Genomic DNA, 57671 nt, shown 5'->3' with positions numbered 1-57671 from the left:
CAAATTAATTCACAAATTTGTGGAATGAAAGAAACATTAGATTTTTTCATAGTTAAGGTTTAGGTTAAAAAAATTAAGGGGAGCTGTGAAGCTGCCCTTTTTTATTACCAATTCCTTGGCTGTAATCAGATTAAATAATTAACTTTGCCCAAAAGCAAAGATAAGAGATAATTGCACTATCTTTGGGTGGAAAATCAAAAAGAATATGGAAGATGTCTTCAAGTTTCTGTTAGTTGCGGCTGTCATAGTAATCGGACTCGTCAAGCAGTTTAAGAAAGAAGCAAATAAAAATGCTGACAAGAGTCCCGACATACCTATGCCCGACGTTGACAACCCACTGCCCGAATACTGGGGCGGAGATACTTACGGAGGCTTTATTCCCGAAGGCCCCAAGCCGGCAGAAAAGCCCAAGCCGGTATCCAAACCGTCTGCCAAATCCAAGCACACTTCCATAAAGGCTTCCCCTCCCTCCCCGGCATCCCGTCCGCAGGAATCCGATGAAGTAACGTCCGAATACGGCATCCACTCGGCAGAAGAAGCGAGGAAAGCCATCATCTGGTCAGAAATACTTCAACGGAAATATTAAAGAACGGATAGTTGACAGTCGATAATTGCAGAACCAATTACGAGCCCCTTCAGAATCTTTACACGAAAAAATAACTATTTATATTATGGCACTCAATTACATTTCGGCAGCAGAAGCTGCGAGCCTCATCAAACATGGCTACAACATCGGCTTGAGCGGATTTACCCCCGCAGGAACAGCCAAAGCCGTTACGGCTGAATTAGCAAAAATCGCGGAAGCAGAACATGCAAAAGGAAACCCGTTCCAGATAGGTATCTTCACCGGTGCTTCTACCGGAGATTCCTGCGACGGTATCCTTTCACGCGCCAAAGCTATCCGCTACCGTGCTCCTTACACCACCAACGCCGATTTCCGCAAAGCCGTGAACAACGGTGAAATAGCCTACAACGACATCCACCTTTCACAGATGGCTCAGGAAGTCCGTTACGGTTTCATGGGAAAAGTGAATGTTGCCATCATCGAGGCATGCGAGGTTACTCCCGACGGCAAAATCTACCTGACGGCAGCCGGCGGTATCGCTCCGACTGTCTGCCGCCTGGCCGACCAGATTATCGTGGAACTGAATGCCGCCCACAGCAAGAACGCCATGGGCCTGCACGACGTCTACGAACCCCTCGACCCTCCTTACCGCCGCGAAATCCCCATCTACAAACCGAGTGACCGTATCGGCCTGCCCTACATCCAGGTAGACCCGAAAAAGATTGTCGGCGTAGTGGAGACCAACTGGCCGGACGAGGCACGTTCGTTTGCCGCCGCCGACCCGCTGACCGACAAAATCGGACAGAACGTGGCCGACTTCCTTGCCGCCGACATGAAACGCGGAATCATTCCGCCTACCTTCCTGCCGCTGCAATCTGGTGTGGGCAACATTGCCAATGCCGTACTGGGTGCTTTGGGACGTGACAAGACCATCCCGCCGTTTGAAATGTACACAGAAGTTATCCAGAACTCCGTTATCGGACTTATCCGCGAAGGCCGCGTGAAATTCGGAAGCGCCTGCTCACTGACCGTAACGAACGACTGCCTGGAAGGCATCTACCAGGATATGGACTTCTTCCGCGACAAGCTGGTGCTCCGTCCGTCGGAAATCTCCAACAGCCCGGAAGTGGTGCGCCGACTCGGTGTTATCTCCATCAACACCGCCATCGAAGCCGACATCTACGGCAACGTGAACTCCACGCACATCGGCGGTACGAAGATGATGAACGGTATCGGTGGAAGCGGTGACTTCACCCGCAATGCCTATATCTCCATCTTCACCTGTCCGTCCGTTGCCAAGGAAGGTAAAATCTCGGCTATCGTGCCGATGGTTTCGCACATGGACCACACGGAGCATGACGTCAACATCATCATCACCGAACAAGGTGTGGCCGACCTCCGCGGCAAGAGTCCGAAAGAACGTGCACAAGCCATCATCGAAAACTGTGTTCATCCGGACTACAAGAACATTCTGTGGGATTACCTGAAACTGACCGACGGCAAGTCACAGACTCCCCATGCCCTGCGCGCCGCACTGGCTATGCACGCTGAGCTGGCCAAAAGTGGAGACATGAAGAATGTAGACTGGGCACAGTATAAATAAACTGCTCCCTAAAAAGGCGGAGAAAAACCGCCCGAAAGATATACCGCGTTGCATGTATATTTCCGGTTTGCTGGATCTATATATGCAACGCGTTGCATATATAGATGGAACACGCTGCATCTATAGATCCAACAACAAGCTATTTCAGTACCTACTACATCCCTGCATCAATTCCTGGCAAAACCTCCTTCTTACCGGTAAACTCACTATCTTTTGCTTCAGTTTCCTTTTCAGTTTCTTCAATCGATCTCTCACCGAGCCAACACTTATCGTTCGCATTGAGTGAAAAACTGCAATAATTTGTCTAGAGAAATACTTGCCTCCATTTAATCCCTCCTATTCATTGAAAGCGGGCTGCCCCGGAATCACTTCCCAGACAGCCCTTCCTTCACATTTAAAATGAAGATGCAGAGAGAGTAGTATGATGACACTCTATTCCTGACCTCCCCCTAACGCCTTGTAGAGGTTAATCAGGCTTTGTATTTCAGAAAATCGATTTGCCGTCTGTGCCAGTTGTGCGTTGAGCAATGTCTGCCGGGCGGTAAGCACCTCCAGATAGGTGGTGTTGCCATGCTCCATCAGCAGGGAAGTGCTGCGGGCAGCTGTCTGCAAGGAAGCTACCTGCTTGTCCAGCAGTTCGCTTTTGGATAGGCTTGTCTGCCAGGCAGTCAAGGCATCGTTCACCTCGCTGCCTGCATTCAGCAATGTCTGCTGGAAGGCAAGGGAAGCCTCCTCCTGCTGGGCACGGGCTATGCGGTACTGTGCAATGACCTGCCCGCGGGCAAAGAGCGGCTGCGTCAGCGAACCCACTGCCGAAGCCAGGAACTTGCCGGGATTCACAATCATTGAACCGGCAGAATTGGTCCAGCCCGCACTCCCGCCCAGCGTGATGGAGGGATAGAAGGCAGAGCGCGCCGCATTGGTGCCGTAGAACGCCGCTTCCAGTGTCCGCTCAGCCGAACGGACATCAGGACGGCAGGAAAGCATCTGAACAGGAATCCCTATAGAAAAGCCCACGGGGAACTGCTGCTCTGCCAGCACACCGCGCTCGTAATGACGGGGCGTCTCTGCCAGCAACAGCGCAAGGCTGTTCTCCACCTGGTTTATCTGTTCTTCCAAATCGAGCACGGAAGTCTGCACCTGATAGTACGTGGCCTCCATCTGCGACACGGCGGATTCGTTCGCCATGCCCGCATTCATCAGGGCACGGGTGGAAGCAACGGTTTCCCGCCACGTCTCTTCGGTCTGCCTGGAGATGGCAAGCTGCTGGTCCAGCATCAGCAGGGTATAGTAAGTATTGGCTATCCCGGCAATGAGCTGGGTACGCACGGCCTGGCGATAGTCCTGACTCTGCGCATAGAGCGCCTTCGACTGTTTCTTGGCATTGCGCATGCGGCCGAAAATATCCAGCTCCCAACTGGCAGTAACGGGCAGCGAATAGGTCTGTGTGGCCTTGTGGCTGTCAAAGCTGCTCACCGTGCCCTGCGGCGCAAGGGCAAAGGAGGGCAGGAAGGCAAGCTTTGCGGACAGCAGGGTGGCTTCGGCCTCTTCCACGCGAAGCTGTGCCGACTGGTAGTCGGTATTGTTCTGCAACCCTTGTTCGATGAGTGCCTGCAGATGTGGGTCGGTGAAAAGCTCGTGCCAGTCCATGCCGCCCAGGCCAAGGTCCAGGCTGTCTTCGGGAGCCACCGGAGAACCGTCGGTGCTCTCCGTAAAAGTGGCTATTTCTTCCCCGTAGAGGCCGTCGGGGACCTCGGTAGCAGGTTTGTATTTGGTGTACACGCCGCAACTGCTGAACAGCAAACCGGCGGCGGACAATAGGATGATATGTTTCTTCATTGTTCCAATCTGTTTTTATTTTATTTTCCTCAATCTTTCGCCCGTTCTGCCTCACTCTTCTGCTTTTCAAGCAATACCTGCATATCGGCTTCTTCCTCCATTGGCGGACGAACCTTCTCCTGTAAGTACTCGAAGATGATGTAGAACACCGGAACGACGAAAAGCAGCGCTAGCGTTCCGATGAGCATGCCGCCTACTACGCCCGTACCCAGCGAAGAGTTACCGTTGGCGCCCGCACCACTCGAGAACATCAGCGGAAGCATACCGAATATCATCGTCAGCACCGTCATCAGGATAGGACGCAAACGGACCTGGGCGGCCGAATAAGCTGATTCCACAATGCCCATTCCCTTGCGGCGCCGCTCGATGGCATACTCCGTAATCAGGATGGCCGTCTTGGCGAGCAAGCCAATCAGCATAATCACACCCGTCTGCAAATAGATGTTGTTCTCCAATCCCAGAACCTTGGCAAAGAGGAATGAACCCATCAGCCCGAACGGTACGGAGAAGATGACCGCAAACGGTATCAGGAAACTCTCATAAAGACATGCCAGGATGAGATAGATAAGGAAGATACAAATGGCATAAATAAAGACAGTCTGCGCACCACCAGTATTGGCTTCCTCACGTGCCATACCTCCGTACTCGTAACCGTAGCCCAGCGGCAATGTCTGTTCTGCCACTTCCGCAATCACTTTCTGCACTTCACCGGACGAATATCCTTCCGCCGGATTCACATTAGCGGCGATAGCGCTGTACAGATTGAAACGGTTTGCCGTCTCCGGACCGAGCACCTTGTTCAACGTCACGAACTGGCTGACCGGAGCCATCTCCGTACCGTTGCGCACAAACATATTACCCAGTGCCTGTTCGTCCAGACGATATTCGGGCGATGCCTGCATCATGACGCGGTACACCTTGCCAAACTGATTGTAGTTGGAAATATAGGCACCGCCGCAATAGCTGCCCAATGCGTCGAGCACCGCACCCGGCGAGATGCCCGCACGCTTACACTTGGCCGCATCTACATCTACCGATACCTGCGGGAAGTTCATAGCATAAGAGGTATACGCCATAGCCACCTCAGGACGCTGGTTCAACGCACCCAGAAACTGTATCACTGCCTCGTAGAACGTAGCCATGTCACCACCCGTTCTGTCCTGTAGGTTCAGCTCCAGGGAGTTACCCATACCATAGCCCGGAATCATACCCGGCTGGAAGCTGAATATCTGCGCCTCTTTCACGCCGTAGAACTGGGCATTGAGACGGGCCACCACAGCGTCGGACGTGTGTTCGCTCCCCTTCCGCTCGCCCCAGTCCTTCAGACGGATGATGATGGTACCGTAGGAAGTGCCCTGACCGGACATCAGTCCGTATCCTGCCACCTTGGAATAGTGTTCTATCTCGGGAGTGTTTTTCAGGATGTCCTCCAGCTTGCTCATCACCTTCGTAGTTTCTTCCAGCGTGCTTCCCGGAGACGTGCTGACGTTCACCATGATGACACCCTGGTCCTCCTGCGGCACAAGCCCCGTCTTGGTGGTACTCATCAGGTAAACCAGCAATACGACGGTAGCCGCCAATGAAGTCCACACCATCCAGCGGTGGTGGATGAAGAACATCACACCTTTCTTATATTTGCCCAGCACGGCGTTGAACGAGGCATTGTATGCCGCACGCACCCGTCCGTTGATGCTCTTCGCACTCTTCGTACCGTCCGACGGACGCATCATGATGGCACACAAGGCGGGACAAAGCGTCAATGCCGAAATCATGGAGATGCCCACCGCCGTTGCCATCGTGACACCGAACTGCGTATAGAACACGCCCGAAGTACCGCCCATAAACGTCACGGGGATAAATACCGCCATGAACACGCAGGTACAAGAGATGATGGCCATCGTCACATCGCCCATCGCATCCTTCGTGGCAAGGTAAGGGGACTTGTATCCGGCATCGAACTTGGACTGCACCGCCTCCACCACCACGATGGCATCGTCCACCACCGTACCGATGGCAAGCACCAACGCAAACAGCGTCAGGATATTGAGACTGAACCCCGCAGCCACCAGGCAGGCAAACGTGCCGACCAGCGACACGATAATGGAAATGGAGGGTATAAGCGTACTCTTGAAGTCCTGCAGGAAGAAATACACCACCAGAATTACCAGTATAATGGCAATGACCAGTGTCTCCACCACATTGTGTATGGAAGCGAAGAGGAAGTCGTTGGAACTCATCATCGTCACAAATTCCGTCCCTTCGGGCAGGCTCTTCCTCATCTCGTCTATCTGTGCGGTAATCTGCTTGTTGACGGCGGTTGCGTTGGAGCCTGCCGTCTGGAACATCATGAAAAGTACCGCCGGCTTGCTGTCCATCTCACTGCGGAAACCATAGGTCAGCGTACCCAGCTCCACATCCGCCACGTCCTTCAGACGGAGCACGGAACCGTCACTCTGCGAGCGTACCACCGTGTTCTGGAATTCCTCCACACTCTTCAGACGTCCGCGATACTTCATCGTAAACTGGAACACGTTCTTTGAATTCTCGCCCAGCGAACCGGTAGGCGCTTCGATGTTCTGCTCGCCCAATACGGCGGTCACATCCGAAGGAACCAGTCCATACTGCGCCATCCGTTCCGGTTTCAGCCAGATACGCATGCTGTATGTATCGCCCAGCTCCATTACATCACCCACACCTTCGATACGCTTAATCTGCGGAATCACGTTGATATCGAGGTAATTGGCTAGGAAAGTCTGGTCGTAGCGTCCGTCGGTGCTTACCAAAGCACCGATTTGCAGGAAGCTGGTCTGGCGCTTCTGGGTAGTCACACCGATTTTCGTCACTTCGGCAGGCAGCAGTCCCTGCGCCTTGGATACGCGGTTCTGTACGTTCACCGCAGCCATGTCGGGGTCCGTGCCCTGCTTGAAGTAGACCTGTATGGTGGCAGAACCGGCATTGGTGGCGGTAGAGCTGATGTACATCATGTTCTCCACACCGTTGATGCTCTCCTCCAACGGCATGATGACACTGTTCAATACGGCTTCGGCATCTGCACCGGTGTAGTTGGCGCTGACGTACACCGTGGGAGGTGCAATATCAGGATACTGTTCCACCGGCAGCGTAAAGAGCGAGATAAGCCCTATCACCAGAATCAGTACGGATATGGAGATAGCCATCACCGGCCGCTTTATAAATATATTTCCTTTCATCTTAATGGGTCATTGATAGTTGATAAATAGCAGTTCATTATTTCACCTGTGTCCCTTCGCGCAGCAGTCCGGCACCGGTGGAAACAATCTCGTCGCCGACTTCCAGTCCGTCCAGCACTACGTATTCGCGTCCGTCATTTATTCCGGCCACGGTAATCAAGGCAGAAACGGCCTTGCCATCCACTACCTTATATACCACTGTCTTGTCCTGCAACTGCACGGTGGCCTCTTGCGGAATCACAATACAGTTCTTATAAGTGGTAGGCACCACCACCGTGCCCGACGCCCCACTGTGGAGCAGGCGCGATTCATTGGGAAATACCACACGTGCCACTACCGTACCCGTCTGACGGTCAATGACGCCACTGATGGACTCGATGGTTCCTTTCTTGTCATAGACGGAATTGTCGTTCAGTCTCAGTTCCGCTTGAGGCATGTTCTTCAATGCCTCGTCCATGCTTCCGTATTGGCGGGTCAGGGCAAGCAACTGGTTCTCGGTCATGGAAAAGTAAACGTACATGTCGCTGTTGTCACTGACCGTTGTCAGCGGTTGCGGCAAGCTGGGGCTGACCAATGCCCCTGCACGGTAGGGCAATGCCCCCACCACCCCGTCGCTGGGACTCTTCACTTCCGTATAGGAGAGGTTGTTGCGTGCGCTTATCTCCTGGGCCTCGGCCTGCGAGAGTTGCGCCTTGGCGGTAAGGTAGCTGTTTTCGGCAGTCTTCAGGCTGAATTCCGAAACCACTTTCTGCGCATACAATTCCTTGTTGCTGTTATAAGTCAGTTCGGCAGTAGCCAGTGCGGCACGTGCCGCTTCCACATTGGCAACGGCCGTTTTGAGTGCAGCCTTGTAGGGAACCTGGTCGATGATGAAAAGCAGTTGTCCCCGGCGCACCTTCTGCCCCTCGGTCACACACAACTTCTCGATGGTACCCGACACTTGCGGATAAATATCTATGTCCTGCCGTCCGCGTATCGTTGCTGAGTACGAAGTGGAAAGCTCTTTGTCCGTCGCCTCCACTTTCATGGTAGCATAAGAAGGTTTCATTCCGGAAGCATCCGATGCCTGCTTGCAAGATGCCAAACACATTGTACAACCGACAATCCCTATCAGCCGTATCCATTTCCTGTTCAATGTAATCATACTTTTTCTCATTGTCTTTTTGTTAAAACTGGTGGCAAAAGTAGGAGAAAGGAACAACGCCATAATGACCAATTACACTCCAAAGATGTTCCTTTTTCGACATTCATCTTTTTTAAGGCTAATGAATTGTCTATAAATGACATATAGAACAAGAAAGCCGCATAATGGAACATCCCATATTTCCCATTATTCACCAACTTTGCAAAACGAAAAAGGAAGAATATGGAGAAAGGGAACATAAAAATCGTAGAAATCGCGGACTTTAAAAACAGCGAACATGTCCTTGACTATGTAGACAATGACTTTGTCATAATCAACAGTCTGGAGGGAAGCCCCTACAATGAAGATACAATAAGATTGGGATGCTTCCTTATCGCTATCTGTCTAGAAGGCTGCATCCAGTTGGACGTCAACTACAAAACCTACCAACTGGAAGCAGGCGACTTACTGCTCGGCCTTCCCAATACCATTATCAGCCACGCGATGGTAAGCCCAAAGCACAAGATAAGGCTTGCCGCATTCTCCACACAGTTCCTACAACGCGTGGTCAAGATGGAGAAGGATACATGGAATACCGTTATGCATATCCACAACAATCCCATAAAGTCTGTCGGGGAGGAAGGGGACAAGGAAATCTTCAAATTCTACCGGGAACTGCTTATGGCAAAGATAAACGACGAGCCTCATCACTATCACAGGGAAGTGATGCAATACTTGTTTTCTGCCATTTTCTGTGAGATGTTGGGACACCTCAACAAAGAAGTGAACCCTTCAGAAATGACAGTCGATACAAAAGAAAGCATCAAACAGTCCGACTATATCCTGCGTAAGTTTATAGAGATGTTGTCCAAAGACAACGGCATACACCGTTCTGTAGGATATTATGCCGATGCACTATGCTATAGTCCCAAACACTTTTCGAAGGTCATCAAGCAGGCATGCGGACGTACACCGCTGGACTTGATTAACGAAAGTGCCATCGAGCACATCAAGTACCGGCTGAAGCATTCGGACAAGTCCATCAAGGAGATTGCAGAAGAATTTAATTTCCCCAACCAGTCTTTCTTCGGGAAGTATGTGAAGTCTTATCTGGGTATGTCTCCGGCACGCTACCGCAATACGAAAGAGGAATGATTTCCCCTACTCTTGGGGCTCACTCCGTAAAGGTCTGCATTAGGAAGCTAAACCTTAACTTTACGACGCTAAAGGTCAACTTTACGATGGCTAAACCTCAACGTATCATCTCATCACACACCGCATCCTGGAAAGCGCGTGCTTCCCTGCCCGACAGTGCATTCTGGTTCATGATGGCAAAGGCTATCTCGTGTCCGTTGCGGGCTTTAAGGTAGCCGGCCAGGCAGTTGATGGCGGTAAAGGAACCCGTCTTGGCATGTACATTTCTGTGGGAAAGGGTGCCTTTCTTCATGCGGAACTCCAGTGTACCGTCCACGCCGCCAATGGGCAAAGCCTTATAAAGTTTCTGGAAAACATCCGTACGCGAGTAGGCATATCGCAGGAAAGAAACCAAGAGTTCCGGTGAAATGTAGTTGTAATTGGAAAGACCGCAACCATCTGCCAGATTATACCTATCGGGGTTATATCCCATCTCTTTTATCAGCATGCGGATGGCAGAAAGCCCGTCCTCGGCAGAGACACGCTTCTTTCCGCTGCTCTGCACACCCAACCGGCAGAGCATGGCTTCGGCATTGAGATTATCGCTCTCCTTCATTATCTGTTTCACCACATCCTGCACGGAAGTTTCATAGGAAGCCATCCGTACGGAGAGGCTGTCTTGCCGGAACTCACCGAAGAGGTAAGAGACTTCCGCATCTACCGCCGGAATGCACCGGATGCCCCGTGCCTGCAACCGTTCCATAAAGGTATGCATGAAGAAGTCCTGCGAAGAAAATATATTGACCGTACCTGCACGGCGGGCATCGACGTTGCCCGTCACGGTGATGTTGTTCCCGTTCACCAGCCAGTCGCGCGACACACGGAAACGTCCGGCAGAAGGGGTACGGCTTTGGGTCTTGTTCGTCAGTGTATAATAGGAAGAGGCGGGAGTGCATTCAAGGCGTGCGCTGTCGCCCCGTTCGCCGGGTGTGGCGGTAACCTTCACCACTCCTTTATTCAGCATCAGCGGTGAGAGGTAGGGCTGGAAGGAATAGGGAGTATCATCCCACAACCAGCCGCTGCCCCAGTACAAGGAGTCTTTCATGGAGACATCTCCATACACCTTGCCTTTGATGACAGAGAAGGGGAAACGGGCCACGGTAGCCACCAGGGAATCCAATGCCTCTTCATCAAACTCCGGGTCGTAACCGCCTATCACATACATATCCCCCTGCAAGGTATCGCGCTCAATGGTTCCCTGATACCACACTTCCGTACGGAACGGCTCGTCGGCTTCGGGACGGGAAAGGGCGGTAATGGTGGTCAGCAGCTTCATGGTGGAAGCGGGACGGGAAAGCTTGTCCGCCTGATAGCCGTACAAGGGCTTTCCGGCAGTCAGGTCATAGACCGAAATGGCCACATTAGAGCCTGCGGGAAGTTTGTGTTCTATCAACGCATCAATCCGCGCAGAGAGCGGCTTCACCGGAGTTACCGTCTCTTGGGGCCATAATGGGAGCAGGCAGACGGATAAAATTAACAGCAACAATATCCTTTTCATAAATATATTTATCTTTAAAGGCAAAAGTACGACAATCTTACAAATGAACAACAACGAGGTAGTCTTTTCATAAATTATATCCAGCCATCCATCTTAATATTCCTTTAAAAATACTACTTTTGCATAGATTGCATAGGCAAAATCTCCCAGTTACTATCACTCTAAAATTGATGTACCATGAAACTACAACTTACAATTGCCAGCTTTACAATATGCCTCCTTTTCTCCCCCATGCTTCGGGCACAAGAATCTCCGCGCATTGTCAGTTATGACTTAACCGTACAGATTGATGTACCGAACCGACAAGTCGAAGTTGGCGGTTCGTTTGAAGTCGATTTCCATGACAGTGACTCAATCTCGTTGGTACTATGGCGCCATGCCCGTATCGACACACTACGCCACAGCAGCCGGGAGATAACCTACCGTTTCGATACGCTTGCCCCAGCACCTGCCCAATTCATTCCCGACGGACGGACCTTGACCCTCTACCGGCCGGCAGGAGCCGATGACCGCTGCCGCATAAATACCCGTTACACACTCTACATGCAGGAAGTGCAGGGCCCTGCAAAATCATTCAATGACCATTGGATTGAACTTGGTTACTATACGGGATGGTATCCTGTCTGCAACGGTAACCGGGCAGATTATTCGCACTTACGAATCGGCATCACTGACGGTTATACGGTGAGCGGCTCAGGTATTATTTCCCATACAGAAGAAGGGATATGGGAAATGGAGCAACCTTGGGAGAATTTCGACAATGTTATCCTGGCTTCACCCATGCTGAAAAGCCGCCGCATCAATGATAACGGAACTACCATTGAACTTATCTATACAGACTTCCCGGATGCCGGTGCAGACTCGGCACTTCAATGTTGCCACAATGCCTTGAAATTCTTCCGACGCCTTTATAAAATTGCGGGAGATGAGGATATTTACATGAAATTCCTGCTTTCAGCTTCCGGCACCTCAGGAGGGTACAGCCGTAAAAATTTCATTATGCTCAGTTCCCGAACATTCAATGAATATGTACTCAAGAACACCGCCCACGAAATCGGCCACTTCTGGTGGAACAAGGCTCCGGTGGAATCTTGGCACGACTGGCTGAACGAATCTTTTGCCGAATTCAGTGCTTTGCAATACATACGCCACGCCCGCGGCGAAAAAGCCTATGCCGCTTACATCGACGCCTACCGTAAGGAAACACGCCATATCCGTCCTATCTGGGGTATTGACCGCAACGACCGCGAAGCGCATCTTGCCCTCTATAGGAAAGGGTCAGTACTACTCGCCGACCTGCTTGTCCGAGTGGGTGAAGAACCTTTCTTCAACTTTCTGGCAGGTGTCATCCAAGCCCATATAACAGACACATCGGCTTTCCTGGATTTTGCGGAAAGCCGATTGGGACGTAAAAACCGGGACTGGATTGAAAAGCGGTTAAAAGAATAAACACCTGATTATTCTTCAACTGTTCCTTTCGCCACCGGCTTCTCAAAATGAGTGCCGCACTTCCTGCATACATACTCCCAATGCTCAGTGCCCGGAGGTGCGGCCGACAATGCCGCAATAACAGCAGCCACCACAGCACGCACCCGATGGCTCTTCTTCAGCACAAACTTAATCTCATCCGAACCGCAATGGGGGCAGTACCTCAACTGTTCCGGAATCATCTGGTTCCGTTCAAGCAGACGGAGGGCATTGTCATATTCGTCCTCATAGACAAATATATCCACTCCCGTGACATCACGGACATATCCGCGCATCACGGAAGACATGTTTTCATTATGCAAAACAGACGCAATGCCCTCATTCTTCAAGGCACCCTGAATAACATGTGCCTGAAAGGCATCGTCGCAGGTGATTAGCTTTACGGTTTTCATCTTTTATGTTTATATGAAACAATAGTCATGGGTTCTACAATGCCTCCTTGAATATCTCTCCCACCGTGGGGTGCGGAAAGACAATCTTCTTCCATTCATCGGCAGTAAGTTTCAGTTCAATAGCCATGCCTGCCAGCGTGATGATTTCCGAAGCGGGATTACCCAAGACATGTGCCCCCAATACGGTATCGTCACTGCCCAACAGTAACTTGCAGACGCCATTCACTCCTTCATTCTCTGCTACAAAGCGACCACTGTACGCCATCGGAAACTTCACAGCACGATAGGCAACGCCTCTCTTCTGCAGGGATTCTTCTGTCTCGCCCACACCGGCTATTTCGGGATTGGTATACACTACGCCGGGGATGGCACGATAGCTCATAGTGTCCTTCTTGCCAATGATGGAATGTATGGCTACTTCCGCCTCGCGGACGGCTGTATGCGCCAGCAAGGAATATCCCGTCAAGTCGCCGCAAGCATATACTCCGGGAACTGAAGTCTGCATCTGTCCGTTGACAAAGACATTTCCGCGCTCCGTTCTTTCCAAGCCCAGATTCTCCAATCCGAAGCCTTTCATTACCGGACGGCGCCCGACACTCATCAGAAGCCGTTCGGCAACGACGGAACCGGGACCGTCGGCTGTTTCATAATTCACCTGGATAAGGGAAGAAGCTTCGGCAGTATCCGGCATGACAGACACTACTTTTGCACTCAGCATGAACTTGATTCCCCGCTTAGCGTACTCTGCACGGAGCATACCCGCCAGCTCTCGGTCCATACCGCCTCCCAGTATCTCGTCCAGCATCTCGACGACGGTTACCTGCACTCCCAGGCTGTTGAAGAAAGAAGCGAACTCCATACCGATGACACCGCCGCCGATGATGGCAAGCGAAGCGGGCAGTTCCTTGTTATCCAGTGCATCACGATGAGTCCAATAGGACACTTTGTCTATGCCGGGAATGGCAGGGACAAAGGTTTCGGAACCGGTGCAGAGCAGCAGGTTATCGCATTCGTAGGTTTCTCCGCCGCACTCCACATGATTCTTGTCCGTCACTGTGGCCCCTCCGCTGACAATCGTCACACCATGGGCAGTCAGCTTTCCTTTGACTCCCAATACCAGCTTGCGCACTACCTTCTGCTTGCGAGCAATAATCTTGGGCAAATCGAACGATACTTCGGGCACACTGACCGCATACTTTGCAGCATGGCGGGCTCCGTCATAGGTCTTGGCCGAATACAACAAGGTCTTGGTAGGGATACACCCTTCATTCAGGCACACTCCACCGAGACTCTGCTTCTCAAATAGTACGACACTCAATCCTGCTTTTCCGGCAGCTTCGGCAGCAGTATATCCCGCAGGACCTCCACCGATAATGGCAACTTGGTATTTCATGGAATTAATGGTTAGTGGTTAATGATTAGCGATAATTTGTGCGCAAGTTAATAAAACCCGTATTATCCGGCAAAAAAGAGTACTTCTTTCTTTCGGAGAATACAGCGTAAAGAGGAAATAATTATCTTTGTCGTGCAGCATTTATAAAGAATGCCACGTCCAATGGACATAAATCAAATAATAATCAACATGAAAACGACTGACTTATTCCAATCCATCCTTTTGTTCGCTCTTTTCCTTTGCGGCCTGACGGCTTGCAATGATAGCGATGAAATCCGCCTCTCGCCCTTTCAGGAAACTACCGTGAAGGGCGAAGCCTCTACCCTGCAGATAGACCTAACACGCGGCGACTGGCGCATAACCTCCATCACCACCCCATGGGGAGACCTCATGATGGATGGCAACAAGCTCCCACAACTGGAAGGTACGGGAAGCCTGCATTATAAATGGTGGGACTTGGAACGGGACACCGACAGCCATCTCATCCTGCACTTTAAAGACAACTTTGACTTAGGTGAATCCCGTAGCCTCATCATCAACCTTGAGATGAAAACGGGACTCTACAAGGAACAAATCATCATACACCAAGAACCGTGCACTAACTTCTATCAGATAGAGTCCATCGAATACAGCGTGGAAGAAGGTGACGGAGTGAAAGAAGCCGGAACAGGACCTGATAAGAGTACCTATAAAAATGAAAATCTGGGAAACACAACCGACAAGCATGACTACTATCCATTCATCAATAAATGGACAGAATACGCATTCATACCCGATGGGCACTCTGATGAAACCTTCAAAAGCATAGACCCGGAGAAACGTAGCATCTATCTGCCCAACCACATAGAAGACGGAAAAATAATCATGGGACAACAACTGTTATTCTTCATCAACCAAGGCAAGTATTACAAAGAAGACGAACTGAGATATAAACATTTTGAAGTAGACATAGTAGGTATGAGATGGAACATATACACTTCAACCATCTACTACAAACGGCTTCAAGTGACATTCACCGCCACTCTTTCACGTCCCGGTAGCGATACAAAGAAGGTACTCAGGGGTAAATTCATGCAGAGATACCCTTATGACTGCTCGGAAATACATCACGAAGTAAAGGATTCTTTAGAAGATTAGAGTCCGGTGTCTGTCAGACAAGACTCCACCTCCTCCCTGCTCAATGCCGGAGCTTGCCCATCGGCAAGCTTACGGCATACCAGCCGACCGGCCGCCAGCGCTTCCACCTTTGTTGCAAATGGCAGGCGACCGCTCAAAGCAGGTATAAAAGGTTGATATATCAGGGTATCGGCTCCATGCAGCACCACGTAGCCGTAACCGCCTTCCACCTCCATCACCCGGCATTTCAACTCATTGCCACCGCCGGCAGTATGACCCGAACAGCAAGAAAGGCATACCGCCATCACAGCCGGTACACCTATCTTTATCATAATAAACATCAGCTTCATAAGTTCCGTTCAGTTATGGGGCGAATCAGACTTCCTCTTCCTCATCGGGTAGAAGTTCGTACACATCATCAAAGTAGCTGGTACCACTTGTTCCCGTCAGCACAAAACCACGTTCGCCGGTAGAGAAACCAACGGCAGCCCTGCGCGAAGAAGCACCGGAAGGATAATTATGTACATCTGTAATGGGGGTAAAGTCGTCATCGGAATCGCCGTACCATAAGTCCTTGTCAGGGTCGTACAGCCAGTAGTCGCTGCTCAAGGAAGTGCTGTTACGTATTCCCGTAGCCACAAATCCCCTTCCACCGATGACGAAGGATACGGCTTCGGACCGTGTGATGGCGTAGTCATCGTCATAGTCATTGTCGGAGTCCGTATCGGCAATGTCACGCAACTGGGTCCAGTTGCTTCCGTCGAACTTCCAGAAATCCACCAGATCGGTACTGTTGTTTCGCCCGCAACAGATGTAGGCCACCTCGTCGATGACGAATGCCGTACCGAAGTAGCGCTTCTCGCCTCCATACCCGCTCACCGCTTCCCATTGCGAACCTTCGGCGCCATTGGGGTTGAAACGGTAGAAGTCCATCTTGTAGGCACTCTCGCTGCCGGTAGCGTCGCTGTTGCAGCCCGTACCGACATAGCCATATCCGCCTATACTGAAAGCCAGGGCACCATCGCGTACTCCACCTTTGAAGTCGTCTTTCCGTGTCCAGGTATCCGTGGCAGGGTCATACTCCCAGGTATCTGCTACACAGTAGGACGAGGAGCCGTCCTTTACGGAACCGGTCGTAATGTATCCCTTGCCATTCACGGCAAAGCCCACGGCAGCCTTGCGCCCGGCAACGGGCATGTCGGCACACTGCGTCCAGCTGTTCCGGCTCATGTCATACTCCCAAAGGTCGTTCAGGTAATCCTTGTTCGCTCCGTAGAAGCCGCCACACAAATATCCATAATTGCCGATGGTGAAGCCGGAGGCATAAGCGCGGTACACACCGTTATAGCTGGCTTTCTTCATCCACTGCCCCTGAGTGTATTCATCCTCGTCCGTACAACTGCCGGCAATGCACACGATGGCCAGCAACATTATTCCTACCAATAGTCTGTTCATTGTTTATTGTTTTTTTAATGATTAAGCTTTATACTTCCCACTTTCCAAAACAAGAAGCTGCGGGAGGTCCTTTTTGTCTGTTCGCAAAAGTAAACCACCGCAACCACACCGACAAAAATAACCGACGAACAGTCCGAAATTCCCGTTAAACGCCTTTACCGATAAAAACCGTCCGAACGCCGATTTTTGTAGGAAGATATAAAAGTTTTGCCTTTCCTTTGCCGCCAACTAAAAGAACAGAAATGAAGAAGTCATTGTACAGCTTATTCGCAGTCCTCGCTATCTTCTGCGCCTGCCAGGACGAGAACTCGCAGCTTGGAAAGAGCCTCGTGGAAAGCTCCTTCTATAATGTATACGCAGACACCTGCTCGGTAGACATCAGCACCATCCTGCTAGACTCCATAGAGACCCGGGGCGACAGCATCTGCCAGCTAGGACATTACCGGAGCAGCGCCTGGGGAGAAGTATCCGCCACCTACTATGCCGAATACTCCACGTCCGACTTCACCCCCAACACAGACTATACCTATACCCTCGACTCCCTCGTACTGCGAATGATACCTTCGGGCCATTTCTGGGGAGATACCCTGACGCAACAGCGCATCTCCATCTACCGGCTGAAAAACCCTATCGTGCTGGACAACGACGAGGACCTTTACAACAGCACCGTACTCCCGACGGAAGATGCCCCACTCTTCAGCTTTACCTTCACCCCCTGCCCGGGGCGGAAGAAGGAAGTAAGCGTCCGCCTGCCCGACTCATGGGGACAACAACTGCTGAATGACCTCGTGGCCCAAGATGACTACTTCGATACCCAAGACAAGTTCAAGAAGAAATTCCCCGGACTGGTCTTTGTTCCCGAAAACGACGGGCAGTGTATCACCGGATTCATGGTGAACGACTCTGCCATGAGCATCAACCTCCACTATCAGGAAGTCTCCAACCAACGTACCGGACAAGTGCTGACTTTCAACGTAAACACCGACTATGCCTATACCGGTATCCGGCACGACCCCACCGGCACCCACCTTGCTTCCCTGAAAAGCGGAATAGAGAACCTCGTCCACTCCAGCGACATGGGTTGCCTGGCCTATATGCAGGGATTGACGGGTTACTACAACCAACTGGAATTCCCCTACCTCAACAGCCTCGGAAGTGCCGGACAGATAGTCTCCATAGAGAGCGCCACACTCTACCTCTATCCTCTGGCCCGGAGCTACAACGAAGTGAACCAGCTTCCCAATGACATCCGCCTTTATATCACGGACGAGAACAATGTGCTGGAGGACTACGTATACGGCAGTGACGGCGTAACCGTACAGACCGGCGACCTGACCATCGACGAGATGTACGGGAAAGAGACCTACTACTCCTTCGACCTCACCGAATTCATCCGCAACAACTACGGCACTTCGGGCATCAAGCGGCAGAAACTGCTGATGAGTCTGACAGACGAAGAAAGCACCACCACCTTCAACCAGGTCATCTTCACCAACGACCCCGAACAAGAAAACCAATGCAGATTAGACGTAAGATTCAAAATATACAACGAGCAATGAAACGCCATTACCGGATTCCCCTTCTGCTGTGCAGTCTGTGTACGGCAAGCCTCACCGCCGTGGCACAAAACACCACCCACCTGCCCACCTCCATGTACGGAGTGGGCGAACTGAGTGCCGGTGACGGCGGACGTTATGCCGGCATGGGCAACACGGGCATCGCCCTGAACCGTACCGGATTTCTGAACACGCTGAACCCCGCAGCCATCACCCGCATGGACACCGCCTGCTTCACGTTCGATGTGGGTGTATCTGCCTCATATGCCCGCTACTCCTTTCTGAGCGAACACAGCTCCAACTTCACCGGCAACCCCAACCGCATCAGCATGAGCTTCCGTGTCCTGCCGCGCTGGTATGCCCTTGTAGGTGCAGCACCATACAGCAGTGTGGGCTATGTCATCCAGACCGAAGAAGAGATAGAGGGAATGCCCGGCAACTACACCTACTCGCTCTTTGAGGGTACGGGCGGACTATACCGGTGCTACGTCACCAATGCCTTTGCACTGAGCAGGCAACTGTCGGTCGGCATCAATCTGGGGATGATAGCGGGCACAGTGACGCAAAGCGAAACGCAGGAAAGCGCCGTCGTAAAGTACGAATCTTCTAAACGGGCCTTTTATGCGGACTTCGGCATACATTACGAATGGGGTGCGACCGGACAACGGAAGTGGGCGGCAGGGCTGGTATTTGCTCCCTCCCTTCCCATCAGCCACGACAATACACTGACTTACAGCAACTCATCTACCAGCGAGAACCTCGATAAAGGATACCACAGCCGTACACAATATCTGCCCATGCACCTCGGCACCGGCCTCAGCATGACCACCGAACGCTGGGTGCTGACCGCCGACTACAACTACCTGGACTGGAGCCGCAACTCCTCCTCCTACACTTCCATGAAATACGAGAACCAGCACAAAGTGAACCTGGGAGGCAGCTACATTACCAAGCCACGTCTGGCACGTTCCACCGAGCTGATGGGTGGAATAGGTTTCGGCAACTCCTATATCAACCTGAAAGGCGGGAAGATGCAGTATCTGGAAGCCAGTGTAGGGGCGAGCTTCCCCATCCGGTACTCCTATCTTTCGCTGGGCGCCACCTGGCGGAAACAACTGAACACACGCAGCAATCTGATGCAGGAAAGCCGATTCAGCCTGAATCTGAACTTGACGTTCGGGGAAAGGATTTCGAGAGCAAAACTAAAGTAATACAAGGTTCCGGTTCACCACAGATTACACGGATTTTACACCGAATGATTATCATTTGTTGGATCTATATATGCAACGCGTTGCATATATAGATGCAGCACGCTGGAACTATAGATCCAACAAACAAAGTATATAGTATCTGAAAACAGGGTATTACAACACTGCCAGCCTGGACACATACCCTTTCACCCTTTCGCGGTAAGCATCGCCAATGGGGACATCCTTCTGCTCGATGAGCAATGTGCTGCGCCCGATGGCGCTGATGCAGTCCATGCGGACAATAAAAGAACGGTGCACGCGGATAAATTCGTTCGCCGGAAGTTTTTCCTCCATGTACTTCATACTGCATAGGCTCAAGATAGGCTTAGGGGAATCTTTACAGAAAATCTTCACATAATCGCCCATACCTTCTATATAGTTTATCCGTTCCAGGTCGAGCCGCATGATGCGGTTGTCACACCGCATGTAAATCACCTTCGGAACCTCTTCCGGACCTTGCCTGTGTTTGGAGTCGGACGTACCTGCATCCTGCAAAGAGAACCAGCGTGCCGCTTTGCTGACAGACTGGAAAAACGTGGAGAAATTGAGCCCGTCCATCAGATAGTCCAACGCATCCAGACGGAAACATTCGGCAGCATAGCGGTCGGTGTCTGTAATGAAAATGACACGAGTGGACGAGGACAAGAGCCTGCAAAAATCCATTCCGTTGATTTCACCTTCTTCCACCGGATAGATGCCGATAAAATAAACTTCCACTTTTGTCTCATAATAATCCTTCAGCGCTTCAAGAGGATTGCCGTACTTTCCGTGCAAAGAGAGAAAAGGAACCTTGTCGATATACTCTTCCAACCTTCCGGCAATCTCCGGGTCTGCATGTAAAATGGCGCAATTCAAATTCATATTCGTTTCTCTTTTACATAATGGACGCTGCCATATCCGAAAAACTGCAAACAGAAGAGCTAAAATTAAGCTTTATTTATGATTCAAAGATTACCTGCATCTACGGAAAGACAGATAAAGGGAAAGTTCATACAAACAACTCCGGAAAGCTACACAGGAGACATTACCATGGAAGCGATAACGACAGATTAAAACGGAATTGCATACGTGGGCACACCATATTGCTCACCCTCTCCGTTCCTCCAGTAACCGGATAAACTCCTCCTCCTTGACGGGAAGAAGCACTGCACACTTGCCCTCGCCATATTTCACGAGCACATAGCGCATCACCGCAAACCGCCCTACCTGCATGGAAGAAGCACGCTCCACAGAAGTGATGTCTTTCATCAGAATTTCCTTACTCCGGGAGAAACGGCCGAAGGACAGCACCAACTTCCCGTCGGGCGTTACGGTATAGGTGGTATGAATCAGCTTCTCGATAATAACCACCAGCCAAAGCATGAAAATAGCAGCCAGGAACGGAGACTTGTACCAAAGCATATAGACGGCGAGAATACCTATCAGGATGAGAAACAGATACTGCCCCATAGCAATGCGCGCATGAAAGATTCGATTCATTTTATCTGATTTTTGCCGCTAAGGTACGTATTTTTATGATAACAACTTCTTCATTAGTATCTCCATTTTTCGAACTTCCGTCACATTCAGCTTGCGGCAGACCGAAGCACATAACAATTCTACCCGTTCCGGCGAAAAATAAATCAGTTCTGCAATCTCCTTTACAGACTGTCCAAGAGCTACCAGCATACATATCAGTTCTTCATCCTTATCCACCTCCGGAATAGACTGATAAAGTTTCTCTAAAAAAGAAGGATAATGAAAAATAAAGATTTCACGGAATACAGCCTCACGAGTTCCGGACAACAAAGCCTCCGAAGCATTGGGAGAATCTTCCGAAATCATTTCGCGCAAAGCTCTGGCAATCTCCTGCATATTAAAAGGTGTCACTGTTTTCTTTGTTTTCATTGTATCTTATTTCACCATTATACATATTTACAATCGTTTTATACAAATTTGCAAAATATGCACAACCTAACCATAAGAATACGATATACAATCTGATATACAATTTCATATTATATTTATTATCAAATAATTAACAAGAAACAAAAAACAAGTCTATTGTTGTAAATTTTAAATTAAGAAATTATATCTTTGCCTTACAAAACAAACAGTCCACAAAATATGAATGCCAAAAAACTTTCATTTTTACTTCTGATTCTCGTAGCTGTAGCCTGCACCAACCGCTCCACCTCTTCGGAACAAGACGAAGTGAGGCATTGGAACAATGTCCTTCAACAAATCAATGCCTTACTACTCGAAAACAAAGCGCAACAAACGTTGGATCTTGCCAAACAGACCTTGCCCGAAATCCTGGAATCGGCAGAAAAAAACGGAACTACAGATACCCTGATTTACTATGCCCGCAAGATATTTAATGCCTGCGGGAACAATTACATAAACACCAAACAATACAAAGACGGCATCGACTATATGGACAGCATTGGAAACCATCCCCTCATCCGCGAACATTGCCCACACGAACTGCTGAGCTTCAAGGCCGGACTGAACCAACTGTATGGCAATAACCCGGAAGCTGTCCGACTGGCAGAAGACTACCTCCAGTTACCGGTCTGTACCAGTGCCAATGACTTTATCCGGCAGGCAGAAATCATAAGCGGTGTCTACATGTACTCCGGAAACAATCTACCCAAAGCTATCCAAATTTTGGAAAAAGCAATAGATGTCTACCGGAAAGGTGGAAACTTCCCGAACATGCTGCGGATAATGTCACGGTTGGGCATCTATTACCACCTCAGTGGCGAATACGAGAAAGCTATAGCCACTAACCAAGAAGCCATAGCCACTTACAACGACAGCATAGCACCTGGAAATGTAGTGATTGCCTACGGAGAACAAGCTAATCTCTACGCCGAACTGGGTATGTACGACCAGGCCCTGGAAATGAACAAAAAAGCCCAATACTACTCCATGCTGAAAGACAGCTTCGGACTGGGAGACTTGTACCGCTACCGTGCCCAGATCTTTCGTAACATGAATCAAAAGGACTCTGTATTCCACTACCTCAGGCTGGGAGAAAAGTTGTCAATGATACAAAACAGCTTTAAGGGTGTATTCGTAAACAAAGTAGAAACGGTAAACAGTTATCTGGACTATCCCGACTCTTTGGAAAAAGCACTGCAACTTGCCCTTAGCATCTGTCCCGATACCGTGCGGATGCCCCAATGGGCCAAATACCAACTCAACCTCCACCTAGGCCGGGCCTTACTGCAAACCGGGAAGGAGCAAAACGGCATACACCTGATAGACCGGGCTGCACAAGACCTCATCAACATGAAGTTCATGGAAGGCCGCGATGCCAACGAGATATTAATGGATTACTATCTGGCCAAAGGCATGAACGACGATTTTGCTCGTTGCTACATCCGTAACCGACAGTTTGCCGATTCTCTGGACAATAACGAAAAGAAACGTGCTGTGGCAGCAGCCAACATCCGGTTTGATGCCAACCAAAAAGAGAAAGAAAACAAACTGCTCTCGGCACAAGTGCAATGGCAGCAACAGCAGTTGTTCTACAACATCTGCATCTCCATTACATTACTGTTGCTACTTATCACCACTACAGCCTATTTCATCATCCGAAGGAAGGCCAACCACCAGCTTATAGAAAACAACAAACGGGAAATACAGACCCTCATTACCCGGCAGCAAGACCTGAACCGCCGCAACGAACAACTGACGGAAGAAATAGAACGGGCCATGGCTACCAATAACCTCAACTCCATTCGCCAGCTCACCGTGCAAAGCCTGCTCAGCAGGGAAGATGAGAACACATTCCGCCGGTCGTTTGCCACCATACATCCTTCTTATCTGCCCAAGCTCCGCGAAAGTTATCCTCAACTGACCCGCAACGAAGAATTGCTGGCCATGCTCATCTGCATGAACCAAAGTACCGACGAAATAGCCCTTATCATGGGAATCAACCGGAATAGTGTAAACGTAGTCCGTTCGCGCATGCGCAAGAACATGGAATTGCCCAAAGAAAAATCCCTGGATGAAGTATTGAAACAATACCTTACATAACAAATAAAAATAAGCCCGCTTATTTTGCTCTACGTTTGGTTTACACTATCTTTGCGGCGTTTAATACACAAAACCTATGGTAAGAAAGTTCGATTTTCTCGTTATCGGCTCCGGACTTGCCGGTATGAGTTTTGCGCTGAAAGTAGCGCATAAAGGAACAGTAGCCCTCATTTGTAAGGCAGGTTTGGAAGAGGCAAACACTTATTTTGCACAAGGAGGTATCGCCTCTGTCACCAATCTGGCCGTAGACAATTTTGAAAAGCATATCGAAGATACCATGATTGCGGGTGACTGGATAAGCGACCGTGAAGCCGTAGAGAAGGTGGTGCGCAATGCCCCCGAACAAATCAAGGAGCTTATCAAATGGGGAGTGAACTTCGACAAAAAGGAGGACGGAGAGTTTGACCTGCACAAAGAAGGCGGCCACTCCGAATTCCGCATCCTCCACCATAAGGACAATACGGGTGCAGAGATACAGACCAGCCTCATTGAAGCTGTGAAGCAACACCCCAACATCACCGTACTGACCGACCATTACGCTGTGGAAATCATTACCCAGCATCACCAGGGAATCATCGTTACCCGCCACACCCCCGGCATCAAGTGCTACGGTGCCTATGTGCTGAACGAAGCGACGGGCGAGGTGGATACCTTCCTTTCCAAAGTCACCATCATGGCAACGGGCGGTTGCGAAGCCGTTTACCGCCATACCACCAACCCGCTGGTGGCCACGGGAGACGGCATTGCCATGGTCTACCGTGCCAAGGGAGCAGTGAAAGACATGGAATTCATCCAGTTCCATCCCACAGCCCTTTTCCATCCGGGAGACCGCCCCTCGTTCCTCATCACCGAAGCCATGCGCGGTTATGGCGGCGTGCTGCGTACCAAAGACGGAAAAGAATTCATGCAGAAGTACGACCCGCGACTCTCACTGGCCCCGCGTGACATCGTGGCGCGTGCCATCGACAACGAAATGAAACAGCGCGGTGAGGACCATGTGTATCTGGACGTCACCCACAAAGACCCCGAAGAAACCAAGAAGCACTTCCCTAACATATACAAGAAATGCCTCAGCATCGGTATAGACATTACAAAGGAATACATACCGGTAGCCCCCGCCGCCCATTATCTCTGCGGTGGCATCAAGGTGGATTTGGACGGACAGAGCAGCATCCGCCGCCTGTACGCCATCGGCGAATGTTCGTGCACCGGACTGCATGGCGGCAACCGTCTGGCAAGCAACTCACTGATTGAAGCCGTGGTTTATGCCGACGCGGCAGCCAAACACGCGCTGAGCGTACTGGAACGTTATGACTTCAACGAAGACATTCCCGAATGGAACGACGAAGGTACCATTTCCACCGAAGAACGTGTCCTCATCACACAAAGCATGAAGGAAGTGAACCAGATTATGGAGGCATACGTAGGCATTGTCCGCAGCAATACCCGGTTGACACGTGCCTGGAACCGACTGGACATACTTTACGAGGAGACAGAAGCACTCTTCAAGCGGAGCAAGGCTACCCGAGAGCTGTGCGAACTGCGCAACATGATAAACGTAGGATACCTGATAACAAAGCAAGCCATGGAACGCAAGGAAAGCCGCGGACTGCACTACACGATAGACTATCCGCACGCCAAGAAATAAACATAAATCCTCTCCATCATGAGGAAACAATATTTCTCTTTCATTTTTTTGTATATTTTCTCAAGCTGTCTCTACAGTCAGACGATGGACGACAATATCATCATCAACTGCTGTGAAGACAGCTATGTTTTTAAAGAAGGCCCGGGAAACAACCCCATCGTACAAAACACCCGAAAGACCGAATATGAAGCTTCACGAATGGGAGCTACCGTACAACCTCATATGTTCTATGGCGAATTCATCTCCCTGGACGAAGCCAGGGCCAAGGGAGTACTTGCCCCCAAAGCCATCCACCGCCATGCCACACCGGAAAATGTATTCTTCGATGATACCCGCATCTGCTACTTCAACCTCTCCCTAAGCCGGCAGGGGAAAAAGGCGGCCGTACAGTTCAGCCGTACCTTCCATGACCTGCGCTACTTTACACGTATCTACTTTCCGGAGGAATACTTCATCCGCGAGAAACGTATCACCGTCACCATTCCTGCCGCATTGTCCCGTTTCCGGCTGGTGGAGAAGAACTTCGGTCCCGGTATCCGGTGTGAAAAGAGCGTGAACAAGGAAGGGGATTCCCTTTTTGTCTACACCTTAAAAGGAGTACCTGCCACCCGAAAGGAAGAAGCTGCTCCCGCAGACAACTGCCTCTATCCCCATCTGCTGGTAACCGGTTCCTTTGCGGATGTGCAGGATATGTACCGCTGGCTGAACGGACTGGCCGAGGTGGACTGCACTCTCCCCCAAGCCGAAATGCTAACGGATGAAATTACTGCCGGATGCACCGATGAACTGGAGAAGATACACCGTACCTATGCCTACGTACAGCAGAACATACGCTACATCGCCTTTGAAAACGGGTTGGCAGGACATCGGCCCGACCGGCCTGCCGAAGTGCTGCGCAAACGTTACGGCGACTGCAAGGGAATGGCACTCCTGCTGCGCACATTGCTGAAAGCCCAAGGATTCGATGCCCGAATGGCCTATATCGGTACGGACGACATCGCCAGTTCTCCCGACGAAGTACCGACACTGGCTGCCATCAACCATGCCTTCTGCCTTCTTTTCCATCAAGGGAAAAGATATTGCCTGGATGCCACCTACCGATACCTACCGCCCGAAGACATCCCCCAAGGTATACAAGGCCGAAAAGCACTGGTAGAAAACGGAGACAGCTGCCTGATACTGACTCTTCCCCAGCAGGATGCCTCCGCCTCTACGGACAGTCTCAATTATCACTATCGCTTGATGACGGACAGCAATCCCCCTACCCTGAAAGGCACCGCCACCCGCGTAAGTACGGGCGAATACAAGGAATACCTGCTCAGTCTCTACCATGACACCCCCAAGGAGAAGCAGACAGACCTGCTAAACAATCAGATAAACAATACCGCTGCCGTACAATCGGCCGATGGAGAGTACTGCCTCGAAGCAGACCCGCACGAAGATTTCTTCCACCAGCCCATTGACACCACCCGCCGCAAGCAGGATTACCTACTGCCGTGGAGATGCCGTATTGTACGCGAGGTAACGATTGATATTCCACAAGGATATGCCGTGTCTTATTTGCCTGCAGACTTTCACATTGAAACGAATCAGGGCATCCTCAGTTGCTCCTACCGCGCCGGAGCAGGATATATCCACTTCCGAAAAGTGATGGAGATACGCAGAAAACGTATTCCACTTGCTCTTATCCCTGCTTGGAATGATGCCCTGCGACAATGGAAAAAAGCCTGCAACGAACAGATAGTAATCCGGCAAAGCACCCTTTAAACAAATAATTGAACATAAAACGCCATCACCATGAAAACAACACGTTCTTTCCTACTGCTGCTGATGTTACTTGCCACTTCGGGACTAAATGCCCAAAAGGAAGAAGACAAATATGCTGCGCTCGTAAGCGAAGTGCGCAATGAAGTATGGTCGCTGAACCTGCCCGACTTTAAAAATATGACTGTACCCGAGAAATACAGAAACGAACCCGCCGTTATCCTTGCCGCACACAGCCGTCTGGAGGTAACCCGGAAAACCAAGTTGGACTGGTGGGGAATGGGATTGACCAAACAACAGATAACCTGCCGCAGCATCTACCGCCAAATGGTATACATCAACAGCCAAAGTGCACTGGAAGAGATGTCACAGTTCAGCTTCCTTTCCCAGGAAAAAGAACGCTACACCCGCAATGAACAACAGCGTATACTGGGTGTGCGCATCATCAAACCGGACGGAACAATTCAGGAAACAGCCCCGCAGGAGTACATGGAAACCGATGAAGGCGGCCACCCACGTAGCCACAACATCCAAGAGAAATGGAACAAGCTGGCCGTACCCGGACTGGAAATCGGAGACATCATCGACTTGTTCTTCGTACGATACACCATACTGAACAACCAGAACCCCGAACCTTTCGGTTTTTACTTTATGGACAGCTATCCTCTGCTTGCCTATTCCGTCCATTGCGAGATAGACCCCAAGCTGAGCACTTTCTACCGTTGCCTGAACGGAGCAAGGAACTTCGACCATAGCACCGATACCGAAGGAAACCATATCCTCGACTTGCATACCGGAGACTCCGGACGTGTCATTCCCGACTTCTGGTACAACAGTGCCCGGCAAACGCCCATGATTCTGATGTACATCTACAACAGCAAGACACCCTATGCCTGGATGCCACCCAGCGCCCGCAAGCCGGGACTATATGCCAACCCCAATCCAAAACTGATGACAGATGACACACGTGCCTCCATGAAGGCTCCCGGCACCAACTGGTCCGGTCTGCGCAGCGGACGGAAAGGCGAAATATCCAAAGCCCTCAAAGCCCGTCAAGCCGAAGGATGGAGCGATAAGAAACTGATGGACTACCTCTACCAATACTGCTATTACCGGTATATGGAAAACGGTGCAGACTATACTCCCGCCAGTTTCATCCTGCTGATGCACGAACTTCTGGAAAAAGCAGGTATTCCCCACCGGACAGGAATCACGACCAAAGATACCCGGGAGCCTCTGGACCAGCTCATCAACTACAGCAATACCACTTGGTTTATCTATCTGGAATCCAACGGAAAATGCTATACTCCACCGGCCTGCTATGCTGTTCCCGGTGAAGTGCCTGCCAGCCTGCAAGGCGAAGAAGCCATACTGGAAGACAACACATGCCTTACCCTTCCCTCCACCACCCCCCAAGACAACCGGGATATGGCTACCATAAACGCTTCTATAAGCGGCACCACTCTCCACATCAGCCGCCGGGAAGAGATGAGCGGTGCTCTGAAAGAACACTTCCAACCCTACCTCATTATGGATGAGGACCTTTACAACTCCGTTCGTCGCCAACTGGGTATTACAGCCACCATCTACGACGAAACCAAAGAAAAATTCCATGCCGACCTGCGCGAAAGTTACCGCCGTGAACGGGAGCAGGAGAAAGAGCGTTACCGTAATGAAATCATCGGTTATCATGGCTCGGAAGAAGGACTGGAAACACTCCTCGGCTACCAGCTTTTCAGCATCGGAAACCGGGCAGACAGTGCGGCACTTGCCTATCAAGTGGACTATGTACTGGACGGATACGTAAAGAAAGCGGGTACAAACTTTGTTCTCTCCGTAGGTCGGTTGATAGGGTCACAGCCAGAGCTGAAAGGCGAACAACGCCTGCGCAAGGAGGACATTTATTGGGAGATGCCCCGTTGTTACCAATGGGACATCACAGTCAATCTGCCGGAAGGTTATCGAATTTCTCCCGAAGGCCTGGAAAGACTGAACGTAAAAGTAGAAAACGACTGCGGCGCTTTCATTGTCCAAGCCACCACTGAAGACGGAACATTAAGAATAAAAGCCGAAAAACGCATCAACCACAAGACGGAACCGGTAGCCAACTGGGAGAAACTGCTTGAAATAACCGATGCTGCCAACAGTTATGAAGCACTTTCAATAGTGTTCCAAGCAACCATTAATCCCCCTACATCTCCAACAACCGGCTATTAATCCTTCTCTGCCCGCTGCAGCATCGCCATACACAGCTTGCTGTCGTACTGTACAGCCACTGCAAAACGACTGCATACTTTTTGCAGCGTCACTGCATACCGGTTTGCAGCAGCACTGCAATTGATTTGCAACAGCACTGCAACAGTTTTGCAGTCGCACTGCAATTTGTTTGCAGTGACGCTGCAGCAAATGTGCAGCAATTACAAGCTATATGACTGTCACAGCAAACAAAAAGCCCCGCAGAGCTTGCTTTCGCTCTGCGGGACTTTGTTCTCTCTATGAGGAAATTATCATCAATAGTTTGACTTCTTTACTTCGAAGTAAGCCTGCGGATGCAAGCAAGCCGGGCATACCTGAGGAGCTTCCTTACCGGTGTAGATGAAACCACAGTTGCGGCACTGCCATACCACTTCGCCTTCCTTGGCAAATACGCTGGCAGTCTCTATATTCTGGATAAAAGCGCGATAACGTTCTTCGTGTCCCTTTTCGGCAATGGCGATGTTACGGTACATAAGAGCGATTTCGGGGAAACCTTCTTCGTCTGCAATATCAGCAAACTTAGGATAATCCAATGACCATTCTTCGTGTTCGCCGGCAGCAGCTTCCTGAAGATTTTCCAGGGTAGTGCCGATAACACCTGCAGGATAAGAAGCGGTGATTTCCACCATACCGCCTTCCAGCCACTTGAACATACGTTTAGCGTGTTCCTTTTCCTGGTCAGCCGTTTCTGTGAAAATAGCGGCGATTTGTTCGTAACCTTCTTTCTTGGCTACACTTGCAAAATAAGTGTAACGCATTCTTGCTTGTGATTCACCAGCGAATGAAGTCAGCAGATTCTTCTCAGTCTGAGTTCCTTTAACACTTTTAGCCATAGTCTCTTTTTTTATTAGTTAATATAATTACGTATAAATGTCGTTCGTACTGTTTATAAACAACACAAAATTACGAATTTAGTTTGGAATAATCACACCTCTGCCCCATCGGATTTATTTATCGTCTTATAGAAAGAATCTATCTTCACCGATAACCCGAAGAGGTATTTCAGACATAATTAATAGCACATATCTGATAAGGAAAACAAAATACATCACAGTTGTGTTCACTAATATCCATTATTTTATCTACTTTTGCAGGCAATTTGCAATATATACATTACATTCTGTATAAAAAAACGTATAAAAAAGTAGATTATAATGAAAGCGTTCGGATTCAGACCAAAGCTATACACGGCTTTAAAAAATTACTCTAAAGAACTGTTCATGGCAGACCTGATGGCAGGTATCATTGTAGGTATCGTTGCCCTCCCGCTTGCCATTGCATTCGGTATCGCCTCCGGCGTATCACCGGAGAAAGGTATCATTACGGCTATCATAGCCGGTTTCATCATCTCCCTGATGGGTGGGAGCAAGGTACAGATTGGAGGACCGACCGGTGCGTTCATCGTCATTATCTATGGCATCATCCAGCAATACGGTGAATCGGGGCTTATTGTCGCCACACTGATGGCAGGCGTACTGCTCATCCTGCTGGGAGTTTTCAAACTGGGAGCTGTCATTAAGTTTATCCCCTATCCCATCATCGTAGGTTTTACAAGCGGTATTGCCGTCACCATCTTCACTACGCAGATTGCCGATATTTTCGGGTTGACGTTCGGAGGAGAGAAAGTTCCGGGAGACTTTGTAGGAAAATGGATGATTTATTTCCGACATTTCGATACCGTAAACTGGTGGAACACGATTGTAAGTATTGTCAGCATCTTCATCATTGCCATTACACCGCGGTTCTCGAAGAAGATTCCGGGGTCACTTATTGCCATCATCGTGGTGACAGTGGCAGTCTGGCTGATGAAAGTATATGGAGGCATTGATTGTATCGATACCATCGGCGACCGTTTCAGCATCCGTGCCGAACTGCCGGATGCCGTGATGCCTGCCCTGGATTGGGAAGCGATAAAGAACTTGTTCCCCGTAGCCATTACAATCGCTGTACTGGGTGCCATCGAATCTTTGCTGTCTGCCACCGTGGCCGATGGTGTGATAGGCGACAAACACGATTCCAACACGGAACTGATAGCACAAGGTGTTGCCAACATGGCTACCCCGCTGTTTGGCGGTATCCCTGCCACCGGAGCCATCGCGCGTACCATGGCAAACATCAACAACGGAGGAAAAACTCCCGTAGCAGGCATGGTGCATGCAGTGGTATTGCTGCTTATCCTACTGTTCCTCATGCCGCTGGCACAGTATATCCCAATGGCTTGCCTGGCGGGTGTACTGGTCATAGTATCCTATAACATGAGTGGTTGGCGTACGTTCAAGGCATTATTGAAGAATCCTAAATCGGATGTCACGGTACTGCTGATTACTTTCTTCCTGACCGTCATCTTCGACCTGACTATTGCCATTGAAGTAGGTCTGGTGATTGCCTGCGTGCTGTTTATGCGCCGCGTCATGGAGACTACCGAAATATCCGTCATCAAAGATGAAATAGACCCGAATGCAGAATCGGACATTGCAAGCAATGACGAGCACCTGATAATCCCCGAGGATGTGGAAGTATATGAAATAAACGGTCCTTACTTCTTCGGCATCGCCACCAAATTCGAAGAAATCATGGCGCGGCTGGGCGACCGCCCCAAAGTGCGCATCATCCGCATGCGTAAAGTTCCGTTCATCGATTCTACCGGTATCCACAACTTGACAAGCCTTTGTGAGATGTCCCAAAAGGAAAAAATAACCATTGTGCTCTCCGGTGTCAATGAAAAGGTACATAAGGTACTGGAAAAATCGGGCTTCTATGAGCTGTTGGGCGAAGAAAATATCTGTCCGAACATAAATGTGGCACTGGAAAGGGCCAAAATGATTATCCAACACTAATCCCGGCATGGCACGAAAAAAAAAGAAACAATCGCAAGGCGTCTATTATCTTATATTGTTTATATGTGCGGTCTGCCTTGCCTATGAACCCGTTGCAAAGATACTTTCGGATGCCAGGCAAAAGAGTTCTACGCCTGCCAAGATAGAACTCACGGCAGGCACACGCCTTGAAATACCGGCAAAGCTGAAGAACGTCTCCGAACAGATTCTCCAGCGGAAAGGCTACACAGTATCCTACAACAAAGATTTAAAGATACCCAATTGGGTAGCCTGGGAACTCACTCCCGAAAAACTGATGGAGCGTGAAAGCCGTACAGACAAGTTCCTGCCCGACCCCGACCTGCCTGAGCACGAGGCAGTAACCACCGATGACTACAAAGGAGCCGGCATGGACCGCGGACATATGTGTCCGGCCGGTGACAACCGCTGGCACTGGAAAGCCATGCAAGAGAGCTTCTACATGACAAACATTTGCCCGCAGAACCACAATCTAAACCGTGGCGACTGGAAAGAACTGGAAGAGTCATGCCGCCGTTGGGCACAAGAAGAAGGCAAGATATACATTGTATGCGGTCCTATTCTCTATGACCAACGTCACCGTACCATTGGTAAGAAGCACAAAATTACAGTGCCCGAAGCATTCTTCAAGGTCGTTCTGTGTGCAGACAGCAATCCCCCCAAAGCCATCGGCTTCATTTATAAGAATGCATCAGGCAATCATCCATTGGACAGCTACGTCAATACAGTGGACGAAGTGGAACGTATTACAGGTATCGACTTCTTCCCCGCCCTTCCGGATGAAATAGAAGAGAAGGTGGAAGCCGAATATGACTTGAAATTGTGGTAAAGGAGCTATTCCTTTACCCAGGCATCTACAATCTCGGCTACATAAACCCGGTGCAATCCACCGTGGTCACCGCCATACCAACGCTCGTAGACGGAATGGTCGAGAAAGAGTTCTTCTTTCATATCGGTAATGAAAAGCTTGCGGCACTCCAATCCCAGGCGGTCCTGCTCAAAGAGAATGTTTCCCCGCTCGGTAACGATAGGATTCAGACCAGTTTCCTTTACCTTATCCACTTCCCTACCCGATTTACTGCCACAAAGGTTGTAAATGCTCCGGTTTTCCTTTCCTAAAAAAGAAAGGGTGAAATATTCGTTCTCCTCCATAAACTCATACGTATAGCGCTCGGAACGAATAAAGACAAACACCACCGGCTTGTTCCAAAGCCAGCCAATACCTCCCCAACTGGCAGTCATGGTGTTGAAATGTTCTTTACTGCCTGCCGTAACCAGCATCCACTCTTTGCCTATCACTTCGAAGAAGTTCTCGCTTAAATCTTTAATTGCTATTGATTTCATAAGTATATTATTAATAAGAAACACTTACCGGTATACCCGTTTCACGTATCCGTTCTGCAATGCGATCCAGTTCCTCATGAGTGGCCTTCTGCAAATCATGGTCGGGCGTTTCACGGTCGATGGTATAAATCATCACTTGGCGGGGAGCAATCTCCTTGACAGCTTCCAGCCAGGGAAGAACAAATTTATCGGATGTATTATCCATATCTTGTCCTTTATAACTTCCTTTGAGAAACATGGTCTGGATAATGCAGTTCCCTTTGAACGCTTTCATCCCTTCTATAATCTCCCGGATGGAGTAATGTCCGGTAGGACGGTCAAGTACACGGACATACTCTTCATCCACCGTATCCAGTTTAAGGATGTTGTTGTCAATCTTGTTCAAAGCTTCGAATACGGCAGGACGATGAATAAAGGTAGAATTGCTCAGTACGCTCACCTTTGCATTCGGAAAATACTTGTCGCGCAAGGCAAGTGTATCTTCTATGATTTCGGGGAAACGGGGATGTGCCGTCGGTTCTCCATTACCGGCAAAAGTCAGTACATCCGGTGTAGGTCCGTTTTGCTGCATGTCCCGCAGGCGGGCTTCAAGGGCCGAACGGACTTCTTCGCGCGTAGGCAACGGCTGTTTGGGACGATGGTCGGCATTGAAGCCACATTCACAGTAAATACAGTCGAAGGTGCATACTTTGCCGTCTGCCGGCAATAAATTTATTCCCAAAGATACTCCCAGACGGCGGGAATGAACGGGACCGAATATGGGGGATGGATAAATGACAGTCATACTATTTACTATTTGACGATTTACTATTTACTATTTACTATTTACTATTTAATACTCCGAGTATCTACTAATCTTAGCACTCCAGAGTTCATCCTTGGATTATCATACGGACAAAGATAAAGAAAGAAATAAAAAAGCTATCAATCATTCCTCTAAAACTTGATACGCAGTTGCATCTGCAAGTCCGCTTTCCTATTTCCCGGTATCTCATCATTGCCCGAACCAATCGTCTCCCTATCCTGATAAACCGTCTGTCCGAATTTGGCAAGAAACATGAAGTTCTTACTCAAATCATATCGCAGATGAGCGGAGTAACGGAACCCTTTGCCATAGAAGGAAGGGGTATAGAAAGTATATAACAATCCACACTCGGAGGCGTAAACACGCGAATCGTAATCGTCCGTATGAAACCAGGTTCCCTGCACGGAAACTGACAGAGGGAAGGGGAAAGTGTACGAGCAAAATTGAGTACACTGATAACCTTGCCGTCTATCAAAGCGATACCCTTCCCCATCCTGCTGACGGAAGTGGTTATAATCTATTGTAGTACGAAAGATATATCTTCCCGGCATATAGGTCAGCCGATAACGGAGTTTATGGTGATAGATAGGTTCGATAACTGCACCGCTTGTACCCGTCACGTCTCTTTCTTTCTGTTTGTACCGATAATTAAAATACATCGAAAGGCTCTTTCGAGGAGTATAAGTAACCTGAAACATGGCATCCACTCCCTTTGAGGGCTTACTTATACGGTATTTCCACCAAGGAAAAGAAAACACATCCAGTGAAGTGAAAAACTTCCACCGGGCGAAAGGTGTGGCCTCTGCTGCCAGATACCATCCGTTCTCATTCTGCGGCATACTGCTTTCGCCAAAGGAACGCCCAAACAAAGTCCAATAATCATATGAATAATACCGGTGAACAAGTAGCAGATGATAATCGGAAGAAAGATTATACTTCAGCCGGTTCAGCAACGCATAGCCTTTACTGCCGGTTGCCGCTTCCCCCACCCAGACAAAACGGCCCAGACGATACCTATAATCCATGCCCACATTATAGAAATCACTTCCATGAAGATTGTACTTTGCATACTTGTTCAACCGAGGCTTGTAAGGATGGTTGAAAAAATAGTAAATCCCCGTCACTCCCACCTTCAGAGAGTTCTTTTCATAGGTCATGTTTCCACCTATCACCTGCAAGGCAAAGGCATTCATTTTATCTGCCTCCTTCTGCGTGCGATGCAATCCCGTCTTGTAAATGGAAGTTATCTCGCCATCCTCCACCACACCGTCCATGGAGCGATGCGAATAGAAAGCCGAAATATCCAAGTAAGGCAATACTCCCACCGTTGCCGCCACTCCCCGGAAATAATTGTACTCATCGGTAGAACTATGCTTACGGATGCCTCCGGTACGATATTCTGTTGTAGACATAGAGAATGTTTTTCCTAAACGAAAATCCGTACTAAGTACCAGTCCCTGCCCGAAGCTCAGACGGTAATTGCCCAATGCCAAAGCCTTCAGCCGCCCCAGATTCTTTATCAGAAAATAGAAAGAATAGTAATCATAGCCTTTTCTGTTGTGCAGGGCAAAGAAGGGTTCTCCGGCATCCTTCTCTCCCGTCACGCCTATTTGGAGATAATCTCCATAATGAAAATTATAGCGCAAAGAATGGTAAAGGGAAGGTCCCAGGTAATTCTTCTCATATCCTTTACGGATATAGAACGGTACATCCAAACGTGCCAATGTTTCGTGTTTCCCGTATTTCAGTATAGATTTTAAAGCAGGATACCCCCTACCCGCTTTCACTGCCCGCACACAGACAAAGGGCAGCAGTAGGTCGATGGTACGTTTATCCATCTCCTCCACCAGTTGCAATTCATAAATGGTCTGCATCTGTCCGTGTATATAGACATAAGCCAGAAGATTCTCTATCTGTATATCCGTAAGAAAAGGAAACTGCTCCAATTGCCGTTTAGTGGCGGCATTGAGGTTGACAGGCTCTTGCAGACGTCGGGACAACTCCTCCAATTCATCTTCCCAACCGTATTCTTCCTCATTCCCGATGGAAAGTTGTTCCAAATTTTCTTCCAAAAGAAGTAAAGGCTGTTCTTTCTGAAGGCCGGATATATTTTGAGCTTCAAGCATAGGAGTCATTGACAGCATACTTACAAAAACTCCTATCTTGAGTAATTCCATTAATAGTAGGTCACTTTCATGTTTTGGGAAGCGAAGTTACCTTAAATAAGTTAATTGAGCAAGGAAAAATCAACATGATGCAACAACATTACACAGAATGGTGTACTTTTGCAACATGAACGCAAGGCTTAACATAGTAATACTCATCATGTTTCTTTCTCTCGGAAGCCTGAAATGTTTTGCACAGCAGCAACCACAGTCTGCTGCGCAAAAGAGTGTCTATCTTACTCCCATGTGCGTTTACGAAGGAGATACCATCCCTTATGTCAAGCTCCCCACTGTCTACATCTTCAAGCCGCTTAAATTCAAGAACAAGCGCGACATGAACAAGTACTACAAACTCATTCGTGACGTAAAGAAGGTACTTCCCATCTCCAAGGAGATTAACCGTGCCATCATTGAAACCTACGAATACATGATGACCCTGCCCACCGAGAAAGCCCGCCAGAAACACATGAAAGCAGTAGAGAAAAGCTTGAAGGAGCAATACACTCCCCGCATGAAGAAACTTACCTTTGCCCAAGGCAAACTGTTAATAAAACTGGTAGACCGACAGACCAACTCCACCGGATATGAACTGGTAAAAGCTTTTATGGGCCCTTTCAAAGCCGGTTTCTACCAGACTTTTGCCGCACTCTTCGGCGCCAGTCTAAAAAAACAATACGACCCTATGGGAGACGATGCATTGACCGAACGGGTGATATTGATGGTAGAAAGCGGACAATTATAAACTGATGTTTATTCCCGCCTTGCGTGCCTGCGAATGTTGAAATTGGCGTTTCACATTATATGTCTTTCCGTCTTTGACGAACTTAGAACCGGTCTGCTTGAACCAGAAGTCCACTTTATTTTCCACACAAATTCTGCGAAGGTCCATCACCCATTCAAAATCACAAGGGCGGGCTTCGTAACCGGATTCTCCCCCTGCAACTATCTGTTCAATCCATTCGCCAACAGCATAAGTACTTAAATCTATCCTTTCCAGCAGCGGTTCACAGATTATTATCTTATGCTTTATGGGAGCTCTCCTATAGATGGGCAAGCGATAATCGGCGCAAGCCTGGTTTTCAACCGTACAACAAATGGTTACATTATCATATCCGTCTCCCCAATCATCGGGCAGACAGTCAGAAAAACGGTCTATACGCTTGGTAATCATCATAAAATGCAGGTCACTGCGACAACGAATCATCTCCCATGCTTCGGCCCGCCATTTGTCAGCATCTTCCACAAAGAAATCGGAAGTAAAGCAGGTGTAGACAAATGTTCCAGGTGGTATCTTGAATTCTCCGTTACGCTTTTTACGCAAAGGCAGGTCAAAGTTTTTTGTCCGCACCACCACCGAACTGTCCACCTCTCGCCGGGCATCACCACGATAAACATAACAATGCTTACAACCTGCACTCAATTTATGGCAACCATGCCATAAGTTCCACATCATCGACTTCGCAACAATACCGTTCATTCAAACAAAAAACTTATCGTTAACACCATGTTGAAAACTATGTTAGCAACACAAATAATTAGTTATTAAATAATTGATATTAAGCTATATATTCAGTTAATAACAGAATGAACAATTGTTTATTACTACTTATTCGGGTTGTACCTCTCCTGCCATCGGAAGCTCTTTCCAACCTTCACCAAATGCATCATAAGCATCGGTAACCACTACAAAAGCCTTTGGGTCTACTTCCCTTATCTTCTGCTTGATACCTACCACTTCCTTGTAACTCACCACAAGAAACAGCATTTCCTTGTCTACATTGGTATAAAGACCACTACTTTTGATGCAAGTGGCTGTACGGTCCAAATCTTTAAGAATATAGTCGTGCAAAGCGGTAAGGCGCATATCACTGATGACAAACAGTATCTTGTCATTCTTCTCCCCATTTATCACATAGGCCAATACCCTCGAAGTGACAAAAATAGCTATCAGTGAATAGAAAGACAAATGCCACGAAGGTTGTGTAGCATCATCCGGATTTCCGATACCGAAACCGATAACCAATAGGCCGAATCCCACCACAATGCCATCTACCAGCAGTATCGCCTTTGAAAAACGTATATGGCAATATTTCTGCAATATCATCGCCACAATATCCGTACCTCCTGTAGTAGCCCGGCTACGCACTACAATACCACAGCCTATACCGATAACCACCGCACCAATCACAGAAGTCAGCATCAAATGGTCGGACATATTCAGACTGCCACCCAGCAACTGTGTAGGGTCCAACTGATGGAGCGCTTCTTCAGAAGGATAGGAGAGGAGAGACAGCACATTCATGGCAAGCGGAGTGAATAGTGCCGCCACGATAGTACGTGCTCCCAATTTTGCTCCCAGTACCAGCACGGAAATGATAAGCAAAGGAATATCAAACATATAACCGAAAGTACCTACCTGAATAGAAGGGAACAGATTATGAAGCACAATACTGGCTCCATACACCCCGCCAGGAACAAGATTATAAGGATTGATAAAGTAAACAAAACCTGCTGCCAGAATAGTACAACCTACAAAAATGCCTATCCATGAAGATATTATCTTTTTCATATCGATATGATTTATATATTAAGAGCAAAGTTACAGCAAATCTCTGGAAAAGACGAATAAAAAGGGACAAATGTCTTCGTAATGCCTGTCAATAAGGCGTTTGCGAAGACAAATGAGGACAGGCGAAAAATCGAGGTAACGTAAAGGAAAGCGGATTTATGAAGAAGAACGGTCTCCAAATCATTACCCGCCGAATGGTGATTTTTAACACACCGTGTTGTATTTGGCAGCTTGTGGCACAGGTTGGCATATCAAGGTCTAACTCGTTGAGTAATAACTTTGCAAACAAAAAACGAGTATGGCAAGAAGCACATTCAAGGTTCTGTTCTACGTGAACGGCAGCAAGGAGAAAAACGGTATTGTCCCCATCATGGGACGAGTGACAATCAACGGGACTGTGGCGCAGTTCAGTTGTAAGCAGAACATCCCGAAAACGCTTTGGGACGTGAAAGGAAACAAGGCGAAAGGCAAGAGCCGCGAGGCACGAGACATCAACCTTGCCCTTGACAACATCAAGGCGCAAATCATCAAACATTACCAGCGCATTTCAGACCGCGAGGCATTTGTTACGGCTGAGATGGTGCGCAACGCCTATCAGGGAATCGGCAGCGAGTATGAGACGCTGCTAAAAGCATTCGACCGTGAGAACGAAGTGTTCAAGAAACGGGTAGGCAAAGACAGGGTAATGGCTACCTATCGGGCACGTGTACGGGCAAGAAACCATGTAGCCGCCTTTATCAAGTCGTTTTACAGACGCAGCGATATGTCCATGTTGGAACTTACTCCCGATTTCATCAAGGAGTTCGCCGCATACCTCTCGACTGAAGCCGGATTGCGGAACGGTTCGATATGGGCAAACTGTATGTGGCTGAAAGGCGTGGTCATGAAAGCGCATTATAACGGGTTGATACCGCGCAATCCTTTCATCCAGTTTCATATCAGCCCCAATGTGAAAGAACGGGAATATCTGACGGAGGATGAACTGAAAGCGGTCATGACACATGAGTTTGCAGACAGCAAGCTCGCATACATCCGTGACATTTTCATCTTTGCCAGTTTCACCGCCTTGTCATTCGTGGACATTCAGGAACTGACGAATGACAACATCGTGGAGGTGAACGGCGAGAAGTGGATATTGTCCAAACGCCACAAGACAAAAGTCGCCTTCCAAGTGAAGCTGCTGGATATACCCTTGCAGATAGTCGAACGCTACCGACCGATGCAGAAAGACAATCGTATATTCCCCGGCTTGAACTATTGGTCTATCTGCAAACCGTTGAAACGGATGATAAGGGAATGTGGCATAACCAAGTCAATATCATTTCATTGCAGTCGTCATGGCTTCGCAACATTAGCTTTGAGCAAGGGGATGCCCATTGAAAGCGTAAGCCGTGTGTTGGGACATACGAATATAGTCACGACCCAACTCTACGCAAAGATAACCACGCAGAAGCTCGACAACGACCTGACCATGTTCGGCGACAAACTGAGTAAGACGTTTAACGGAATAACGATGTCATGAGTATGAGAAGAAACAGCATAACAGTGAATGAATCCGGCAATATCATCATGCCGGAGAATGTCTCAAACATTTGGATGAGCGAGCCGGAATTGGTGGAACTGTTCGGAGTAATTGCTCCGACACTTCGTTCTGCCATCAGAAACATCTATAACAGTGGAGCATTAAAAGAATACGAGGTACAGAAGTATGTTCGGCAGGAGAACGGGTATCATGCCGATGTGTTCAGCTTTCCGATGATAGTCGCACTTGCTTTCCGCATTGACAGCTTCGGTGCGGAACAGGTGCGCAATGCCATATTTAAAAGGCTGTACTTGCGAAAAGAGAAAACAAATATCTTCTTTTCGCTGGGTATAAATGGTTGGGATATGTCTAATTATCAGGCATAAGTTCTAATGATATGACGACATGAAGTAGTGAGACCTATGCGTATTCCCATTGCCAACAATGTATTTATACGAGTATGTGAATAGGTGTATTGCCATTCATACGTACGATTACGACAAACCCGAAGAAAAATCCATTAGAATGGCATTTCTTCGGGCTTTTGTTGTATGTCATAAAGCCAAATCCAAGAAAATCTTACGTGAGGTATGCGTGAGTTGTTAATCCGTTCTGCGCTAATTGCCGAGTTTTGCACTGATTAAACAAAAAAATGAAGTGCTAATGAAACAAGGCAACTTTGAAAATGAGGAGTTTATCCGTGTGGGTACTACCCTCTACAAGTTAGTGAACCAGCCCCGTCTGAACGGAGGCTATGTGAAGAAGCGCATCGTGTGGAACAACGAAACACTGCGGCAGGACTACGGCAAGGACTATCTCGCCACCGTGCCGAAGTACGACGGCTTCTGCACCGTCCCCGACCATGTGGACTACCGTCCCGTGGTGGACAAGTTCCTGAACCTCTACGAGCCGATAGGACACCGTCCGCAACAAGGCGAGTTTCCCTGTATCCGGTCATTGGTGCGCCATATCTTCGGTGAACAGTATGAATTGGGCATGGACTATCTTCAATTGCTCTACCTGCAACCCGTGCAGAAACTGCCTATCCTGCTGTTGGTATCAGAAGAACGCAACACGGGCAAGAGTACATTCCTGAACTTCCTGAAAGCTGTGTTTCAAAACAATGTCACTTTCAATACCAACGAGGACTTCCGCAGCCAGTTCAATTCCGACTGGGCAGGAAAACTGCTCATCGTGGTGGACGAGGTATTGCTCAACCGCAGGGAGGACAGCGAGCGGTTGAAGAACCTCAGCACCACACTTTCCTACAAGGTGGAAGCCAAAGGCAAAGACCGTGACGAGATAGCGTTCTTTGCCAAGTTCGTGCTATGCTCCAACAACGAGTATCTGCCTGTTATCATTGATGCAGGTGAAACACGCTATTGGGTGCGCAAGATAGACCGTCTGCAATCCGATGACACAGACTTCCTGCAAAAGCTGAAAGCTGAGATACCTGCCTTTCTGTATTACCTGCAATACAGACAACTTTCCACCGAAAAGGAAAGCCGTATGTGGTTTGCGCCCTCTTTGCTGCATACCGAAGCCTTGCAGAAGATTATCCGCAGCAACCGCAACCGATTGGAGATAGAGATGTGCGAACTTATCCTTGACATTATGGAAAGTGTCGGCACGGACACATTCTCGTTCTGCCACAACGACATTCTTCTTTTGCTGGTACATTCGCAGGTAAAGGTGGAGAAGCACCAAGTCAGAAAGGTATTGCAGGAATGTTGGAAACTTACTCCTGCCTCTAACGGGCTTACATATACCACTTACCAATTCAATTACAATCGGGAGTGCCGATATGAGCCGATAAAAAGAGTCGGTCGTTTCTACACCGTCACAAGGGAACAACTTGAATCCCTGTAATACTATTCTTTTTTTGTTGAATTGATGAATAATGATATAACCATACTGATAATAAACAGCATACACTCTCAACAAATTCTCAACAATCGAAAAGAAAAGTTGAGAGGGAAACAGCATCAGTTTGTTGGATTCTCTATTTGTGAGTGGTTTGTTGAGAAGATGTTGAGAATATAAAGCATTAACGTATAGGACAATACATATCTCATTCATCAAATCAACGTTTTTACAGTCATCATCAAATCCATAGAAATTATATCATGAACATCCAAGAAGCAAAACAAATCAAAATTGCGGACTATCTGCAAAGTTTGGGTTATTCGCCCGTAAAGCAACAGGGAAACTGCCTGTGGTATAAATCCCCGTTCCGTCAGGAAACGGAAGCCTCGTTCAAGGTGAACACCGACCGCAACCTGTGGTTCGATTATGGACTGGGAAGAGGTGGTAACATCATCGCACTTGCAGGGGTACTGTACGCATCCGACCATGTGCCTTATCTGCTTGGCAAGATAGCGGAACAGGCACCACACATCCGTCCCATATCTTTCTCTTTTCGCCAGCAGGCATCCGAACCGAGTTTCCAACATTTGGAGGTGGGCGAACTCACCCATCCGGCATTGCTCCGATACTTGCAGGAACGGGGCATAAACATCGCTTTGGCAAAGGCGCAATGTAAAGAGCTCCACTTCACCCATAACGGCAAGCCCTATTTCGCCATCGGTTTTCCGAATGTGGCGGGAGGATTTGAAGTGCGTAACCGTTTTTTCAAAGGCTGTGTCGCACCCAAAGACATCAGCCATATTCGGCAACAGGGAGAAGCGAGAGAGAAATGCCTTGTATTCGAGGGCATGATGGACTATCTTTCATTCCTCACGTTGCGGAAGAGGAACTGCTCGAACTTGCCCGACCTTGACAGGCAGGATTACGTCATCCTCAATTCGACCGCCAATGTTTCCAAAGCTATAGATGTGCTGCACGGGTATGGACGTATCCACTGCATGCTCGACAATGACGAGGCGGGAAGAAAGGCGTATCGGGAATTGGAAAGGAAGTTCGCCGGACGCATCCGCGACTTCTCCGACAACTACAAAGGGCATAAAGACCTGAACGATTACCTGCGTGGAATCCGGCAGAAATTAGCCGTTAGTCCACCGCCAAGAACTATCGTAAAACCCAAGAAGAAAGGGTTGGGATTATGACATCCCGAATGAGAAAAACGGGAGATGCCCGAAACTCATTCCTTAAGGATTGGGAGGTAGCAAGTTTGTGTTTCGGGTGTACCGAAACCGCTTGCCACCCACCATCCAAATTGCAGGAGGTGGCATCCCGTCGGTCTATACAGTTGAATCAGTAACCGAATTAAAAGGAATAAAATATGGAACAGACAAAGGAACACAAGGAACGCAACAAGGGAGGTCGCCCCAAGAAGGAAGCAACCGAGAAACTGAAATACCGTATCGCAGTGAAAATGACGGCAGCCGACTACTTCCGCCTGCTGACACGATCGCATGAGGCGGGCGTATCACCAAGCGAGTACATGAGGGAATGTTTCCGTAACGGTCATGTGAAAGAACGGCTGTCGGAGGAACATGCCGGATACATCCGCCAACTCTGCGGCATGGCTAACAATCTCAACCAGCTTGCGCGTAAGGCAAACGCCGGAGGCTTCCACGATGAACGGTGGGACTGCAAGGTGGCAGTGGCAAGGATTCATGAACTTATAACCAAGATAGGGATATGATGGCGAAAATCGTAAAAGGAAGCGACTTCAAGGGTGCGGTGGATTACATCATCGACAAGAAGAAGGATACGCAGATAGTAGCAAGCGAAGGCTTGTTTATGGAAAATCTGGAAACTATCGCCATGAGTTTCAATGCCCAGTCACGGATGAACGATAAGGTGACAAAACCTGTCGGACATATCGCGTTGAGTTTTTCCAAAGAGGATGAGTTACGGCTGACGAACCGTATCATGGCAGGCATCGCGCTTGAATATATGGAACGGATGGGAATCAAGAATACGCAGTTCTTCATCGCCCAGCATTTCGACAAGGAGCATCCGCACGTGCATATTGCTTTCAACCGCATAGACAACAACGGCAATACCATATCGGACAGGCACGAGCGTCTGCGCAGTACCCGCATCTGCAAGGAATTGACCTTGAAATACGGCTTGCATATGGCTGGCGGAAAGGACAATGTCAAACGCAACCGCCTGAAAGAGCCAGACAGGACGAAATATGCGCTTTACGACATCATCAAAATGGAAGTCGGCAGATGCGGCAACTGGAACGTGCTTATCGCCAACCTGAAACGGCAGGGAGTGGAAGTACATTTCAAGCATAAGGGGCAGACCAGCGAGGTGCAGGGTGTTGTATTCTCCATGAATGGCTACCATTTCAACGGCTCCAAAGTGGACAGGCGTTTCAGTTATTCCAAGATTGACGCGGCTTTGCAGCACAACAGATGCAGGGAACGTATGGGAATAACAGCCGGAATATATGAAACGGCTACACCAAGCGCACCGTCCGGCACGGCACAAAGCGAGTTGTTCAACGGCTCTTGGGGATTGCTAAAAAGCAGTGGCTCATCTTATAACGCTGCTGATGCGGAAGCCAATCAGGAAATGGTGGATATACTTCGCAGAAGGAAGAAAGTTAAGCGCAAGAGAGGTGTTGGGTTCTAATATTCTGTACTAATCCAATTCTCACGACACTTGCGCTCTATATTCATTCGGAGTGTAACCTACCTCTTTCTTGAACAGTCGGGTAAAATGTTGCGGGTACTGAAAACCGAGATTATAGGCGATTTCATTAACGGTGTCGTCTGTAGATGCAAGTTCCGTCTTGGCTATTTCAATAGACTTGTCATGAATGAAATGCAGGGCGGTTGAACCTGTTTCTTTTTTCAATAAATCACTGAAATAGTTGGGCGAGAGGCAGAGCTTGTCTGCACAATACTGTACAGTGGGCAAGCCTATCCGTTTAGCAGCCCCATCATGGAAGTATTCGTCAAGCAACCGCTCAAATCTTGCGAGGATGTCTCGGTTTTGGTTGTCGCGTGTGATGAACTGACGGTCATAGAAACGTGTGCAGTAATCAAGGAACGTCTTGATGCTGTCTGTGATGAGGTTCTTGCTGTGACGGTGTATCGGATGGTTCAATTCATATTGAATCTTGTGGAAGCAATCCATGATGATTTGCCGTTCTTCCACACTAAGGTGCAATGCCTCGTTTGTCTCGTAGGAAAAGAACGAATATTCACGCATTATCCGCCCGAGAGGTGTATTCCGCAGCAGGTCGGGATGGAACATAAGCAGGTAGCCATCTGGTTGGAACTGCATGCCGTCATCTTCCGCACCGAACACCTGTCCGGGCGCGATAAATATCAGTGTGCATAATTATTCCTAAGTCTGTGAAACCGGAACGCATGAAGCAGAATCTCGACATATTAGACTTCACCCTGTCGGCCGACGACATGGCACGGATAAAGACGCTGGATACCGACAAGCCTTTCTTACTCGGCTCGCACGAAGATCCAGAAATCGTAAAATGGTTCATGCAGTACAAAAACGCCTGAACATCAACAACCATATTTCGATAGCCGCTATCGACTATATTAAGAAGTTATTCGTATATGCCTTTATTGTAATCCGTCATGTACTGAGTAAATGTTTTGCCTGTTTGCTGTTTGAAGAAGCGCATGAGATGGCTCGGATCAGAGAAATTGAAATCATCCGCCATTTCACTGACAGTGCGGTTGGAGAATAGCAATTCGTTCTTCAGTTCCTCAAGCAGACGTTGTTTTATCAAATGGGTAGCTGATACTCCGAATTGGGCTTTTACTGAGTTATTGAGTGTGATGCGACTGACATGAAGCATGTCTGCATATTCCTGCACCCGCTGGTGGGTGCGGATATTCTGTTCCAACAAGTCCTTGAACCGAAAAGCGAAATTGTTTTTAGCAATTTCAGCGGGCAAGCAATAGGCGGCAGCGTATGTACGATTGATAATCAGCAAAAGATAATATAGTAAGGAAACAATGATATTGTACGTATCGGACACTGGATTCATCAGCTCATACTTAATCTTTCCGAGCAGCCGCATATATTCCTTCATTTCGTCATGTGTGGCATTGATGTAAGGCGGCGTATCTGTCTGGTAACAATACAAAAGGCGAAAAACGAAGAACTTGTCGGCGATAAAAGTACGCATGAAATCTTCGCGGAATATAAGGAACGTGTAATCCAACGCCGTCTCATCTACATGCCACTCTTGTTGCTGATGGGGTGAAAGCAGGAGAACCATGCCGTCGCGCAGTTCAATCTTGCGGAAGTTCAGTAGCAAATATCCGTTTGCCTTACGGAAAAAGTAGAAGCTGAAGAAGTCTGTCTTAAACCGCTTGTTTTCTGTCAGCACAAGTCCGATGTCCTTGTTTATGGCAGTATTGATGTAAAAATCCACGCCGCAGCGTGTCTTGTTGAACGGTACGCTGACCAGTCGATCAGGGTTGATTATCTCGTCCATATCCTTGTCGTTTTTGCAAAGATAATAATTTCATTTATCAAAATGGCATAATTACCGTTTTTTCAGGCATAGATGTTTCGCCGGATTCTTCCGAACTTTGCACCCGTAATCAATAACAAGACATATAGTCATGAAAAAGACATCTACAGTACAATTGGTGCGCAATGCCACCTTGAAAATCAGGTATGCGGGACACACCATGCTAATTGACCCCGTTTTAGCCGACAAAGGCACTTTGATATCGGCCCTCGGTGTGAATAAAACACCGAGGGTACACCTCACCATTCCTATTCAGGATATTATCGGAGGCGTGGACATGGTGCTCCTGACCCACAATCACATCGACCATTACGAGCCGAGTGTCCCCACACATTTGCCCAAAGAAATTCCTTTCTACGTTCAGCCCCAGGACGCGGACGCCATCAGAAACGACGGATTTACAAATGTGATACCCATCGAAGAAATAAAAACAATAGACGGCATATCCATTTACCGCACGACCGGACATCATGGTTTCGGGCAGATCGGGCAGATGATGGGACCTGTATCAGGTTATGTGCTAAAAGCCGAGGGCTTCCCGACCGTTTATATAATGGGTGACTGCCGATGGGAAGCATGTATCCGAGACACCGTGGAACGGTTCAATCCTGACTATATCGTGGTAAACTCCGGAGGTGCAATCTTTCCCGAATTTTCCAAAACGGACGGTCCTATCATCCCCGACGAGAACGAAGTGATGCAGATACTTGACGAATTGCCTTCGCATATCAAGCTGATAGCCGTACACATGGATGCCATCGACCATTGCCAGACCACCCGTGCAATTCTGCGCAATGAGGCAACGCATCACGAAGCCGACATGAGCCGGCTGATTATCCCGGAGGACGGAGAAACAGTTGTGTTATGAGTGTCTGCATTAAATCCCTGATAAAAAACATGAACATAGTGGTAGGGTGCACTATAGGATGCCCTTACTGCTATGCCCGTAACAACTGCCGCCGTTTCCACATTACCGACGACTTTTCCGTGCCTGAATACATGGAACGAAAACTGCGCATCATCGATACGTCCCGTCCTCATGTGTGGCTCATGACAGGAATGAGCGATTTCTCCGATTGGAAGCCTGAATGGAACGCAGAAATTTTCGAGCGGATCAGCAGCAATCCCCAGCACGCCTATATCTTTCTGACGAAGCGCCCTGACAAAATCAGTTTCTCCTCTGACGACGAGAACGTATGGATGGGCGTGACCGTTACGCGCAGTTCCGAGAAAAGGAGGATTGATGATTTGAAAAAGAATATCAAAGCACGACACTACCATGTCACGTTTGAACCTCTCTTCGATGATATCGGCGAGATTGATTTCGAGGGAATTGACTGGATTGTCATAGGCACAGAGACCGGAAACCGAAAAGGAAAGTCATATTCGCGCCCCGAATGGGTGCTTAGCATTGCAGAACAGGCAAAGGCTCATGGCATACCGGTGTTCATGAAAGAGGATTTGCTGCCGATTATGGGCGACGAAAGAATGATTCAGGAATTGCCGGAACAATTTACCAGACGAATACAATGAATATGGATACAATAAAGGAAATAGATGTAAAGAGTGTAATGACCAAATCCTCTCTGCCGGTGGGAGGATATTCGGTCAACCCTTATGTAGGGTGTCCCCACGCCTGCAGGTATTGCTACGCATCGTTCATGAAACGGTTCACCGGGCACACCGAGCCGTGGGGTACGTTTTTAGATGTAAAAAACTGGAAGCCGATAACGAATCCTCATAAATACGACGGTGAACGTGTTGTAATAGGGTCTGTGACGGACGGTTACAATCCGTATGAAGAAGAATTCCACCGTACCCGAAGGCTGCTCGAAGAGCTGCGAGGAAGCGATGCCGAGATTATGATATGCACAAAGTCCGATCTTGTCCTTCGCGATCTCGACCTGTTGAAGAGTTTTCCCAAAGTGACTGTGTCATGGTCTGTCAATACGCTCGACGAGCAGTTCTGCGCAGATATGGACAACGCCGTAAGCATTGAACGCCGTCTGAAAGCGATGCGTCAGACATACGAGGCAGGTATCCGCACCGTATGCTTCGTCTCGCCCATATTCCCCAGAATAACAGACGTAAAGGCAATAATAGAGGAGGTAAAAGATTATGCTGATTTAATCTGGCTTGAAAACCTGAATTTACGCGGGCAGTTCAAAGGCGGGATAATGACGTATATCCGTGAGAAGTATCCTGACCTCATACCGCTTTACGAGGAAATTTACAATAAAAAAAGGCTTGAATACTGGCAGGCATTGGAGCAGGACATTTCAAATTACGCCAAGGAGCAGGGCTTCCCGTATCGTATAAACGATCTGCCATACGGACGCTCGGAAAAAGGCAAACCTGTCATCGTAAACTACTTCTACCACGAAAAAATACGATTGACAAAATGAGGCTATGCCGGACTGATGCAGAAAAGTTGTAGCGCGGATAAAAGCACCATGTATGTGGATAATATCCGGCAATCTTCCGAGCGTATGCGGGAGATGCTCAACACGCTGCTGGATTTCTTCCGTCTGGACAACGGCAAGGAGCAACCCAACCTTTCCCCTTGCAGGATTTCCGCAATCACGCATATTCTTGAAACGGAGTTCATGCCCATTGCCATGAACAAGGGGCTGACTTTGATAGTGGAGAGCCACACCGATGCGGTGGTTTTGACCGACAAGGAACGTATCCTGCAAATCGGCAACAACTTGTTGTCAAACGCCATCAAGTTCACGGATAACGGTAGTGTATCATTGGCAGCGGATTATGATAACGGTTTGCTGAAACTTATCGTTGAAGATACCGGTACGGGCATGACCGAAGATGAGCAACAACGAGTATTCGGTGCATTTGAACGTCTTTCAAATGCCGCCGCAAAAGACGGCTTCGGATTAGGATTGTCCATCGTGCAGCGTATTGTGGCGATGCTCGGTGGAACTATACGCTTGGAAAGCGAGAAAGGCAAAGGGAGCCGCTTCACGGTGGAAATTCCCATGCAGACAGCCGAGGAACTGCCGGAACAGACAATTCAAGCGCAAATGCGCCATAATCATATCTGCCATGATGTGATTGCCATCGACAATGACGAGGTACTTCTCCTTATGTTGAAAGAAATGTATGCCCATGAAGGGATGCACTGCGATACCTGTACCAATGTTTCGGTACTGATGGAGCTGATACGAAAAAAGGAATACAGCCTGCTTCTGACGGATCTGAATATGCCTGAGATAAGCGGTTTTGAACTGCTGGAACTGTTGCGCTCATCCAATGTAGGCAACTCGAAGAGTATTCCCATAGTCGTGACAACCGCTTCGGGCAGTTGCAGCAAGGAGGAACTTATAGGGCGTGGATTTGCCGGATGCCTGTTCAAGCCGTTCTCCATATCCGAACTGATGGAGATTACGGATAAATGCGCATTAAGCAGCATATTGGATGAAAAGCCGGATTTTTCCACTCTGCTATCTTATGGCAATGAATCCGTCATGCTGGACAAACTGATAGCGGAAACCGAAAAGGAAATGCAGGCGGTCAAGGATGCAGAACAGCGTAAAGACCTCCAAGAACTGGACACACTTACACACCATCTGCGAAGTTCATGGCAGATTCTCCGTGCCGACCAGCCATTGAGGGAACTTTACGCCCAACTTCATGGAAGTGCCACTCCAGATGACGAAGCGATATGCAAAGCGGTGACCGGCTGTGCTGGATAAAGGTGCTGAAATTATCCGGCAGGCAAAAGAAGAAAGGAAAAATACGAAAATGGATAAAACAAGAATCATCGTGGTGGAGGACAATATCGTGTATTGCGAGTTTGTCTGCAACCTGCTGGCACGGGAAGGATTCCGTACCGTGCAGGCTTACCACCTCTCGACCGCGAAGAAACTTCTGCAACAAGCCTCAGACGGGGACATCGTGGTTTCTGACCTACGACTACCCGACGGTGACGGCATCGACCTATTACGATGGATGCGCAAGGAAGGCATGACACAACCGTTAATCATCATGACCAACTATGCCGAAGTGCATACGGCAGTCGAAAGTATGAAACTCGGCTCGCTGGACTATATCCCCAAGCAGCTTGTGGAGGATAAACTTATGCCTCTGCTTCATACCATCCTGAAAGAACGGAGTATCGGACGAAATCGTATGCCCGTTTTTGCCCGTGACAGTTCCGCCTTTCAGAAAATCATGCAACAGATAAGATTAGTTGCCCCTACTGATATGAGCGTGCTGATATTCGGAGAGAACGGCACGGGCAAGGAGCATATCGCCCACCATCTGCATGATAAGAGCAAAAGGGCAGGGAAACCGTTTGTGCCTGTGGACTGCGGTTCACTCTCCAAAGACCTTGCGCCCTCGGCATTCTTCGGACATGTCAAAGGCGCGTTTACGGGTGCGGACAGCACAAAGAAAGGATACTTCAATGAGGCAGAGGGTGGCACATTGTTCTTGGATGAGGTAGGCAATCTCGCATTGGAAACCCAGCAGATGTTACTCCGTGCCATACAGGAACGGAGATACCGCCCTATAGGTGACAAGACGGACAAGAGCTTCAATGTCCGCATCATCACCGCCACCAACGGGGATCTGGAGAAAGCGGTCATTGAAAAACGTTTCCGACAGGATTTGCTGTACCGTTTGCACGACTTCGAGATAACTGTTCCGCCCTTGCGTGACTGTCAGGAGGACATCATGCCGTTGGCGGAGTTCTTCCGTGAGATTGCCAACAATGAATTGGAATGTAGCGTGACTGGGTTCGATGCGGAAGCCCGTAAGACATTGCTGACCCATCCGTGGCCGGGTAATGTCCGTGAGCTTCGGCAGAAGATAATGGGCGCGGTGTTGCAGGCACAGACGGGAGTTGTCATGAAAGAGCATCTGGAACTTGCCGTAACGAAACCGACCTCACCTGTCAGCTTCGCCTTGCGAAACGATGCGGAGGACAAGGAACGCATCTTACGCGCGTTGAAGCAGGCAAACGGAAACCGCAAGGTTGCCGCCGAATTGCTCGGAATCGGACGTACAACGCTGTATAGCAAGTTGGAAGAGTATGGATTAAAGTATAAATTTCAGCAATCATAGCCCGCAACTTGCCGAAAATAGAAGTAACGGTTAAACCGGATTATTCAGCGAAGATAAAAAACGTCCTGTGATAAAAATCATGGGACATTTTGATGTGTATCCGATTTTTATTGCTACTTTTGTACCAAGACGAGAGACATTGACAGCAACTCACAGCAGAACGTAGAAATAGACAGGGTTGCCAAATCATTACCTCATTTTTACCTTATCCTCAGAACTGCTTGCTAATAAAGTGGTTATAAAAATCTTCCAGAATTACTACAAAAAAGTGAAATGCGGAAAGATATAGTGATAGAATTGAGTTACAAGGGTTTTGGTTGAAGTGGCGATAATCCGTGAAGCCATTACAATCCCTGCCGAAGCCAAATCCTGACGCCGCTACGTTACTTGTTCGTAACCATGCCCGAAAATGCGACAAACGGGTACGAATAGCGAAACAAGGCTCTAAGGAATAGTGAGTTATCCATAACTCATGCGAAAAATCAGGTTACGGAAAAAGATTGCGCCGTTCCTCCCCGTTTTGCGTACCAACACCGGACTCTTCACCAACTAATTTTGAAACCCAAAAATTAAGGACAATGAAGAGTACATTTTCAGTAATCTACTACCTCAAGCGTCAGGTAGTGAAAAAGGACGGGACAGTTCCCGTCATGGGACGCATCACGGTGGACGGCAGCCAGACACAGTTCAGCTGCAAACTGACTGTCGATCCGAAACTGTGGGACACCAAAGGTGGACGTGTCACGGGCAGAAGCACGGCGGCACTCGAAACGAACCGTATGCTTGACAAGATGCGGGTACGCATCAACAGGCATTATCAGGAAATCATGGAGCGTGACAACTTCGTCACGGCGGAGAAGGTGAAGAACGCCTTTCTCGGACTGGAACACCGCTACCACACGCTGATGCAGGTGTTCCGCCAGCACAACGAGGACTACGAGAAGCAGGTGGAGGCAGGCATGAAAGCCAAAGGCACGCTGCTGAAGTACCGCACCGTTTACAAGCACATGCAAGAGTTCCTCGACATCCGCTACCATGTGAAGGACATCGCCCTAAAAGAGCTTACCCCGGCTTTCATCTCCGACTTCGAGATGTTCCTGCGCACGGACAAGCACTGCTGCACCAATACCGTGTGGCTGTACGTCTGCCCGTTACGGACGATGGTATTCATCGCCATCAACAACGAGTGGCTGACGCGCGACCCGTTCCGCGAGTATGAAATCAAGAAGGAGGAAACAACACGCAGTTTCCTGACCAAAGATGAGATCCGCCTGCTGATGGAGGGGAAACTGAAAAACGCCAAACAGGAATTGTACCGCGACCTCTACCTGTTCTGCGCCTTCACGGGGCTGTCGTTCGCGGATATGCGCAACCTTACGGAAGAGAATATCCGCACCTACTTCGACGAACACGAGTGGATAAACATCAACCGCCAGAAAACGGGCGTGGTGTCCAACATCCGCCTGCTCGACATCGCCAACCGCATAATCGGCAAATACCGGGGACTGTGCGGGGACGGCAGGATATTTCCCGTTCCGCATTATAACACGTGCCTTGCCGGTATCCGTGCCGTCGCCAAGCGTTGCGGCATCACCAAGCATATCACGTGGCATCAGAGCCGCCACACGGCAGCCACGACGATATTCCTCTCCAACGGTGTTCCCATCGAAACGGTCAGCTCCATGCTCGGACACAAGAGCATAAAGACGACGCAGATTTACGCAAAGATAACCAAAGAGAAGCTCAATCAGGACATGGAGAACCTTGCCGCAAGATTGAACGGCGTCGAGGAATTTGCAGGTTGCACCATCTAAAAAGAAAAGCCATGAAACGTGACACAATCATCATCGAGGACAAGGCAGTCAGCGTAACCGGTAACGACGTGTGGATGACCGCCACCGAAATAGCCGGATTGTTCCATACGACCGTCCCGGCAGTGAACGCCGCCATCAGAGCCGTCCGCAAGTCGGACGTGCTGAACGACTACGAGGTGTGCCGCTACATGCAGCTTGAAAACGGGCTGCACGCGGACGTGTACGCCCTTGAAATCATCATCCCGGTCGCTTTCAGGGTGAATACCTACAACACCCACCTGTTCCGCACATGGCTGGTGGGAAAGGCACTCTCACAAGAGAAACGGCAGACATACGTGATGTTCATACAGAACGGAAAAGCCGGGTATTGCTGATTGCACATACCCCATAAGACAAGTAAACGGGTAGCACCACAAAAGGTGTCACCCGTTTACTTTTTCATGAAACCGCCTCACTCCAGCGGCTTGCGGTAGTTCGCTTCCAGTACCCCGCGCAGCCCCGTTTCCGGGTAAAGCACCTTCCCTCCCAAAAGTATGAAGGGCAACACGCGGTTGTTGCGGTATTCCTGCAAGGTGCGCCGGCTCACACGGAGCAGTTCCGACACCTCGCCGTCCGTCAGGTAACGTTCCCCGTCCAGCGGAGGACGGTAGCTTTCCAGAAATGCGGACAGCCATTTCGAGCCTTTGCGCATATCCTGCACCACAGAGGCTATCGGCTCGTCTTCCATCGTAAAAACATCGTTGTTCTCGTTCATCATAACTTCGGATTCAGTGGGTGAATAAATCAAATCATCTGCCGTGCGGATAGAGCGTGCCGACAAGCGGTATCAGCCGCTTCACCTCCTCTGGCTTGTAATAGAACCTGCGGTTTATCTGCGAGTAGCCGATAAGCCGCCTGTCACGCAGCGTCTGCAACGTGCGCGGGCTTATTCTCAACTGCCCGCAGACCTCCTCGCCCGTGAGCCATCTTTCCATGCGCCCCGTGTCGCTTTTGCGCCTCAGGGCGGCGACCTTCTCCGAGAGTGCGCCGAATGCCGCCACCATCATCTCGAAAGTCTTTTTCTCGATAGATACTATTTCCATATTCATGTCATTTAGAGTTTGCCGCAAAGGTAACGAAACGGCATACAAGACGTATCGTTTTCCGCTGAAAGGCTGCCTGTTGCGCCGTTTGACCGGGTTACGGAGCCATCTTCCGCAAAAATCTTACGTGAGTCACGTAGTGAGTTGTTAAAGCCCCTTTTGTTTATTGCCGAATTTTGTCGCAGAAACAAAAAGAAAGGACTGAACATGAAAGTGATAACAATGGAAAGTTCCGCCTACAAGGAGATGATGGCGCAGATTGCGAACATCGCAGGGTACATCCGCGAGGCAAGGGACGAGAAGAAACGGAAGCGGGAAACCGAAGACAAGCTGCTTGACACGGCACAGGCGGCGAAGATGCTCAACGTGAGCAAGCGCACCATGCAGCGTATGCGCACCGACCACCGTATCGAGTATGTGGTGGTACGCGGAAGCTGCCGCTACCGCCTTTCCGAGATACTGCGGCTATTGGAGGACAACACAGTAAGGAACGAGGAAGGGACAATAGACACCCTGTTCCACAACCACACGCTGCGCACGGGCGGCAAACCAAAAGGAAGGAGGACATAGGTCATGGAACTGCTCACACGAAACAACTTCGAGGGCTGGATGCAGAAGCTGATGGAACGGCTCGACCGTCAGGACGAACTGCTGCTGGCGATGAAGGCTGAGGGGAAACAGCCCACTATCACGGAAAGCATCCGCCTTTTCGACAATCAGGATTTGTGCATGTTGCTCCAGATAAGCAAACGCACCCTCCAACGCTACCGCAGCGTAGGCGCATTGCCCTACAAGACGCTGGGCAAGAAGACCTATTACAGCGAGGAGGACGTGCTGACATTCCTTTCCAACCATATCAAGGACTTCAAAAAGGAAGATATAGCCTTCTACAAGGCTCGTATCCATAATTTCTTTCATAAATAACCCATTAAAACATTTTTCAGATGGCAAAGAAAAAAGACGAAAAGGACGTGCTGGTAGTCCGTGACGAGAAGACAGGCGAGATCAGCGTGGTAGCCGGGCTGAACGCGGACGGCACACCCAAGCGCACCCCCGCAAAAGCGGAGAACGCGCAGAGTTTCCTGCAATTCGACCGACATGGCGACGTGCTGGACAACTTCTTCAAGAACTTCTTCCGGCAGTGCAAGGAACCCAGCCGCTTCGGTTTCTACCGCATTGCGGCAGACCAAGCTGAAAATCTCTTAGAGGTGATGAAGCAACTGCTGAAAGACCCCGAAGCGAACAAGGAGCTGCTCGCCCCTCACAAGGTGGACACCTCCGACTATGAGAAGAAGGTGCAGGAAGAGATGGCAGCACAACAGACAGAGAAACAAGAACCTCAAAAACAGGAGAACATGGAACAACGGAAAGAACAGCAACAGGACAAATCCGAACAGATGCAGGGCAAACGTGGCTACCAGCCCATCGACGAGAGTAAAATCAACTGGCAGGAGCTGGAGGACAGATGGGGCGTAAAGCGGGACAACCTTGAAAAGTCCGGCGACCTTACGAAGATGCTCAACTATGGCAAGTCCGACTTGGTAAAGGTCAAACCGACCTTCGGCGGCGAATCATTCGAGCTGGACGCCCGCCTCTCCTTCAAGAAGGACGGTGAGGGAAACATCAGCCTCGTGCCGCACTTCATCCGCAAGGAGCAGAAGCTGGATGAGTACAAGGAACACAAATTCTCCGACAATGACCGGAAGAACCTCCGCGAAACGGGCAATCTCGGTAGGGTCGTGGACATTGTGGACAGGGAAACGGGCGAGATCATCCCCTCCTACATCAGCATCGACCGCAAGACGAATGAAATCACGGACATTCCGGCAAGCAGGGTGCGCATCCCGGAGCGCATCGGCAAGACGGAAATCACCACGCAGGAGCGGGACATGCTCCGCGCCGGACTGCCCGTACGCGACAAGCTCATCGAGCGCAACGACGGCAGAAAGTTCGTCACCACCCTGCAAGTGAACGTGGAGCAGCGCGGCGTGGAGTTCGTGCCGGGAACCGGCAAGTCGCCCCGTACCGCACAGACACAGGAAACCAAAGGCGACACATCGAAAAGTCAGGCGCAGGGCGGGGAAAATGCCGCACAGACCAAGAAGGAGCAACGCCGCAACACGTGGACGAACGAGGACGGCAGCATCCGCCCCATCAGCAAATGGAGCGGCGTGAGCTTCACCGACCAGCAGAAAGCCGACTATGTGGCGGGTAAAGCCGTGAAGCTGGAGAACGTGACCGACAAGCAGGGCTTCCATGCCACGATGTATATCAAGTTCAACCCGGAGAAGGGACGCCCGTACCGCTACGACACGAACCCTGACAATGCACAGCAGGTTGCTCCGTCCAACGAGAGCCGCACGCAGGTGGCGGTGAACAACGATGGCAAGACCAACGAGGCTACAAAGAATCTGAGAGAGCCGTTGCAGAAAGGTCAGACCAACCCGAAGGACGCCCGCCAGCAACAGCAGCAGGAGAAGCCGCAGAAGAAAACGGGCAAGGGCATGAAAATGTAATCCCGTGTCCGCCACTGAATCCAAAATAAAATCCAAAGTATCAACAAAAAAGAAGAAGACATGAAGACAATCATTGCAGAAAAGCCCTCCGTGGCACGTGAAATCGCCCGCA

At 49.2% G+C, this 57671-nt stretch carries 52 protein-coding genes and 1 pseudogene; 31 read left to right on the top strand and 22 right to left on the bottom strand.

Annotated features, from left to right (window positions below; genetic code table 11):
• Positions 1-205: 205 nt before the first annotated feature.
• On the top strand, positions 206-586 hold the full coding sequence (locus DXD78_RS14485) for a hypothetical protein (protein WP_005825277.1): 381 nt from the start codon (positions 206-208) through the stop codon (positions 584-586).
• 85 nt (positions 587-671) lie between these two features.
• Positions 672-2168, top strand: coding sequence for an acetyl-CoA hydrolase/transferase family protein (locus DXD78_RS14480; RefSeq protein ID WP_117652794.1), 1497 nt, complete (start codon positions 672-674; stop codon positions 2166-2168).
• Between the two features lie 432 nt (positions 2169-2600).
• Here the strand turns inward: DXD78_RS14480 and DXD78_RS14475 are convergent, their stop codons facing one another.
• Genes DXD78_RS14475 through DXD78_RS14465 form a run of 3 tightly spaced genes read right to left on the bottom strand, consistent with a single transcriptional unit; the run spans position 2601 to position 8360 of the window.
• Entirely contained in the window at positions 2601-4007 is a 1407-nt protein-coding gene (locus tag DXD78_RS14475) for a TolC family protein (protein ID WP_009037534.1), read from the bottom strand.
• Between the two features lie 29 nt (positions 4008-4036).
• Positions 4037-7216, bottom strand: a complete 3180-nt coding sequence (locus DXD78_RS14470; RefSeq protein ID WP_009037533.1) for an efflux RND transporter permease subunit — start codon at positions 7214-7216, stop codon at positions 4037-4039.
• A gap of 37 nt (positions 7217-7253) precedes the next feature.
• The gene (locus DXD78_RS14465; RefSeq protein WP_009037532.1) at positions 7254-8360 is read right to left on the bottom strand and encodes an efflux RND transporter periplasmic adaptor subunit; all 1107 of its coding nucleotides are present in this window, start codon (positions 8358-8360) and stop codon (positions 7254-7256) included.
• Positions 8361-8582: 222 nt separating this feature from the next.
• On the opposite strand from DXD78_RS14465, the gene DXD78_RS14455 reads away from it, so the two are divergent.
• The gene (locus DXD78_RS14455) at positions 8583-9494 is read left to right on the top strand and encodes an AraC family transcriptional regulator (RefSeq protein ID WP_005825269.1); all 912 of its coding nucleotides are present in this window, start codon (positions 8583-8585) and stop codon (positions 9492-9494) included.
• A gap of 97 nt (positions 9495-9591) precedes the next feature.
• Here the strand turns inward: DXD78_RS14455 and dacB are convergent, their stop codons facing one another.
• Positions 9592-11031: a D-alanyl-D-alanine carboxypeptidase/D-alanyl-D-alanine-endopeptidase gene (gene dacB, locus DXD78_RS14450; protein ID WP_009037531.1), complete on the bottom strand. Its 1440-nt coding sequence runs from the start codon at positions 11029-11031 to the stop codon at positions 9592-9594.
• A gap of 177 nt (positions 11032-11208) precedes the next feature.
• On the opposite strand from dacB, the gene DXD78_RS14445 reads away from it, so the two are divergent.
• Positions 11209-12480 (top strand): M1 family aminopeptidase, encoded by a 1272-nt coding sequence (locus DXD78_RS14445; RefSeq protein ID WP_009037530.1) that lies wholly within the window; start codon positions 11209-11211, stop codon positions 12478-12480.
• Between the two features lie 8 nt (positions 12481-12488).
• Here the strand turns inward: DXD78_RS14445 and DXD78_RS14440 are convergent, their stop codons facing one another.
• Both DXD78_RS14440 and lpdA read right to left on the bottom strand, forming a co-directional pair.
• Positions 12489-12911 (bottom strand): DUF2007 domain-containing protein, encoded by a 423-nt coding sequence (locus tag DXD78_RS14440; protein WP_005825260.1) that lies wholly within the window; start codon positions 12909-12911, stop codon positions 12489-12491.
• A gap of 34 nt (positions 12912-12945) precedes the next feature.
• A complete protein-coding gene (lpdA, locus tag DXD78_RS14435; protein ID WP_009037529.1) occupies positions 12946-14304 on the bottom strand; it encodes a dihydrolipoyl dehydrogenase in 1359 nt (452 codons plus the stop codon).
• A 189-nt stretch (positions 14305-14493) separates the two neighbouring features.
• Here lpdA and DXD78_RS14430 point away from each other — a divergent pair, with 189 nt between their 5' ends.
• Positions 14494-15441, top strand: coding sequence for a hypothetical protein (locus tag DXD78_RS14430; protein WP_117652800.1), 948 nt, complete (start codon positions 14494-14496; stop codon positions 15439-15441).
• On the opposite strand, the gene DXD78_RS14425 is transcribed toward DXD78_RS14430, so the two are convergent.
• On the bottom strand, positions 15438-15770 hold the full coding sequence (locus DXD78_RS14425; RefSeq protein WP_005825250.1) for a DUF4907 domain-containing protein: 333 nt from the start codon (positions 15768-15770) through the stop codon (positions 15438-15440). The genes DXD78_RS14430 and DXD78_RS14425 overlap by 4 nt on opposite strands.
• Positions 15771-15795: 25 nt before the next feature.
• A complete protein-coding gene (locus DXD78_RS14420) occupies positions 15796-16875 on the bottom strand; it encodes a kelch repeat-containing protein (RefSeq protein ID WP_005825248.1) in 1080 nt (359 codons plus the stop codon).
• 242 nt (positions 16876-17117) lie between these two features.
• Between DXD78_RS14420 and DXD78_RS14415 the strand changes: the two genes are divergently transcribed.
• Positions 17118-18434 carry a DUF4270 family protein gene (locus tag DXD78_RS14415; protein ID WP_009037525.1) on the top strand — a complete coding sequence of 439 codons (1317 nt, stop codon included), beginning with the start codon at positions 17118-17120 and terminating at the stop codon, positions 18432-18434.
• On the top strand, positions 18431-19642 hold the full coding sequence (locus tag DXD78_RS14410) for a hypothetical protein (protein ID WP_009037524.1): 1212 nt from the start codon (positions 18431-18433) through the stop codon (positions 19640-19642). Before DXD78_RS14415 ends, DXD78_RS14410 begins: the two co-directional genes overlap by 4 nt.
• Positions 19643-19795: 153 nt before the next feature.
• On the opposite strand, the gene DXD78_RS14405 is transcribed toward DXD78_RS14410, so the two are convergent.
• The 3 genes from DXD78_RS14405 to DXD78_RS14395 form a co-directional block, all read right to left on the bottom strand.
• Positions 19796-20542 carry a LytTR family DNA-binding domain-containing protein gene (locus tag DXD78_RS14405; RefSeq protein WP_008662289.1) on the bottom strand — a complete coding sequence of 249 codons (747 nt, stop codon included), beginning with the start codon at positions 20540-20542 and terminating at the stop codon, positions 19796-19798.
• A gap of 225 nt (positions 20543-20767) precedes the next feature.
• Positions 20768-21160, bottom strand: a complete 393-nt coding sequence (locus DXD78_RS14400) for a PH domain-containing protein (RefSeq protein ID WP_005833977.1) — start codon at positions 21158-21160, stop codon at positions 20768-20770.
• A gap of 33 nt (positions 21161-21193) precedes the next feature.
• Complete coding sequence (locus DXD78_RS14395) at positions 21194-21568, bottom strand: hypothetical protein (RefSeq protein WP_009037523.1); 375 nt, start codon at positions 21566-21568, stop codon at positions 21194-21196.
• Positions 21569-21787: 219 nt separating this feature from the next.
• Here DXD78_RS14395 and DXD78_RS14390 point away from each other — a divergent pair, with 219 nt between their 5' ends.
• The 4 genes from DXD78_RS14390 (at position 21788) to DXD78_RS14375 (ending at position 29336) form a co-directional block, all read left to right on the top strand.
• The gene (locus DXD78_RS14390; RefSeq protein WP_009037522.1) at positions 21788-23707 is read left to right on the top strand and encodes a tetratricopeptide repeat protein; all 1920 of its coding nucleotides are present in this window, start codon (positions 21788-21790) and stop codon (positions 23705-23707) included.
• Positions 23708-23783: 76 nt separating this feature from the next.
• Positions 23784-25355: an L-aspartate oxidase gene (gene nadB, locus DXD78_RS14385; RefSeq protein WP_005825234.1), complete on the top strand. Its 1572-nt coding sequence runs from the start codon at positions 23784-23786 to the stop codon at positions 25353-25355.
• A gap of 18 nt (positions 25356-25373) precedes the next feature.
• Positions 25374-27122: a transglutaminase domain-containing protein gene (locus DXD78_RS14380; RefSeq protein ID WP_034525438.1), complete on the top strand. Its 1749-nt coding sequence runs from the start codon at positions 25374-25376 to the stop codon at positions 27120-27122.
• A 30-nt stretch (positions 27123-27152) separates the two neighbouring features.
• Positions 27153-29336 carry a DUF3857 domain-containing protein gene (locus DXD78_RS14375; protein ID WP_009037520.1) on the top strand — a complete coding sequence of 728 codons (2184 nt, stop codon included), beginning with the start codon at positions 27153-27155 and terminating at the stop codon, positions 29334-29336.
• Here DXD78_RS14375 and DXD78_RS21075 read toward each other — a convergent pair.
• Entirely contained in the window at positions 29333-29473 is a 141-nt protein-coding gene (locus tag DXD78_RS21075) for a hypothetical protein (RefSeq protein WP_155270091.1), read from the bottom strand. The two genes, DXD78_RS14375 and DXD78_RS21075, sit on opposite strands and share 4 nt — an antisense overlap.
• A 156-nt stretch (positions 29474-29629) precedes the next feature.
• Positions 29630-30208: a rubrerythrin gene (rbr, locus tag DXD78_RS14370; RefSeq protein ID WP_005825226.1), complete on the bottom strand. Its 579-nt coding sequence runs from the start codon at positions 30206-30208 to the stop codon at positions 29630-29632.
• A 321-nt stretch (positions 30209-30529) separates the two neighbouring features.
• Between rbr and DXD78_RS14365 the strand changes: the two genes are divergently transcribed.
• Positions 30530-32212 carry a SulP family inorganic anion transporter gene (locus tag DXD78_RS14365; protein ID WP_005825218.1) on the top strand — a complete coding sequence of 561 codons (1683 nt, stop codon included), beginning with the start codon at positions 30530-30532 and terminating at the stop codon, positions 32210-32212.
• A gap of 7 nt (positions 32213-32219) precedes the next feature.
• The gene (locus tag DXD78_RS14360; protein ID WP_009037518.1) at positions 32220-33059 is read left to right on the top strand and encodes a DNA/RNA non-specific endonuclease; all 840 of its coding nucleotides are present in this window, start codon (positions 32220-32222) and stop codon (positions 33057-33059) included.
• A 5-nt stretch (positions 33060-33064) separates the two neighbouring features.
• On the opposite strand, the gene DXD78_RS14355 is transcribed toward DXD78_RS14360, so the two are convergent.
• The 3 genes from DXD78_RS14355 to DXD78_RS14345 all read right to left on the bottom strand — a co-directional run bounded on the left by DXD78_RS14355 (position 33065) and on the right by DXD78_RS14345 (position 36556).
• A complete protein-coding gene (locus DXD78_RS14355) occupies positions 33065-33574 on the bottom strand; it encodes a flavin reductase family protein (RefSeq protein WP_009037517.1) in 510 nt (169 codons plus the stop codon).
• Positions 33575-33584: 10 nt separating this feature from the next.
• Positions 33585-34358 (bottom strand): radical SAM protein, encoded by a 774-nt coding sequence (locus DXD78_RS14350; protein ID WP_009037516.1) that lies wholly within the window; start codon positions 34356-34358, stop codon positions 33585-33587.
• A 152-nt stretch (positions 34359-34510) separates the two neighbouring features.
• Complete coding sequence (locus DXD78_RS14345) at positions 34511-36556, bottom strand: helix-hairpin-helix domain-containing protein (RefSeq protein ID WP_117652793.1); 2046 nt, start codon at positions 36554-36556, stop codon at positions 34511-34513.
• 97 nt (positions 36557-36653) lie between these two features.
• Here DXD78_RS14345 and DXD78_RS14340 point away from each other — a divergent pair, with 97 nt between their 5' ends.
• On the top strand, positions 36654-37286 hold the full coding sequence (locus tag DXD78_RS14340; RefSeq protein WP_005833968.1) for a DUF4294 domain-containing protein: 633 nt from the start codon (positions 36654-36656) through the stop codon (positions 37284-37286).
• Here the strand turns inward: DXD78_RS14340 and DXD78_RS14335 are convergent.
• Together DXD78_RS14335 and DXD78_RS14330 are read right to left on the bottom strand one after the other, a co-directional pair.
• Positions 37281-38021 (bottom strand): DUF5131 family protein, encoded by a 741-nt coding sequence (locus DXD78_RS14335; protein ID WP_044468589.1) that lies wholly within the window; start codon positions 38019-38021, stop codon positions 37281-37283. The genes DXD78_RS14340 and DXD78_RS14335 overlap by 6 nt on opposite strands.
• A 129-nt stretch (positions 38022-38150) precedes the next feature.
• Entirely contained in the window at positions 38151-39113 is a 963-nt protein-coding gene (locus tag DXD78_RS14330) for a YitT family protein (protein ID WP_005825206.1), read from the bottom strand.
• A 298-nt stretch (positions 39114-39411) separates the two neighbouring features.
• Between DXD78_RS14330 and DXD78_RS14325 the strand changes: the two genes are divergently transcribed.
• The 6 genes from DXD78_RS14325 (at position 39412) to DXD78_RS14300 (ending at position 45186) form a co-directional block, all read left to right on the top strand.
• Entirely contained in the window at positions 39412-40635 is a 1224-nt protein-coding gene (locus DXD78_RS14325) for a site-specific integrase (protein ID WP_005775881.1), read from the top strand.
• Positions 40632-41021, top strand: a complete 390-nt coding sequence (locus tag DXD78_RS14320; RefSeq protein ID WP_004328110.1) for a hypothetical protein — start codon at positions 40632-40634, stop codon at positions 41019-41021. The genes DXD78_RS14325 and DXD78_RS14320 overlap by 4 nt, the downstream gene beginning before the upstream one ends.
• Before the next feature lie 277 nt (positions 41022-41298).
• Positions 41299-42504, top strand: a complete 1206-nt coding sequence (locus DXD78_RS14315) for a primase-helicase family protein (RefSeq protein ID WP_004328112.1) — start codon at positions 41299-41301, stop codon at positions 42502-42504.
• Between the two features lie 257 nt (positions 42505-42761).
• Positions 42762-43700 carry a toprim domain-containing protein gene (locus DXD78_RS14310; protein ID WP_005775883.1) on the top strand — a complete coding sequence of 313 codons (939 nt, stop codon included), beginning with the start codon at positions 42762-42764 and terminating at the stop codon, positions 43698-43700.
• A 176-nt stretch (positions 43701-43876) separates the two neighbouring features.
• Complete coding sequence (locus DXD78_RS14305; protein ID WP_004329306.1) at positions 43877-44242, top strand: MobC family plasmid mobilization relaxosome protein; 366 nt, start codon at positions 43877-43879, stop codon at positions 44240-44242.
• A complete protein-coding gene (locus DXD78_RS14300) occupies positions 44239-45186 on the top strand; it encodes a relaxase/mobilization nuclease domain-containing protein (protein ID WP_004329305.1) in 948 nt (315 codons plus the stop codon). The genes DXD78_RS14305 and DXD78_RS14300 overlap by 4 nt, the downstream gene beginning before the upstream one ends.
• Positions 45187-45207: 21 nt before the next feature.
• Here DXD78_RS14300 and DXD78_RS14295 read toward each other — a convergent pair whose 3' ends face one another.
• Positions 45208-45867 (bottom strand): AraC family transcriptional regulator, encoded by a 660-nt coding sequence (locus DXD78_RS14295; protein WP_004329304.1) that lies wholly within the window; start codon positions 45865-45867, stop codon positions 45208-45210.
• A 62-nt stretch (positions 45868-45929) separates the two neighbouring features.
• On the opposite strand from DXD78_RS14295, the gene DXD78_RS21195 reads away from it, so the two are divergent.
• Positions 45930-46079: a hypothetical protein gene (locus DXD78_RS21195; RefSeq protein ID WP_004329303.1), complete on the top strand. Its 150-nt coding sequence runs from the start codon at positions 45930-45932 to the stop codon at positions 46077-46079.
• A gap of 47 nt (positions 46080-46126) precedes the next feature.
• On the opposite strand, the gene DXD78_RS14290 is transcribed toward DXD78_RS21195, so the two are convergent.
• Positions 46127-47026, bottom strand: a complete 900-nt coding sequence (locus DXD78_RS14290) for an AraC family transcriptional regulator (RefSeq protein ID WP_004329302.1) — start codon at positions 47024-47026, stop codon at positions 46127-46129.
• A 130-nt stretch (positions 47027-47156) separates the two neighbouring features.
• Here DXD78_RS14290 and DXD78_RS14285 point away from each other — a divergent pair, with 130 nt between their 5' ends.
• The 7 genes and pseudogenes from DXD78_RS14285 to DXD78_RS14250 all read left to right on the top strand — a co-directional run bounded on the left by DXD78_RS14285 (position 47157) and on the right by DXD78_RS14250 (position 54335).
• A complete protein-coding gene (locus tag DXD78_RS14285) occupies positions 47157-47933 on the top strand; it encodes an MBL fold metallo-hydrolase (protein ID WP_004329300.1) in 777 nt (258 codons plus the stop codon).
• Positions 47930-48598, top strand: coding sequence for a radical SAM mobile pair protein A (locus DXD78_RS14280; RefSeq protein WP_004329299.1), 669 nt, complete (start codon positions 47930-47932; stop codon positions 48596-48598). Before DXD78_RS14285 ends, DXD78_RS14280 begins: the two co-directional genes overlap by 4 nt.
• Positions 48595-49470 carry a radical SAM mobile pair protein B gene (locus DXD78_RS14275; RefSeq protein WP_004329298.1) on the top strand — a complete coding sequence of 292 codons (876 nt, stop codon included), beginning with the start codon at positions 48595-48597 and terminating at the stop codon, positions 49468-49470. Before DXD78_RS14280 ends, DXD78_RS14275 begins: the two co-directional genes overlap by 4 nt.
• Positions 49471-50832: pseudogene (locus DXD78_RS14270) on the top strand (hybrid sensor histidine kinase/response regulator); the annotation flags it as partial.
• Positions 50825-52147, top strand: coding sequence for a sigma-54 dependent transcriptional regulator (locus DXD78_RS14265; RefSeq protein ID WP_117652792.1), 1323 nt, complete (start codon positions 50825-50827; stop codon positions 52145-52147). The pseudogene DXD78_RS14270 and the gene DXD78_RS14265, both read left to right, overlap by 8 nt.
• 578 nt (positions 52148-52725) lie before the next feature.
• On the top strand, positions 52726-53961 hold the full coding sequence (locus DXD78_RS14255; RefSeq protein WP_004291422.1) for a site-specific integrase: 1236 nt from the start codon (positions 52726-52728) through the stop codon (positions 53959-53961).
• 11 nt (positions 53962-53972) lie between these two features.
• On the top strand, positions 53973-54335 hold the full coding sequence (locus DXD78_RS14250) for a hypothetical protein (RefSeq protein ID WP_004291423.1): 363 nt from the start codon (positions 53973-53975) through the stop codon (positions 54333-54335).
• A gap of 77 nt (positions 54336-54412) precedes the next feature.
• Here the strand turns inward: DXD78_RS14250 and DXD78_RS14245 are convergent, their stop codons facing one another.
• Together DXD78_RS14245 and DXD78_RS14240 are read right to left on the bottom strand one after the other, a co-directional pair.
• Positions 54413-54718 (bottom strand): helix-turn-helix domain-containing protein, encoded by a 306-nt coding sequence (locus DXD78_RS14245; RefSeq protein WP_004291424.1) that lies wholly within the window; start codon positions 54716-54718, stop codon positions 54413-54415.
• Positions 54719-54749: 31 nt separating this feature from the next.
• Positions 54750-55049, bottom strand: a complete 300-nt coding sequence (locus DXD78_RS14240; protein ID WP_004291426.1) for a helix-turn-helix domain-containing protein — start codon at positions 55047-55049, stop codon at positions 54750-54752.
• A 201-nt stretch (positions 55050-55250) separates the two neighbouring features.
• Between DXD78_RS14240 and DXD78_RS14230 the strand changes: the two genes are divergently transcribed.
• The 3 genes from DXD78_RS14230 to DXD78_RS14220 are packed head-to-tail and all read left to right on the top strand — an operon-like array spanning position 55251 to position 57559.
• The gene (locus DXD78_RS14230; protein ID WP_004304264.1) at positions 55251-55613 is read left to right on the top strand and encodes a helix-turn-helix domain-containing protein; all 363 of its coding nucleotides are present in this window, start codon (positions 55251-55253) and stop codon (positions 55611-55613) included.
• Between the two features lie 3 nt (positions 55614-55616).
• Complete coding sequence (locus DXD78_RS14225; protein ID WP_004291454.1) at positions 55617-55967, top strand: helix-turn-helix domain-containing protein; 351 nt, start codon at positions 55617-55619, stop codon at positions 55965-55967.
• Positions 55968-55987: 20 nt separating this feature from the next.
• Positions 55988-57559 carry a DUF3945 domain-containing protein gene (locus tag DXD78_RS14220; RefSeq protein WP_004291455.1) on the top strand — a complete coding sequence of 524 codons (1572 nt, stop codon included), beginning with the start codon at positions 55988-55990 and terminating at the stop codon, positions 57557-57559.
• The last annotated feature ends 112 nt before the right edge of the window (positions 57560-57671 follow it).

Source organism: Bacteroides sp. D20, from assembly GCF_003436255.1.
GTDB classification, from domain to species: domain Bacteria; phylum Bacteroidota; class Bacteroidia; order Bacteroidales; family Bacteroidaceae; genus Bacteroides; species Bacteroides uniformis.
This window is presented reverse-complemented; position numbering and strand designations above follow the sequence as displayed.

Coding starts and splice junctions, on each gene's coding strand:
- DXD78_RS21195 (WP_004329303.1), top strand. CDS start 45,930: ATGAAGCAGAATCTCGACATATTAGACTTCACCCTGTCGGCCGACGAC.
- DXD78_RS14365 (WP_005825218.1), top strand. CDS start 30,530: ATGAAAGCGTTCGGATTCAGACCAAAGCTATACACGGCTTTAAAAAAT.
- rbr (WP_005825226.1), bottom strand. CDS start 30,208: ATGGCTAAAAGTGTTAAAGGAACTCAGACTGAGAAGAATCTGCTGACT.
- DXD78_RS14420 (WP_005825248.1), bottom strand. CDS start 16,875: ATGAACAGACTATTGGTAGGAATAATGTTGCTGGCCATCGTGTGCATT.
- DXD78_RS14465 (WP_009037532.1), bottom strand. CDS start 8,360: ATGATTACATTGAACAGGAAATGGATACGGCTGATAGGGATTGTCGGT.
- DXD78_RS14480 (WP_117652794.1), top strand. CDS start 672: ATGGCACTCAATTACATTTCGGCAGCAGAAGCTGCGAGCCTCATCAAA.
- DXD78_RS14310 (WP_005775883.1), top strand. CDS start 42,762: ATGAACATCCAAGAAGCAAAACAAATCAAAATTGCGGACTATCTGCAA.
- DXD78_RS14440 (WP_005825260.1), bottom strand. CDS start 12,911: ATGAAAACCGTAAAGCTAATCACCTGCGACGATGCCTTTCAGGCACAT.
- DXD78_RS14285 (WP_004329300.1), top strand. CDS start 47,157: ATGAAAAAGACATCTACAGTACAATTGGTGCGCAATGCCACCTTGAAA.
- DXD78_RS14240 (WP_004291426.1), bottom strand. CDS start 55,049: ATGAATATGGAAATAGTATCTATCGAGAAAAAGACTTTCGAGATGATG.
- DXD78_RS14325 (WP_005775881.1), top strand. CDS start 39,412: ATGGCAAGAAGCACATTCAAGGTTCTGTTCTACGTGAACGGCAGCAAG.
- DXD78_RS14485 (WP_005825277.1), top strand. CDS start 206: ATGGAAGATGTCTTCAAGTTTCTGTTAGTTGCGGCTGTCATAGTAATC.
- nadB (WP_005825234.1), top strand. CDS start 23,784: ATGGTAAGAAAGTTCGATTTTCTCGTTATCGGCTCCGGACTTGCCGGT.
- DXD78_RS14405 (WP_008662289.1), bottom strand. CDS start 20,542: ATGAATTTGAATTGCGCCATTTTACATGCAGACCCGGAGATTGCCGGA.
- DXD78_RS14245 (WP_004291424.1), bottom strand. CDS start 54,718: ATGATGAACGAGAACAACGATGTTTTTACGATGGAAGACGAGCCGATA.
- DXD78_RS14265 (WP_117652792.1), top strand. CDS start 50,825: ATGGATAAAACAAGAATCATCGTGGTGGAGGACAATATCGTGTATTGC.
- DXD78_RS14290 (WP_004329302.1), bottom strand. CDS start 47,026: ATGGACGAGATAATCAACCCTGATCGACTGGTCAGCGTACCGTTCAAC.
- DXD78_RS14475 (WP_009037534.1), bottom strand. CDS start 4,007: ATGAAGAAACATATCATCCTATTGTCCGCCGCCGGTTTGCTGTTCAGC.
- DXD78_RS14345 (WP_117652793.1), bottom strand. CDS start 36,556: ATGGAATTACTCAAGATAGGAGTTTTTGTAAGTATGCTGTCAATGACT.
- DXD78_RS14320 (WP_004328110.1), top strand. CDS start 40,632: ATGAGTATGAGAAGAAACAGCATAACAGTGAATGAATCCGGCAATATC.
- DXD78_RS14305 (WP_004329306.1), top strand. CDS start 43,877: ATGGAACAGACAAAGGAACACAAGGAACGCAACAAGGGAGGTCGCCCC.
- DXD78_RS14400 (WP_005833977.1), bottom strand. CDS start 21,160: ATGAATCGAATCTTTCATGCGCGCATTGCTATGGGGCAGTATCTGTTT.
- DXD78_RS14390 (WP_009037522.1), top strand. CDS start 21,788: ATGAATGCCAAAAAACTTTCATTTTTACTTCTGATTCTCGTAGCTGTA.
- DXD78_RS14425 (WP_005825250.1), bottom strand. CDS start 15,770: ATGAAGCTGATGTTTATTATGATAAAGATAGGTGTACCGGCTGTGATG.
- DXD78_RS14220 (WP_004291455.1), top strand. CDS start 55,988: ATGGCAAAGAAAAAAGACGAAAAGGACGTGCTGGTAGTCCGTGACGAG.
- DXD78_RS14250 (WP_004291423.1), top strand. CDS start 53,973: ATGAAACGTGACACAATCATCATCGAGGACAAGGCAGTCAGCGTAACC.
- DXD78_RS14335 (WP_044468589.1), bottom strand. CDS start 38,021: ATGAACGGTATTGTTGCGAAGTCGATGATGTGGAACTTATGGCATGGT.
- lpdA (WP_009037529.1), bottom strand. CDS start 14,304: ATGAAATACCAAGTTGCCATTATCGGTGGAGGTCCTGCGGGATATACT.
- DXD78_RS14445 (WP_009037530.1), top strand. CDS start 11,209: ATGAAACTACAACTTACAATTGCCAGCTTTACAATATGCCTCCTTTTC.
- DXD78_RS14330 (WP_005825206.1), bottom strand. CDS start 39,113: ATGAAAAAGATAATATCTTCATGGATAGGCATTTTTGTAGGTTGTACT.
- DXD78_RS14355 (WP_009037517.1), bottom strand. CDS start 33,574: ATGAAATCAATAGCAATTAAAGATTTAAGCGAGAACTTCTTCGAAGTG.
- DXD78_RS14230 (WP_004304264.1), top strand. CDS start 55,251: ATGAAAGTGATAACAATGGAAAGTTCCGCCTACAAGGAGATGATGGCG.
- DXD78_RS14410 (WP_009037524.1), top strand. CDS start 18,431: ATGAAACGCCATTACCGGATTCCCCTTCTGCTGTGCAGTCTGTGTACG.
- DXD78_RS14375 (WP_009037520.1), top strand. CDS start 27,153: ATGAAAACAACACGTTCTTTCCTACTGCTGCTGATGTTACTTGCCACT.
- DXD78_RS14360 (WP_009037518.1), top strand. CDS start 32,220: ATGGCACGAAAAAAAAAGAAACAATCGCAAGGCGTCTATTATCTTATA.
- DXD78_RS14255 (WP_004291422.1), top strand. CDS start 52,726: ATGAAGAGTACATTTTCAGTAATCTACTACCTCAAGCGTCAGGTAGTG.
- DXD78_RS14415 (WP_009037525.1), top strand. CDS start 17,118: ATGAAGAAGTCATTGTACAGCTTATTCGCAGTCCTCGCTATCTTCTGC.
- DXD78_RS14380 (WP_034525438.1), top strand. CDS start 25,374: ATGAGGAAACAATATTTCTCTTTCATTTTTTTGTATATTTTCTCAAGC.
- DXD78_RS14275 (WP_004329298.1), top strand. CDS start 48,595: ATGAATATGGATACAATAAAGGAAATAGATGTAAAGAGTGTAATGACC.
- dacB (WP_009037531.1), bottom strand. CDS start 11,031: ATGAAAAGGATATTGTTGCTGTTAATTTTATCCGTCTGCCTGCTCCCA.
- DXD78_RS14350 (WP_009037516.1), bottom strand. CDS start 34,358: ATGACTGTCATTTATCCATCCCCCATATTCGGTCCCGTTCATTCCCGC.
- DXD78_RS14395 (WP_009037523.1), bottom strand. CDS start 21,568: ATGAAAACAAAGAAAACAGTGACACCTTTTAATATGCAGGAGATTGCC.
- DXD78_RS14455 (WP_005825269.1), top strand. CDS start 8,583: ATGGAGAAAGGGAACATAAAAATCGTAGAAATCGCGGACTTTAAAAAC.
- DXD78_RS14280 (WP_004329299.1), top strand. CDS start 47,930: ATGAGTGTCTGCATTAAATCCCTGATAAAAAACATGAACATAGTGGTA.
- DXD78_RS14315 (WP_004328112.1), top strand. CDS start 41,299: ATGAAACAAGGCAACTTTGAAAATGAGGAGTTTATCCGTGTGGGTACT.
- DXD78_RS14470 (WP_009037533.1), bottom strand. CDS start 7,216: ATGAAAGGAAATATATTTATAAAGCGGCCGGTGATGGCTATCTCCATA.
- DXD78_RS14225 (WP_004291454.1), top strand. CDS start 55,617: ATGGAACTGCTCACACGAAACAACTTCGAGGGCTGGATGCAGAAGCTG.
- DXD78_RS14300 (WP_004329305.1), top strand. CDS start 44,239: ATGATGGCGAAAATCGTAAAAGGAAGCGACTTCAAGGGTGCGGTGGAT.
- DXD78_RS14340 (WP_005833968.1), top strand. CDS start 36,654: ATGGTGTACTTTTGCAACATGAACGCAAGGCTTAACATAGTAATACTC.
- DXD78_RS14430 (WP_117652800.1), top strand. CDS start 14,494: ATGAAAACGACTGACTTATTCCAATCCATCCTTTTGTTCGCTCTTTTC.